Annotated in this window: 56 protein-coding genes and 7 pseudogenes; 32 read left to right on the forward strand and 31 right to left on the reverse strand. The window is 37.8% G+C overall.

Features of this window, described 5'->3' with window-relative positions:
- The first annotated feature begins 111 nt into the window (after nt 1-111).
- Nucleotides 112-675, forward strand: a complete 564-nt coding sequence (locus P255_RS13920) for a recombinase family protein (RefSeq protein ID WP_023274460.1) — start codon at nt 112-114, stop codon at nt 673-675.
- 260 nt (nt 676-935) lie between these two features.
- Here P255_RS13920 and P255_RS13925 read toward each other — a convergent pair whose 3' ends face one another.
- On the reverse strand, nt 936-1,499 hold the full coding sequence (locus tag P255_RS13925) for a DapH/DapD/GlmU-related protein (protein WP_023274461.1): 564 nt from the start codon (nt 1,497-1,499) through the stop codon (nt 936-938).
- A 128-nt stretch (nt 1,500-1,627) separates the two neighbouring features.
- Nucleotides 1,628-2,686, reverse strand: coding sequence for an alpha/beta hydrolase (locus P255_RS13930; RefSeq protein ID WP_023274462.1), 1,059 nt, complete (start codon nt 2,684-2,686; stop codon nt 1,628-1,630).
- Between the two features lie 270 nt (nt 2,687-2,956).
- On the opposite strand from P255_RS13930, the gene P255_RS13935 reads away from it, so the two are divergent.
- Nucleotides 2,957-3,841 carry a LysR family transcriptional regulator gene (locus tag P255_RS13935; protein WP_023274463.1) on the forward strand — a complete coding sequence of 295 codons (885 nt, stop codon included), beginning with the start codon at nt 2,957-2,959 and terminating at the stop codon, nt 3,839-3,841.
- 360 nt (nt 3,842-4,201) lie between these two features.
- Here the strand turns inward: P255_RS13935 and P255_RS13940 are convergent, their stop codons facing one another.
- Nucleotides 4,202-5,200 carry an NADP-dependent oxidoreductase gene (locus P255_RS13940; RefSeq protein WP_004898334.1) on the reverse strand — a complete coding sequence of 333 codons (999 nt, stop codon included), beginning with the start codon at nt 5,198-5,200 and terminating at the stop codon, nt 4,202-4,204.
- Nucleotides 5,201-5,636: 436 nt separating this feature from the next.
- Between P255_RS13940 and P255_RS13945 the strand changes: the two genes are divergently transcribed.
- Genes P255_RS13945 through P255_RS13960 form a run of 4 tightly spaced genes read left to right on the forward strand, consistent with a single transcriptional unit; the run spans nt 5,637 to nt 9,118 of the window.
- The gene (locus P255_RS13945; protein ID WP_228130674.1) at nt 5,637-6,512 is read left to right on the forward strand and encodes an alpha/beta fold hydrolase; all 876 of its coding nucleotides are present in this window, start codon (nt 5,637-5,639) and stop codon (nt 6,510-6,512) included.
- A gap of 41 nt (nt 6,513-6,553) precedes the next feature.
- A complete protein-coding gene (locus tag P255_RS13950; RefSeq protein ID WP_023274465.1) occupies nt 6,554-7,417 on the forward strand; it encodes an alpha/beta fold hydrolase in 864 nt (287 codons plus the stop codon).
- Nucleotides 7,418-7,468: 51 nt separating this feature from the next.
- Nucleotides 7,469-7,855 (forward strand): hypothetical protein, encoded by a 387-nt coding sequence (locus tag P255_RS13955; RefSeq protein WP_004898339.1) that lies wholly within the window; start codon nt 7,469-7,471, stop codon nt 7,853-7,855.
- 9 nt (nt 7,856-7,864) lie between these two features.
- On the forward strand, nt 7,865-9,118 hold the full coding sequence (locus P255_RS13960) for an NADH:flavin oxidoreductase/NADH oxidase family protein (protein WP_004898341.1): 1,254 nt from the start codon (nt 7,865-7,867) through the stop codon (nt 9,116-9,118).
- Nucleotides 9,119-9,169: 51 nt separating this feature from the next.
- Here P255_RS13960 and P255_RS13965 read toward each other — a convergent pair whose 3' ends face one another.
- Nucleotides 9,170-9,610 (reverse strand): winged helix-turn-helix transcriptional regulator, encoded by a 441-nt coding sequence (locus P255_RS13965; RefSeq protein ID WP_004898343.1) that lies wholly within the window; start codon nt 9,608-9,610, stop codon nt 9,170-9,172.
- A 98-nt stretch (nt 9,611-9,708) separates the two neighbouring features.
- Here P255_RS13965 and P255_RS13970 point away from each other — a divergent pair.
- A pseudogene (locus tag P255_RS13970) lies at nt 9,709-10,351 on the forward strand (zinc-binding dehydrogenase); the annotation flags it as partial.
- Between the two features lie 175 nt (nt 10,352-10,526).
- Here P255_RS13970 and P255_RS13975 read toward each other — a convergent pair.
- Together P255_RS13975 and P255_RS13980 are read right to left on the reverse strand one after the other, a co-directional pair.
- Nucleotides 10,527-10,994 (reverse strand): DMT family transporter, encoded by a 468-nt coding sequence (locus P255_RS13975; RefSeq protein WP_004898349.1) that lies wholly within the window; start codon nt 10,992-10,994, stop codon nt 10,527-10,529.
- Between the two features lie 27 nt (nt 10,995-11,021).
- On the reverse strand, nt 11,022-12,407 hold the full coding sequence (locus tag P255_RS13980; RefSeq protein WP_035365722.1) for an amidohydrolase family protein: 1,386 nt from the start codon (nt 12,405-12,407) through the stop codon (nt 11,022-11,024).
- Between the two features lie 134 nt (nt 12,408-12,541).
- On the opposite strand from P255_RS13980, the gene P255_RS13985 reads away from it, so the two are divergent.
- The 8 genes and pseudogenes from P255_RS13985 to P255_RS15405 all read left to right on the forward strand — a co-directional run.
- On the forward strand, nt 12,542-13,447 hold the full coding sequence (locus P255_RS13985; protein WP_004898355.1) for a LysR family transcriptional regulator: 906 nt from the start codon (nt 12,542-12,544) through the stop codon (nt 13,445-13,447).
- 387 nt (nt 13,448-13,834) lie between these two features.
- A pseudogene (locus P255_RS13990) lies at nt 13,835-14,146 on the forward strand (BrnT family toxin).
- A complete protein-coding gene (locus tag P255_RS13995; protein WP_004898359.1) occupies nt 14,109-14,423 on the forward strand; it encodes a BrnA antitoxin family protein in 315 nt (104 codons plus the stop codon). The pseudogene P255_RS13990 and the gene P255_RS13995 overlap by 38 nt, the downstream one beginning before the upstream one ends.
- A 169-nt stretch (nt 14,424-14,592) precedes the next feature.
- Nucleotides 14,593-15,249 (forward strand): hypothetical protein, encoded by a 657-nt coding sequence (locus tag P255_RS15090; RefSeq protein ID WP_004898361.1) that lies wholly within the window; start codon nt 14,593-14,595, stop codon nt 15,247-15,249.
- Nucleotides 15,250-15,395: 146 nt separating this feature from the next.
- The gene (locus P255_RS15095; RefSeq protein WP_004898363.1) at nt 15,396-15,995 is read left to right on the forward strand and encodes a hypothetical protein; all 600 of its coding nucleotides are present in this window, start codon (nt 15,396-15,398) and stop codon (nt 15,993-15,995) included.
- Between the two features lie 522 nt (nt 15,996-16,517).
- Nucleotides 16,518-16,634: a helix-turn-helix domain-containing protein gene (locus tag P255_RS15750; protein ID WP_370664285.1), complete on the forward strand. Its 117-nt coding sequence runs from the start codon at nt 16,518-16,520 to the stop codon at nt 16,632-16,634.
- Nucleotides 16,635-16,805: 171 nt separating this feature from the next.
- Nucleotides 16,806-17,270: a hypothetical protein gene (locus P255_RS15555; protein WP_004898367.1), complete on the forward strand. Its 465-nt coding sequence runs from the start codon at nt 16,806-16,808 to the stop codon at nt 17,268-17,270.
- A 212-nt stretch (nt 17,271-17,482) separates the two neighbouring features.
- Nucleotides 17,483-17,587, forward strand: a pseudogene (locus P255_RS15405) (IS6 family transposase); the annotation flags it as partial.
- A 438-nt stretch (nt 17,588-18,025) separates the two neighbouring features.
- Here the strand turns inward: P255_RS15405 and P255_RS14020 are convergent.
- Nucleotides 18,026-18,928 carry a GGDEF domain-containing protein gene (locus tag P255_RS14020; protein WP_004898369.1) on the reverse strand — a complete coding sequence of 301 codons (903 nt, stop codon included), beginning with the start codon at nt 18,926-18,928 and terminating at the stop codon, nt 18,026-18,028.
- Between the two features lie 287 nt (nt 18,929-19,215).
- Nucleotides 19,216-19,479 (reverse strand): annotated as a pseudogene (locus P255_RS14025) (ISNCY family transposase); the annotation flags it as partial.
- A gap of 420 nt (nt 19,480-19,899) precedes the next feature.
- Here P255_RS14025 and P255_RS14030 point away from each other — a divergent pair.
- From P255_RS14030 to P255_RS15410, 5 genes and pseudogenes are all read left to right on the forward strand, one after another.
- The gene (locus tag P255_RS14030; RefSeq protein WP_004898373.1) at nt 19,900-20,583 is read left to right on the forward strand and encodes a response regulator; all 684 of its coding nucleotides are present in this window, start codon (nt 19,900-19,902) and stop codon (nt 20,581-20,583) included.
- Complete coding sequence (locus P255_RS14035; RefSeq protein WP_004898375.1) at nt 20,576-22,207, forward strand: sensor histidine kinase; 1,632 nt, start codon at nt 20,576-20,578, stop codon at nt 22,205-22,207. Before P255_RS14030 ends, P255_RS14035 begins: the two co-directional genes overlap by 8 nt.
- A 185-nt stretch (nt 22,208-22,392) precedes the next feature.
- The gene (locus tag P255_RS14040) at nt 22,393-23,214 is read left to right on the forward strand and encodes a COG4705 family protein (RefSeq protein WP_004898377.1); all 822 of its coding nucleotides are present in this window, start codon (nt 22,393-22,395) and stop codon (nt 23,212-23,214) included.
- An 18-nt stretch (nt 23,215-23,232) separates the two neighbouring features.
- Entirely contained in the window at nt 23,233-23,829 is a 597-nt protein-coding gene (locus P255_RS14045) for an undecaprenyl-diphosphatase (protein ID WP_004898379.1), read from the forward strand.
- Between the two features lie 125 nt (nt 23,830-23,954).
- Nucleotides 23,955-24,032, forward strand: a pseudogene (locus P255_RS15410) (IS6 family transposase); the annotation flags it as partial.
- Between the two features lie 74 nt (nt 24,033-24,106).
- Here P255_RS15410 and ttdB read toward each other — a convergent pair.
- Genes ttdB through P255_RS14060 form a run of 3 tightly spaced genes read right to left on the reverse strand, consistent with a single transcriptional unit; the run spans nt 24,107 to nt 26,952 of the window.
- On the reverse strand, nt 24,107-24,715 hold the full coding sequence (gene ttdB, locus P255_RS14050) for a L(+)-tartrate dehydratase subunit beta (protein ID WP_004898380.1): 609 nt from the start codon (nt 24,713-24,715) through the stop codon (nt 24,107-24,109).
- Nucleotides 24,712-25,611, reverse strand: coding sequence for a L(+)-tartrate dehydratase subunit alpha (gene ttdA / locus P255_RS14055; RefSeq protein WP_004898382.1), 900 nt, complete (start codon nt 25,609-25,611; stop codon nt 24,712-24,714). The genes ttdB and ttdA overlap by 4 nt, the downstream gene beginning before the upstream one ends.
- Nucleotides 25,612-25,647: 36 nt before the next feature.
- Nucleotides 25,648-26,952 carry an MFS transporter gene (locus P255_RS14060; RefSeq protein WP_004898383.1) on the reverse strand — a complete coding sequence of 435 codons (1,305 nt, stop codon included), beginning with the start codon at nt 26,950-26,952 and terminating at the stop codon, nt 25,648-25,650.
- Between the two features lie 208 nt (nt 26,953-27,160).
- On the opposite strand from P255_RS14060, the gene P255_RS14065 reads away from it, so the two are divergent.
- Nucleotides 27,161-28,066, forward strand: coding sequence for a LysR family transcriptional regulator (locus P255_RS14065; protein WP_004898386.1), 906 nt, complete (start codon nt 27,161-27,163; stop codon nt 28,064-28,066).
- Between the two features lie 431 nt (nt 28,067-28,497).
- Nucleotides 28,498-29,403, forward strand: a complete 906-nt coding sequence (gene yddG / locus P255_RS14070) for an aromatic amino acid DMT transporter YddG (RefSeq protein WP_004898387.1) — start codon at nt 28,498-28,500, stop codon at nt 29,401-29,403.
- Nucleotides 29,404-29,696: 293 nt separating this feature from the next.
- On the opposite strand, the gene P255_RS14075 is transcribed toward yddG, so the two are convergent.
- The 7 genes and pseudogenes from P255_RS14075 to P255_RS14100 all read right to left on the reverse strand — a co-directional run bounded on the left by P255_RS14075 (nt 29,697) and on the right by P255_RS14100 (nt 36,743).
- Nucleotides 29,697-30,854 carry a hypothetical protein gene (locus tag P255_RS14075; protein ID WP_004898389.1) on the reverse strand — a complete coding sequence of 386 codons (1,158 nt, stop codon included), beginning with the start codon at nt 30,852-30,854 and terminating at the stop codon, nt 29,697-29,699.
- A 186-nt stretch (nt 30,855-31,040) separates the two neighbouring features.
- The gene (locus P255_RS14080; RefSeq protein WP_004898391.1) at nt 31,041-31,394 is read right to left on the reverse strand and encodes a cupin domain-containing protein; all 354 of its coding nucleotides are present in this window, start codon (nt 31,392-31,394) and stop codon (nt 31,041-31,043) included.
- A gap of 13 nt (nt 31,395-31,407) precedes the next feature.
- Nucleotides 31,408-32,724, reverse strand: a complete 1,317-nt coding sequence (locus tag P255_RS14085; protein WP_004898394.1) for an NAD(P)/FAD-dependent oxidoreductase — start codon at nt 32,722-32,724, stop codon at nt 31,408-31,410.
- Nucleotides 32,725-32,736: 12 nt separating this feature from the next.
- Nucleotides 32,737-33,942, reverse strand: a complete 1,206-nt coding sequence (locus tag P255_RS14090; RefSeq protein WP_228127497.1) for an FAD-dependent oxidoreductase — start codon at nt 33,940-33,942, stop codon at nt 32,737-32,739.
- Nucleotides 33,931-34,092 (reverse strand): annotated as a pseudogene (locus P255_RS15665) (rubredoxin); the annotation flags it as partial. The gene P255_RS14090 and the pseudogene P255_RS15665, both read right to left, overlap by 12 nt.
- A gap of 28 nt (nt 34,093-34,120) precedes the next feature.
- Nucleotides 34,121-35,551, reverse strand: a complete 1,431-nt coding sequence (locus tag P255_RS14095) for an aldehyde dehydrogenase family protein (RefSeq protein WP_004898398.1) — start codon at nt 35,549-35,551, stop codon at nt 34,121-34,123.
- Between the two features lies 1 nt (nt 35,552).
- Nucleotides 35,553-36,743, reverse strand: coding sequence for an aromatic ring-hydroxylating oxygenase subunit alpha (locus tag P255_RS14100; RefSeq protein ID WP_004898400.1), 1,191 nt, complete (start codon nt 36,741-36,743; stop codon nt 35,553-35,555).
- A gap of 329 nt (nt 36,744-37,072) precedes the next feature.
- Here P255_RS14100 and P255_RS14105 point away from each other — a divergent pair, with 329 nt between their 5' ends.
- Nucleotides 37,073-38,800, forward strand: a complete 1,728-nt coding sequence (locus tag P255_RS14105; RefSeq protein ID WP_004898403.1) for a BCCT family transporter — start codon at nt 37,073-37,075, stop codon at nt 38,798-38,800.
- 84 nt (nt 38,801-38,884) lie between these two features.
- Here P255_RS14105 and P255_RS14110 read toward each other — a convergent pair whose 3' ends face one another.
- A complete protein-coding gene (locus tag P255_RS14110) occupies nt 38,885-39,829 on the reverse strand; it encodes a LysR substrate-binding domain-containing protein (RefSeq protein WP_004898406.1) in 945 nt (314 codons plus the stop codon).
- A 305-nt stretch (nt 39,830-40,134) separates the two neighbouring features.
- Here P255_RS14110 and P255_RS15415 point away from each other — a divergent pair.
- Nucleotides 40,135-40,239, forward strand: a pseudogene (locus P255_RS15415) (IS6 family transposase); the annotation flags it as partial.
- 296 nt (nt 40,240-40,535) lie between these two features.
- Here the strand turns inward: P255_RS15415 and P255_RS14115 are convergent.
- Nucleotides 40,536-41,432 carry an AraC family transcriptional regulator gene (locus P255_RS14115; RefSeq protein WP_004898408.1) on the reverse strand — a complete coding sequence of 299 codons (897 nt, stop codon included), beginning with the start codon at nt 41,430-41,432 and terminating at the stop codon, nt 40,536-40,538.
- 191 nt (nt 41,433-41,623) lie between these two features.
- Between P255_RS14115 and P255_RS14120 the strand changes: the two genes are divergently transcribed.
- Entirely contained in the window at nt 41,624-42,217 is a 594-nt protein-coding gene (locus P255_RS14120) for an NAD(P)H-dependent oxidoreductase (protein WP_004898410.1), read from the forward strand.
- A 30-nt stretch (nt 42,218-42,247) separates the two neighbouring features.
- A complete protein-coding gene (locus P255_RS14125) occupies nt 42,248-43,336 on the forward strand; it encodes an alpha/beta hydrolase (protein ID WP_004898413.1) in 1,089 nt (362 codons plus the stop codon).
- A 500-nt stretch (nt 43,337-43,836) separates the two neighbouring features.
- On the opposite strand, the gene P255_RS14130 is transcribed toward P255_RS14125, so the two are convergent.
- The gene (locus P255_RS14130) at nt 43,837-44,151 is read right to left on the reverse strand and encodes a hypothetical protein (RefSeq protein ID WP_035365705.1); all 315 of its coding nucleotides are present in this window, start codon (nt 44,149-44,151) and stop codon (nt 43,837-43,839) included.
- A gap of 116 nt (nt 44,152-44,267) precedes the next feature.
- Here P255_RS14130 and P255_RS14135 point away from each other — a divergent pair, with 116 nt between their 5' ends.
- Together P255_RS14135 and nadS (P255_RS14140) are read left to right on the forward strand one after the other, a co-directional pair.
- Nucleotides 44,268-44,588, forward strand: a complete 321-nt coding sequence (locus tag P255_RS14135; protein WP_004898418.1) for a type II toxin-antitoxin system RelE/ParE family toxin — start codon at nt 44,268-44,270, stop codon at nt 44,586-44,588.
- Nucleotides 44,581-44,853: a NadS family protein gene (nadS, locus tag P255_RS14140; protein ID WP_000369781.1), complete on the forward strand. Its 273-nt coding sequence runs from the start codon at nt 44,581-44,583 to the stop codon at nt 44,851-44,853. The genes P255_RS14135 and nadS (P255_RS14140) overlap by 8 nt, the downstream gene beginning before the upstream one ends.
- Nucleotides 44,854-45,022: 169 nt before the next feature.
- Here nadS (P255_RS14140) and P255_RS14145 read toward each other — a convergent pair whose 3' ends face one another.
- From P255_RS14145 to P255_RS14155, 3 genes are read right to left on the reverse strand one after another with little or no spacing between them, the layout of a single operon-like run.
- Nucleotides 45,023-46,735, reverse strand: a complete 1,713-nt coding sequence (locus P255_RS14145) for a DUF262 domain-containing protein (protein WP_004898419.1) — start codon at nt 46,733-46,735, stop codon at nt 45,023-45,025.
- A 17-nt stretch (nt 46,736-46,752) separates the two neighbouring features.
- Nucleotides 46,753-47,883, reverse strand: coding sequence for a restriction endonuclease, SacI family (locus P255_RS14150; protein WP_004898423.1), 1,131 nt, complete (start codon nt 47,881-47,883; stop codon nt 46,753-46,755).
- The gene (locus tag P255_RS14155; protein ID WP_004706643.1) at nt 47,884-48,135 is read right to left on the reverse strand and encodes a helix-turn-helix domain-containing protein; all 252 of its coding nucleotides are present in this window, start codon (nt 48,133-48,135) and stop codon (nt 47,884-47,886) included.
- Nucleotides 48,136-48,213: 78 nt separating this feature from the next.
- Between P255_RS14155 and P255_RS14160 the strand changes: the two genes are divergently transcribed.
- Both P255_RS14160 and P255_RS14165 read left to right on the forward strand, forming a co-directional pair.
- A complete protein-coding gene (locus P255_RS14160; RefSeq protein WP_035365714.1) occupies nt 48,214-49,299 on the forward strand; it encodes a DNA cytosine methyltransferase in 1,086 nt (361 codons plus the stop codon).
- A 272-nt stretch (nt 49,300-49,571) separates the two neighbouring features.
- Nucleotides 49,572-50,540: a hypothetical protein gene (locus P255_RS14165; protein ID WP_004898427.1), complete on the forward strand. Its 969-nt coding sequence runs from the start codon at nt 49,572-49,574 to the stop codon at nt 50,538-50,540.
- Nucleotides 50,541-50,625: 85 nt separating this feature from the next.
- On the opposite strand, the gene nadS (P255_RS14170) is transcribed toward P255_RS14165, so the two are convergent.
- The 6 genes from nadS (P255_RS14170) to P255_RS14195 all read right to left on the reverse strand — a co-directional run bounded on the left by nadS (P255_RS14170) (nt 50,626) and on the right by P255_RS14195 (nt 55,703).
- A complete protein-coding gene (gene nadS / locus P255_RS14170; protein WP_000369781.1) occupies nt 50,626-50,898 on the reverse strand; it encodes a NadS family protein in 273 nt (90 codons plus the stop codon).
- A complete protein-coding gene (locus P255_RS14175) occupies nt 50,891-51,211 on the reverse strand; it encodes a type II toxin-antitoxin system RelE/ParE family toxin (protein WP_004898418.1) in 321 nt (106 codons plus the stop codon). The genes nadS (P255_RS14170) and P255_RS14175 overlap by 8 nt, the downstream gene beginning before the upstream one ends.
- A 208-nt stretch (nt 51,212-51,419) precedes the next feature.
- Nucleotides 51,420-51,788, reverse strand: coding sequence for a hypothetical protein (locus tag P255_RS14180; protein ID WP_004898433.1), 369 nt, complete (start codon nt 51,786-51,788; stop codon nt 51,420-51,422).
- 342 nt (nt 51,789-52,130) lie between these two features.
- Nucleotides 52,131-54,977 carry a UvrD-helicase domain-containing protein gene (locus tag P255_RS14185; RefSeq protein WP_004898436.1) on the reverse strand — a complete coding sequence of 949 codons (2,847 nt, stop codon included), beginning with the start codon at nt 54,975-54,977 and terminating at the stop codon, nt 52,131-52,133.
- A 232-nt stretch (nt 54,978-55,209) separates the two neighbouring features.
- On the reverse strand, nt 55,210-55,401 hold the full coding sequence (locus P255_RS14190) for a hypothetical protein (protein ID WP_004898437.1): 192 nt from the start codon (nt 55,399-55,401) through the stop codon (nt 55,210-55,212).
- A gap of 77 nt (nt 55,402-55,478) precedes the next feature.
- Nucleotides 55,479-55,703, reverse strand: a complete 225-nt coding sequence (locus P255_RS14195; protein ID WP_004898439.1) for a hypothetical protein — start codon at nt 55,701-55,703, stop codon at nt 55,479-55,481.
- A 156-nt stretch (nt 55,704-55,859) separates the two neighbouring features.
- Here P255_RS14195 and P255_RS14200 point away from each other — a divergent pair, with 156 nt between their 5' ends.
- The gene (locus P255_RS14200) at nt 55,860-56,105 is read left to right on the forward strand and encodes a hypothetical protein (RefSeq protein ID WP_004898441.1); all 246 of its coding nucleotides are present in this window, start codon (nt 55,860-55,862) and stop codon (nt 56,103-56,105) included.
- Between the two features lie 239 nt (nt 56,106-56,344).
- Complete coding sequence (locus tag P255_RS14205) at nt 56,345-56,647, forward strand: hypothetical protein (protein ID WP_004898445.1); 303 nt, start codon at nt 56,345-56,347, stop codon at nt 56,645-56,647.
- Between the two features lie 154 nt (nt 56,648-56,801).
- On the opposite strand, the gene P255_RS14210 is transcribed toward P255_RS14205, so the two are convergent.
- Entirely contained in the window at nt 56,802-57,020 is a 219-nt protein-coding gene (locus P255_RS14210) for an antitoxin (RefSeq protein WP_004898449.1), read from the reverse strand.
- Nucleotides 57,021-57,671: the final 651 nt, after the last annotated feature.

A 57,671-nucleotide genomic window follows, 5' to 3' on the forward strand; every position in this document is an offset into this window, starting at 1 on the left:
CAAACAATGTCTCTTTTAAATGTTTTTTGATCATACATCACATGTTATTTTTAAATCTATTATTTATAATAGACAAATTGGACTATTTTTAGTCAATTTGGAGCGAAGTGTATGAAAGGTCAAAAAGTCGGCTATGTCCGAGTCAGCTCGGTTGAGCAAAATACTGGACGCCAACTTGAAGGCATCGAAATTGATAGGCTGTTCATAGACAAAGCTTCGGGTAAAAATACTGACCGCCCCAAATTTCAGGAAATGCTGAACTATGTTCGGGAAGGGGACATGGTGGTGGTACATTCGATGGATCGTTTTGCGCGAAGTCTCAAAGATCTGGTTGAAGAAGTAGATAAATTGGTTAAGCGGGGTATTGCAATTCAGTTCATTAAGGAAAAGATCACTTTTACTGCCCAAGCCACGCCGATGGATAACCTGATGTTGCAACTGATGGGGGCTTTTGCTCAGTTTGAGCGTGAGATTATTTTAGAACGGCAAAAAGAAGGCATTAAACTGGCAGCGGCTCAAGGTAAATATAAAGGTCGGGTCCATAAACTCAAACCTGATCAGGCGAATGCTTTACGTCAGGCTTGGGCAGAAGGGAAATATAGTTCGAAGGCTGCTTTGGGGAAGGCTTTTGGAATTAGCAGGCAGGCTGTTTATCGGTATTTAAAGATGGAATAAGACGTTAGGAATTTGAGATAGCTTTGAAATGAAGTTATCTCATATGTAGATGGTACTGTTGCAAATAGAAGTATTTAAGGAAGTTTTAAAGAGGCTACTTTGATATCTAGGATATTGCTAACTATTCAAGTTGACTTAATTTGTGTGATTTATAGAGGTTGCTAAATTAAAACAACCTCTATGAATCAGATATTTACTGATATATTTTTTAATTTAAACCTTAAACTTCTAATTTAAGTTTTAATCAAATAATTCTAATTTTATAAATTTTTTAATACCTTAGCTGGGACTCCACCCACAATTACATTTTGAGATACATCTTTCGTCACAACCGCCCCAGCCGCAATTACAGCACCATCATTGATGGTAACCCCAGACAATACTGTTGCATTTGCTCCAATCCAGACATTTTTTCCTATTCTGATAGGTGCTGGAATGACAGTACTACGGTTATTCGGGTCAAGGTCATGGTTAAGGGTAGCTAACACCACGTTATGTCCTATAAGACTTCCATCTCCAATTTCAATTCCACCTTGATCTTGAAAACTACAGCCAGCATTAATGAAGACATTTTTACCCACTGTAATATGTTGACCAAAATCGGTATGAAAAGGAGGAAATAAAGTGAAACTTTCATCTACTTCTTTATCAGTTAACTGAGAAAAGAGTGCTCTAATTTCTTCAGGGGAATGATACCTTCCATTTAATTCAGCTGTAATTCTTAACGCAGATTGAGATATTTCACACATAGTCTGGAAGGCTTCAGTTTTAGGGACTATTGGTTGACGATTTTTCAATAATGTTAAAAGTTGATGTGTTTCCATAAAATCCCTGCGAGAGTGAATTTGATATTTCTATAAAATTGAAATAAAAACAGGCAGCTAGAATGCGTATTTAGATTAACCTTTGGCTGCCTGTCCGTATGATGAATAGTCAAAACTAAGTCATAGATTTACTTAAGATTCGTTTTGAAAAACTGAGCGAATTTATCAAATGGAATGACCCCAGCCTGATTGTCATATAAATCAACGTGATTGGCATTTGGGATAATGAGCAATTCTTTATTTTTGCTACCAATAGCCTTATAAGCATCTTCTGCAAAATAGCGAGAATGCGCTTTCTCCCCAGTCACGATCAGGGTCGGGATTGTGATTTCACTCGCATAACTTAATAAAGGCATGTTCATAAATGATAAGGGCATAGTTGTGTTCCATGCACTCGTTGAGTTAATTGATCGTGGATGATAACCACGTGGTGTACGGTAATAATCAAAAAATTCTTTTAAGACTGGATGAGGATGATCGGGTAGCACTTCAGGTAATCCTCGATCTGCAGCCATGACATTGCCATCTTTATCAACGTAGATATCATGATTTGAACGGGCAATCGTTCCACTCTCGGCATCTTTCCAACGCTGGTCATTGATATATTTTAAGACAGCTCTACGATCTGCAGTTGAATAGCGATCTTTACCATCACCGACACCATGTCCCATGGCCCGACTCATGTCATACATCACACTGGTTGCAACCGCTTTGACACGTGTATCTGCTGCAACAGCGTTTAATGCCATTCCGCCTAAACCACAAATGCCTAATATGCCAATTCGATTTCGGTCAACTTCATGTTGCAAACCTAAAAAATCGACCGCAGCGCTAAAGTCTTCGGTATTAATATCAGGCGATGCGACATTGCGTGGTTGTCCTCCACTTTCTCCAGTATAGGATGGATCAAAAGCCAACGTGATAAATCCTTTCTCAGCAAGTGTTTGAGCATATAATCCACTCGATTGTTCTTTCACTGCACCAAATGGACCGCTAATTGCAATCGCTGAAAGTGGATGAGTACCACGGTTTTTAGGGAGATATAAATCGCCCACTAAAGTAATGCCATAGCGATTTTGAAAGGATACTTTTCGATGTTCTACTTTATGACTTTCTGGGAATGTCTTATCCCATTGGGTAATCATAGATACAGGTAAATTTGGATTGGTGTTTTGAGCCATAGTCATTGTTGTAACTCCTGACAATGCCGTTCCCAACATCAGGGAAGTGAAAATAGGTATAAATTTCTTTGAAATAGACTTCATCATTTAACTCCTTAAAGACAGAGTGTCAGCTCGTTTGTTGCTGATTTTCTAAACATGCAATTATTTTAATAAGAACTTATTGTGATGATTAGTTGCTATTTATAGATAATATTAATACCAAAATGATATAAATATTATTTAAAGTCTTTCTTAAGATCGGCCAATAATTTTTAGTGTTTGGGTAATAGTGAAATGCAGATTCGATATAGCTATAACGATTTACATGTTTTTATGTTGGTTGCTCGAGAGGGGAGCTTTACCAAAGCCGCAACAAAATTAGGTGTGGCGCAGTCAGGTGTAAGCCGTACAGTTCGAGAACTAGAAGAACATTTAGGATTACAACTTTTAACTCGTACCACCCGAAAACTTTCATTAACACAAGCTGGTGAACAACTTTATAGAACAACCCTTGAAAGTTTCCAGACCCTTGAAAATGGTCTTTCAATGCTTGCTCACTATCGGGAGACACCTTCTGGTACAGTTAGAATTAATGCTAGTCAACATGCCATTGAAAAAGTCTTGCTGCCCAAGTTAGCCGTCTTTAAGGAACGTTATCCAGATATCAAGCTCGAACTGATCAGTGAAAGTCGCTTTGTTGATATCATTACGGAACAATTTGATGCAGGAGTACGCTTAGGTGGTGAAGTCAGTGAGGGCATGATTGCTGTCAGAATTACTCCTGATATGGAAATGGTGGTTGTCGCAACCCCAGAACATTTTCGCCGCTATGGATTTCCTGAAACACCTAAAGATTTGAGTCTTCATCCTTGTATTTCCTATCAATTAGAGGATGGAAATACTTATCAGTGGGAATTTTGGATGAATAATAAACAGGTACTTCACAAACCTGAAGGGCAATGGGTGTTTTCAGATAGTTATATGGAAGTTGCAGCAGCAAGGATGGGGCTAGGTTTAGCATATGTACCAAAGGAATTAGTGACCGAAGACCTTGATCAAGGTAATCTCATTCAGGTATTAAAGCCATTCAGCCATCATTATGAAGGTCTATTTTTATATTATCCGCATAGAAATGTTTCACCAGCACTAAGGATGGTGGTTAATACACTAAAAATATAAGGCACTTCATTTGAGAATCTAAGGTTATTAAAAGATAAACTTTATTATCTAGAATTGAATAAAACAGGGGAGCCAAAACATCCTCTTTACATCCATTCTTCAACTCAAATAAAGCCTTTTTTAGACTCTATTTAACTTATGTTCACCTAAATCCTAGTTCACAATAAATTATTAAAATTTATAGTTTATTTTCAATAATTTATTTCGATAAATTATTTTACTTAAAAAACATGGTTCATGAACCTAAGCTTTTTATTAAAACTAAACTTAAAACCATAAGTTCTTTCATTCGATTGAAGCCTACTCTCGTTTATTGAGGAAAAAGCATCAAAAGATGCCTTTTTTCTCTTTTCCCTGAATTTATTCTGAAATTTTTACGACGACTTTACCTTTTGCTCGTCCAGTATTCACATATTGTAAAGCATCTTTAATCTCTGGAAATGTATATGACTTATCAACGATTGGATTTATTTTCCCAAACTCTACTAATTTTGAAATTTCAGATAGCTGTTGTCCATTCGGCTGCATAAACAAAAATGAGTAAGTCATTCCTCTCTTTTTAGCTTTTTTTCGGATTGACCAACTTAAAAGAGGAATAATACATTTCAATAACCAATTTGCATGAATTGCTTCTGCGAAATCACGATCAGGTGGACCAGAGATACTGATAATTCGACCACCACGTTTAAGAACATTTAGAGATTTCTCTAAAATTTTTCCACCTTGCGTATCTAAGACTACGTCATAGTCTTTAAGCTCTTGTTCAAAATCAGTTGTTTTGTAATCAATGATAATGTCTGCGCCTAATGCTTTGACCCATTGTGCATTTTTACCACTCGTGGTTGTCGCAACAGTGGCACCTAAGTGTTTCGCAAGCTGAATAGCAATTGATCCAACACCGCCAGAACCTGCATGAATAAGCACTTTTTGTCCTGCTTGAACTTTCGCAATTTCAACCAAGGCCTGCCATGCAGTCAATGAAACAAGAGGAAGAGAAGCTGCGAGTTCCATAGAAATATTTTGAGGTTTTAGAGCCAGCGAAGATTGCTGAACTACGGTATATTCAGCAAAAGCGCCATTTTGGTCAGTTTTGGCATACACGTCATCACCAGCTTTAAACTGTTTAACATTTGCGCCAACTTGAACAACTGTACCTGCAAAATCATTGCCTAAAATAAAAGGAAACTTTACAGGCTGAATTGCCTTAAATTCACCTTCTAAAACCCTTAAGTCCAGAGGATTAATACTTGCTGCATGTATTTGAACAAGTACATCATTTTCTGTAATCAGTGGTTTAGATTGTTCATCTAGTTGCACATCATCAATATTGCCGTAACGGTTAATGTAGGCTGCTTTCATATAAGACCTCAATTGGTTTGCTTTTTTTTTTAATGTTTTACACGTGTAAATCTACATTAAATTTTCAGACTAGGTTGCATATCAGACTCTTTAGTTAGTTAAAACTTAAAAGTGTATTCGAGTAATCAACAATGTTTATTTTTTTATCATAATCTAAAAAATTAGTAGTTACTACTAAAAAGATAGTGACTATTTGAAATTATTCCAGTATTGTTAGTATTAATTCGATAGTGACAATGATTTTTCCTATTGAAGAGTGCATAGACCAGCTCAACATATGAATGATTTTTAAAGTATGTGGTTCTTATTCTTAGGGTAGCGGTTTAGATATTAATCTTACTTTAGGTAATTAATCATGCGTGGCTTACTCAAAAAAAGTCTGATTTCAATAGCTTTAACTGTATCTAGTTCAATCTATGCCGATGTAAATACAGCTATGACTCAGAATTCAGGAGCGATTGTAATGGCGGAAAAACAATATCAATGGACAACTGTTCCAACTCAATTTATTTCAGCTGATGGCGTTAGCTTCGCATACCGAGAGTATGGTCAGCAAAATGGCGGTACACCTGTGATCTTCTTAAATCATTTAGCTGCTGTCTTAGACAATTGGGATCCACGAATCATTGATGGTATTGCAGCGAAACATCATGTCGTTATTTTTGATAATCGTGGTGTTGGTGCTTCTACTGGTGAGCCTGCAAAGTCCATTGAACAAATGGCAGATGATGCGATTACTTTTATTCAGGCGAAAGGGTTTAAACAAGTCGATTTATTCGGTTTTTCAATGGGTGGCATGATTTCGCAAGAGATTGTTTTGAAACAACCACAATTGATCCGAAAAATGATTTTATCGGGAACTGGACCTGCTGGCGGAACTGGAATTAGTACAGTGGGTCGAGTTTCAAATTGGGATTTAGTTCGTGGTATGGCGACTCGTCAAGACCCTAAAGTTTACTTATTTTTTACTCGTACAGAGAATGGCAAAGCTGCTGCAAAAGAATTTGTGCAACGTATAAATGAACGTACTGAAAATCGCGATAAAGAAATAACGATTTCTGCATATCGTGCCCAGCTTAAAGCATTAAAAAAATGGGGAAATAAGAAACCAGCCGATCTTTCTATCATTCAACAGCCAGTATTGGTGGCGAATGGTGATCATGATCGTATGGTTCCAACAGTGAATACCTACGACTTGGCAAAACGCCTTCCAAATAGCGCACTCATCATTTATCCAGATGCAGGACATGGTGGAATCTTTCAGTTTCATGATGATTTCGTCAAACAATCGCTCACTTTTTTAGCTAAATAAAATTAGACCCAACCAAATATTTAAAAATTAGGACAATCAAGATGACCGCGATTACACATCAAACCGCTGAAACACAATTTATAGAAGTAGATGGAGCAACTTTTGCCTATCGTCGATGGGGTAATGTAAATACAGAGCAACCACCTTTATTTTTTCTTCAACATTTCCGTGGTGGTTTAGACAATTGGGATCCATTCATTACAGATGGATTAGCAGCTGGTCGAGAAGTCATTTTGTTCAATGGTCGTGGTGTCGCTTCATCTACAGGGCAACCACGAACTCGCATTGAAGATATGGCTGATGATGCTGCCGTAGTGATTCGAGCTTTAGGTTTGAAACAAGTTGATTTACTAGGCTTCTCTTTAGGAGGATTTCAGGCACAGGATTTAGTTCGTCGTCATCCTGAACTGGTCAGAAAATTAATGCTTTTGGGTACAGGACCACGAGGTGGAAAACCACGCGGTGATGATCCAGATGTACCAGCTTTAGTCTTGAAGCATGCCACCAGTGCTGTGCCTTCTGAAGAGGATTTTCTGTTTTTATTTTTTGGTCGATCAAAAGCCGCAATTCAAGCAGGTCGTGATTTTTGGCAACGTCGCCATCAACGTAAAGATCAAGATCCAGCAAGTTCAGTCGATGTGATGCAGGCCCAGATTGAAGCTAATATGCACTTTTTACCGAAGCTTGATGAAAAGAATCCATTTGTACATTTACGTGAGATTAAACAGCCGACTTTTATTCTTAATGGTGTGGATGATGTGATGATTCCGACCATCAATGCCTATCACATGGCACTAAATATTCCAAATGCACAGCTATTCATTTACCCAGATGCAGGGCATGGCGCACAGTTTCAGTATCCAGAACGCTTCGTGAAGCATGCCATACAGTTTCTAGATGAGTAATTGATAAGAATTTCCTTAGTGTTTTTATATATTGATGAACTGAGAACTAAAATGATGAAATTTAAATTACTACTGTGGATGTTGACTAAGCTGTTACAACGAGCTGTGAAAACCAATCCAAAATGTGCTGCATACGTGAAAGATAAAAATGTCACATTCCAAATCCAAACGGCAGGTGGTGAAGGGCGTTATTTTGAAGTCAAAAATAGTAAGATAAAGTCTCATGCTGGACGAACCAAATCCCCAAGTTTTACATTCACTTTTAAGAATGGCAGTACAGGTTTTGCTGTGCTATCCGCTAAAGATAGTGTCAATACGTTTCTCACTGCTCTTAGAACACAGGATCTCGTGATTACTGGAAACTTTTTAGATGTCATGTGGTTTCAAAGTTTAGTGGACTTTATTCAACCTCATTCTCAATCATCTTCCACTGTGTGAGCGAAGCCCATGACTCATTTGCAATTAAAAACGAATCTCCTCAATCAGTCTTTAACGTTACCGAATGGTGTGGTGATTCCAAATCGTTTGGCCAAAGCAGCAACCAGTGAAACCTTAGCCACCTATTCCAATAATCCAACTGAAAAACATGTTCGTCTATACCAGCGTTGGGCGGCATTTGGAATTGGTATGATTATCACGGGTAACATTATGATCGACCGACGTGCCTTAGGTGAGCCAGGGAACGTCGTTGTTGAAGATGAACGTGATTTCGCTGTTTTACAGAAATGGGCGAAAAGTGTTACCGAACAAGGTTCACAATTGTGGGCGCAACTCAACCATCCGGGGAAACAATCACCAAAAGGCTTAAATATCCGTAATATTTCTGCATCGGCTGTGCCATTTGGGGCTGAAATGCAATCTTTATTTGCAACCCCAGATGAAGCGACTCATGATGAAATCATAGAGATTATTCAACGCTTTGGTCGTAGTGCTGCAATATGTAAAAAGGCAGGATTTAGTGGTGTTGAAATCCATGCTGCACATGGATATTTGATTAATCAATTTTTATCTCCATTACATAATTTAAGAAAGGACGAGTGGGGTGGTACACCTGAAAAGCGTCGTAAATTTCTAATGGAAGTTTATAAAGAGATTCGCAAACAAGTCGGTACAGATTTTCCAATCGCAATTAAGCTCAACTCGGCAGATTTTCAAAAAGGTGGGTTTACGGAAGAAGATTCATTAGAAGTCATTAAAGTGTTAGCAGCCGCAGGGATTGATCTGATTGAAATTTCAGGTGGGACTTATGAGTCTGGTGTAGCTAAAGCGCCACAAAAACCTTCAACGATTATACGCGAAGCATTTTTTATTGAGTTTGCAGAAAAAGTGAGAAACCATGTAAAAACCCCACTAATGGTTACAGGTGGTTTTAGAACTGTAGAAGGTATGAACCAAGCGCTGGAATCCAATGCATTTGATATAGTCGGGATTGCAAGACTTATGGCAATTGATCCTGATGCTCCCAAATATTTGTTAGCAGGAACCAATAGCAAACAAAATGTTCAACCGATTAAAACAGGAATTAAAAAAATCGACAGTCTTGGGATTATGGAGGTGCTTTGGTACACTCAACAGCTTAATCGTATTGCTCAAGGTAAAACACCAAAACCTAAAGAAAGCGGTTTATGGGCATTTATTAAGTCTGTTTTACGTAGTGGTTGGGGAACATATGCGACCCAGCGTACCCGGATAAAATCATAAACCCATTCGTTGAAGCTATAAAAAAGCACTCATTCTGGGTACTTTTTAGCTTTATTCACCTCGTTGGCGAATAGGTCGTGTACCAATTTCGGCTCCTGTCACTTGATCAATCACAATAGGCTTAATTTCAGTACCATTTTCAGCATCAAGAAACGTTACCATTTCTTCAGGATGTTCATAAGGTTTGTATTTACGCCCCCATGCACCAATCACAAATAATACAGGGAGAAAATCCTGACCAGCTTGAGTTAATACATATTCTTCACGAGGAGGATGTTCTGAATATTGTCTTTTTTCAAGTAATCCTTCATCAACTAAAACAGACAAGCGTCTAGTTAACATTGTCGGAGCAATGCCTAAATTTTTACGAAATTGGTCAAATCGAGTAAAACCTGCATGTGCATCTCGTAATATCAGCATACTCCAAGCATCACCTAAAACAGACAAACTTCTGGCAATTGGGCAGATTTCAAGACTGGTATTTGTAGTCATAGGGAATTAACAAACTGAAAAGTAACTACTATAATAATAGTAACATACTCTGACTTATTCAACTATGCTTTGCTTTTTAAAGAAGAGCTATTCATCAATCTGCTTTTTCTTTTAAAGATACGATGATTATTGGTACAGCAGGTTATACCGCTATGCTTTGTGTTATGGCTTTACAAAAGCATGGCATCAAACCAAGTGATGGAAAAATTTTAGTAACTGGAGCAAATGGTGGGGTGGGTAGTATTGCGATTATTATTTTGAACCATCTTGGTTATGAGATCACAGCTTCAACTGGTCGCCCCCAAGAATCAGAATATTTAACCTATTTAGGTGCGAGTGAAATTATTGATCGTGCTGAATTAGCTTCACAAGGAAAGCCTCTAAATAAGGAATAAGGAAATTTGGGCAGGTGTGATTGATACTGTTGGAAGCAATACTCTAGTCAATGCATGTGCTAGTACAAAATATCGAGGTGCAGTTGCTGCGTGTGGTTTGGCAGGCGGAATGGATTTTCCAGCGACAGTTGCTCCATTTATTCTAAGAGGGATTACATTATATGGAGTTGATAGTGTGATAGCACCAATCGAGTTAAGAAAAGAAGCTTGGGAACGTTTAGCTAAAGAATTAGATAAAACAAAATTGGAAACAATAACGACTGAAATTCAGATAACAGATGCTTTAAAAATTTCAAATGAAATTTTAGACGGCAAAGTTCGAGGTAGAGTTGTTGTACAGATATAATTCAACAAAATGAGTTGTTGTCGTAAATACTTTTTGAGTTTCGAGAAATTCTAGTATGAAGCGATAAAAGCCTTTTTCTATAAGGCTTTTATCGCTTTTAACTTATAATTTTCTCAGAGTCAGCTTCCTCAAATATCGTTACTTTTACGGCTATACCTATTTGTAGCGATCAAAATTAAAAATTTTCTGACAATTTGTCACCTAATAGAGCAACAGTTAATCCAACCAGCATAACTACTGTTCCAGCTAGTTTGATCAAGGAAACTGGACGTTCAGTAGCTCCCAACAATCCAAAATGATCAATCATTAAAGAGGAGAGAATTTGCCCAGCAATTGCTAGTCCCAGTAAAGCAGACAATCCGATTCTTGGCGCAAGAATGACATAGCTCAGCAAGGCACACGAACCTAGAATTCCACCTAAAAGACTCCACCACGGCTGAGTCGGAATAGCAATTAGTGAAGGAATTATCCCACCCCGAACCAAAGAATAAACTCCAAGACATACCGCACCAACAGTAAATGAAAATAGTGCAGCAGCCACAGAATCTCCACCAACTCCTTTAGCCAGTTGACCATTCAATGTAGTTTGTAGAGTAATTCCTAATCCTGCTGCAAAGGCCATTAAATAATAGATAACATTCATACTGTTTGTCCTCTTTTATATCATTTACTAAAGAGGCAGAAATGTCTCAGCAAAAATGTCTGGAGTATAACCAGCGGTAGCAAAAAGATGCTGGCGAGATTCATCAATTGCTGCACGTAGTCGTTCACTATCTACACCTAATACCTTACCGTCACGCTTCACAATGCGCCCAGCAATCATCACAGTATCAATATTACTGCGCTCGGTTGCATGAACTACAGTGCCAAAAGCATTGCCCGACGGATAAAGATTAATATCATCTGTTCTAATCAATATTAGATCAGCCTGTTTTCCAATGGATAGGCTGCCAATTTTTTCTTGTAGACCTGCACAAGTAGCACCATCAGTCGTCGCAGCTTTTAGAAGGTTTTGAGCATGAAGCGTCACTGGCGAATGTGCTGAACCACAATATTTGTTCTGATGCATACCGATTACACGTTGTAAATAAAATGCTACACGCATTTCCATAAACATATCACCACTGTAAGAGGTTTCATTATCTACACTTAAACCAGGTCTAATACCGTGACGTAGAGCTGATTGCATGGCGAACATACCATCTTCGATGCCATAGTGGGCATCTGATCTTGGGCATACGTTTACTCGTACTCCAGACTCGTGCAAAATTTCCCATCCAGCGTCTGGCAGTGAAGTACAGTGATTAAAGATATTATCTGGACCCAGTAAACCTTGTTGATGCAAACCCTCTAGTTCAGCAGCCATTTCCCCACCAAAAAATTCAGTAATAATTGGCAATCCTAATCTGCGTGCCTCCGCCCACAATTCAGGCTCAAGCTGGGCCATTGCAGCGAGTGATACCAAATTGTTTTCTTTATTTTGAAAATATTTATTTTGTAGGCGTTCGAGATTGCTAGGCCAGTTGTCTTTATCCCAATCTCCCGAGACTGGTGCACCAGAAGCGTGTACAGCCCGAATACTGGCATCTAGCAAGGCTTCAACAGCTGCATCAGAGTGAGCGGCAGTACGGCTATTATGCGAGTTATCTATCACTGTTGTGATACCTGCATCTATACACCCGAGAGCTGTAAGTAAATTACCGATGTATATATCTTTAGGTCGATAGTACTTGGCAAAAGAATAGTGCGTCGCGTTACAATAATCTTCTAACGTTTCTGCATTTGGATTAATTCGTCGTAGTTGCCCTTCCCATGAATGTCGATGTGTATCCACCATACCCGGCATCACAATCATATTGGAAGCATCAATAACAGCAGCACCATCCGCTTCAATATTTTCACCAATGGCTGTAATCATGCTGTTCTCGATAAGAATATCTCCCCGAACCATGTTCCCAATCGTGCTGTCCATACTCAGGATAGTGGCTCTACGAATAAGCGTTTTACTTGTGGAGGATTTTGTCAATTGCACAATGTTTCTGTTGTAATCAGTCATATTCATTTCAACTTCAAAAAAGAATAGTGAAAATCTAAGTGAAGCGATAATGCTGAAAAAGCTAGTTAAACTGTTTTTATTATTCAGTAAAAGCGAATAATCTAAGAACATGCGGATAGTATTGGGATAAAGGAATGAGATTGGATCGTATTCAAGCAATGCAGATTTTTGTTCGGGTAGCAGAAGCTGAAAGCTTTGTACATGCAGCTGAAACGCTTTCACTTCCAGCATCTACAGTAACTAACACAATTAAAAATCTTGAAAAGTATTTACAAGTACGTTTGTTGAACAGGACAACTAGACGGGTAAACCTAACACCTGAGGGGGTACAGTATTTAATACAGTGCAAGGAAATACTTGATCTTATTGAGCATACTGAATCAAGCCTAACAGATACAATGCAACAACCACAGGGACAGTTACGAGTTGATATGCCTGCGGGTATAGCTCATTCAATCATCATGCCCAATCTTAAAGAGTTTCAAAAACGCTATCCAGACATCTATCTAATGATTGGTGTCAGCGATAGGCAAGTAGACTTGATCAAGGATGGGGTTGACTGTGTAATTCGAATGGGAAGCTTGAAAAGTTCCTCACTAGTAGCTCGTCCTCTTGGAAAGTTTCGCTGGGTGACGTGCGCCTCACCTGAATATTTGCAAAAGTATGGAACTCCACAAACTCTTGAAGATCTAGTATTTCATAAGGCGATTCATTATTTTTCAGACCATAATAGAAATACATGTGAAATGAACTTTGTGGATGATGTCGAAAAAAAAATAGTAAAAATGAATACTGATATAGCTGTCAATGAGACTGAGCTTTATATAAAATTGTGTCTTGATGGGTATGGAATAGCACAACTTGCAGAAAAACTTGTGTTAGAACATCTGAAAGAAGGGAGATTAATTGCTGTATTGCAAAACTGGTGCCCGTTGCCAGTCACAGTAACTTTACTATACCCACATCAACGTTTTCTTTCACCAGCAATCCGCGTATTCTCAGATTGGGTCGCAGAACTAATAAGGGACAGCCAAATATAACTATACTGATTATGAAGGCTTCGTTCGATCGTGAATAACTTTGATAAAGTCGAAGATTTTTTAAATAAAAAAATGGCTGAAACTTTGTAACTTACAACAAAATAATAATCTTCACGTGAATAATGCATAAAGATTATTCTATATCATTAATAATGAACTTAATGATAGGTGTTATTTATTTAACATAATGGTGGTTATGCGAAATGCATTAAGTTAAAACAATATAAATCAATAATTTAAACAATTTCAAAAAACCAAAAAGCCTCAAAAAGGCCGACTTTGAAACATGTCGGATTTTTTATGCTCAATTCTGGAATCTTTCGCCAATAAAAATTGGCTAATTTTTGCATTTTTTACACTTTTGTATGAACAAAAAGCGATGCAAGTATGAAAATTGAGTTTTCATGGGATGAGCATAAAGCACAAATCAACCTCAAAAAGCATGGTGTAGCTTTTGAAGATGCAACATTAGTTTTTTATGATGCTCATACCCTATATAAACAGGATCGCTTTGAGAATGGTGAATATCGTTGGCAGGCGATAGGTATCGTACATGGACAAGCGGTTTTATTGGTTGCCCATACGGTATAAGATCATAATGGGATTGATCATATTCGCATTATTTCGGCACGACAGGCAGAGAAAAAAGAGAGGAAACTGTATGAGCAAAACCGTTACTTACAAAATGGATTTGAATAATCCTCCTGTCTTGTCTGATGAGCAAAAGGCAAGACTTGAAGCATTAGCTAAACGTCCAGATAGTGAAATCGATTTTTCAGATATTCCTGAACTTGACGAAAGCTTTTGGAAAAATGCTGTTCAGAATCCTTTCTATAAGCCAACTAAGCAAGTTACAACTGTTCGTATTGATTCAGACGTTATGCAATGGTTAAAGGCTCAAGGTAAAGGCTATCAGACACGTATGAACAAAATTCTTCGGGATGCAATGCTGAAAGAGTTAAAGAATCATCAATAGAAATGGGAGCTATATGCTCCCATTTCTGAATTTCGTATAAGGTGTATTATTTTAATTTTAGAAAAACTGTAAAGTATCTACAAAATCTGTGGCTATTCATATCAATAATTAAAGTCTAAATATATTATTCTTAGCATGGGTATAAAACTCAAATAAAAGAAGGGAATCTATGAAGTTCAAAGTTTTAAAATTAAGCATATTGAGTTGCTCATATTTTCTTACTTTACCTGTTAGTGCTGAACCTTTAGATACTCAAACTGCAACAGAACGCCTTGAACAATTAAGTCATGCAGTTGCGCAAGGTTCTTACAGCTTAAAATCAAATGAAGTAGACAGTGATAAATCAGATTCAAATCAACAGAATGCTGCTCCTCTTCTCACTTCCCGTAAAGAAAGTGCGCGTAAATATGAAATAAAACCAAGTACATATTACTATGAAAAAAAAACTACATATCACTCCGACTTCAAACCACCAACTTGGTTTGTTAATTGCCATAAAAAGAAATTTGACAACATGAAAGTCTGTTCAATGTCTTCAAAGGACTTATGGGTATTTCTTATCAACGGTAAATACAGTGTCAGTGTAGGGTCTGACAATTACCCAAGATCAAGAGGAGGTCTTAAAATTGATAATGGCCCCGCAATATACGGATATGAAGGTGAGCTTCCTAAGCCTTTAAGCGTTATAGAAAGACTCAAGAAGGGTAAAGTTGCTTATACTCGCTATCAAGAATGGCCTAATCAATACAATACTGATGGTGAAGTTAATCTGAAAGATTTCAATCAGTATTTCAATCAAATGTTGAGCGAATATAAGAAGCTTTGATTTCAATTTTTTATGAGTATAGTCCATTGAATACGATAAAAAATAACCCTCGACGTTCGTACCTGATTCAATCAATACATTTAAAAAATAATGAGTTATAGTTATTATTTTGATATATCATAATCTTCATGACTATCGACTGACCGATGCAAGACTTTAAAATGACTAATATTAGAAAATTGATTGCACCCCTTTTGATTTGCACTTCCTTATTAGGAGGTTGTAAAAACCCTTTTGAATCAAAGGATAAAGGTGTGGAACAGCTAAATGAAATTGAAAAGCGTTGGGATGATGCTATAGATGTCGCATCTTCAACTGCTCGAATAGCTTTACCAACCCCAGTAGCTAAATTACAAGATATCAAACGAGATTTGGGAAGCATTGAGTTAAGTGATTGTTTAAAACCTGCTCGAGAAGCACTCAATGATTATATGGATATAAAGATTAATGTTTTTCTTCAATTTATGGCTGATCAAGAGCCTACAAAATTTGGATCTGATGACAAATTAATTAAATATTTCTCTATTAAAAAAGAGTGTGCAGCTGATCAAGAGCCTAAAAAGCCCTCTAAATTAGCAACTGAGGCTACAGCAGCTGAAGTTATTGCTAAAACAAAAGCGACATCAGATGCTGCCGTTATGAAGGCTGCAAAGGAAAAAGGAATGAGTGTAGCTGAATTTGAGGCTATGGCAGCAGCATCAGAAGCTACAGCAGCGGCATCAGAAGCTATGGCAGCAAGTCACTAAGTGTTACGATTTGAGTAATTTGATAAATGAAAATAAAGAACCACCACAATTTTTTTGTAGTGGTTCTAAGTGATTAACTAATCAAAGGTTGTATAAATTGTATCAGTTGAATTAGATCTGCAAACAGACTAATTGCTTGAAGCAATATATTGCCTAAACTGTTGTAAACATACATTTATTTTCCCATCCCTTTTATATCTGCGAAAAGCAGATACAGGGAGTGACAATAAGCTTTTGTTCATCTTAGATATGCAGGTTCGGCTTCTATAAAAGACAAAATTGAATTTTAATATCAATCGGTTTACATTGAAGGCTTTTCTGGGCTTCAGTACGTTATCAAGTCATTCTCGAGTTGTGGAAGATGAGAAAATGATTAGGTAAGAGAAACTAAATGAATCGCTTAAATGATATTGAAAGCCGTGATGCTCAACGAGATATTGGTGCTGAGCTACTGATGGCTGTAGATGAAATGCTGGCAAATACACCGTAAAAACTCACACCATTACGCAGACAGATGTTGCCTTGGCTCGACAAAAATCAGAGTTAAGTCAGCGCCAGTTTGTAGATACCTTGGGTGTATCTGTGCGCACATTGGAAAGCTGGGAACAAAGTGTACGTAAGCCATCTGATTCTAGCTAAAATAGTGAACACAGCATCTCTTTAAACTACATGTAGTAGACATGTAATGTAGCGTGGTAAAAGATGTTGGTTTTTAAATGTTATTAGATTATAGCAAGTATACAGATTTTCTAGTTTTGGAATTAATAACTATTACTGGTTAACTTTAAATATCAAACACGTTGGTGAGAAATGAAACTAAAAACCCTTCTAAGCGCATTATGCATTCTATTTTCAAGTACAGTCTATGCAGATTCTCTTGAGCAGGAAAAAATAAATTTTGTTAAAAAAGTATATGAAGATCAATTAAATGAAGATTTGATGGGAGTTGATGTATTAAAGTTGCATGCATCTAAAGAATTGCGCCTATTAATTCAGAAACGAGATGCTATTGCTGATCTTCATGAGGGAGAGATGTGTGGATGGGTACGACAAGTGCTTATTCCGGGCAATGATCATGATGTCCGTGCTAATAAAATAAAATACTCAGTATTATCAAATGGACTGGTGCGTGCGCAGGCTAAAAATTTCGGAGAAAGCTTCCATGTAGATTTGGATATTAAATGTGATGCTCAAGGATGTAAAATTACTGACATTTATGACCCAGGAAGCTATAAAAAAGAGCTAATTTCCATTGTGAAAAATGGTACATGTTGATAGCTGTTATGGAATAAGAAAATGCCAGTCAATTTCTTAACTGACTGGTATTACTCGAGTGCAAAGGTTTTTTACATTCAAAAAAATCAATTTATAACTAATATGATTCTAAAATAGCTGTGTATTAATTGTCACTCTTCACTTATTTCTTGGCACTGTTGCAAATAACTATTGATGATAAGCTAAATAGTTTTTAGCTAAAGGTTCAGTATATGAATCCTTTTCATGGTCGGCATTTTCAGGGCGAAATCATTCTTTGAACTGTGTTGCTGTATTGTAAATATGGCATTAGTTATCGTGAGCTGCGGGAAATGCTTCCGACATCTTGGACTGCTCTCCCAACATCTAAATAAATCAGATTTATTGGGGAGCCGATTTTTCATAACCTATGGCTGAATTATTCACGGAGACTAATCAAATCCGTGGAACACAACAATTAAAAGATAAGATATTGAAAAAATAATTACTAAGGTGGTTTCGTATAAGGTGTATTGTGTTAATTTTAGAGAAACTTAATTTTTAATATCCGTATAGCAGCCTTAAACAAAGTTACAGAGTTAGGCTGACCACATACCCAAGTTGTCACTTAAATTTGCTTAGCTTAGAGAAGCTTTATATTTAAAAGCTTTATGCAAAAAAGCCAAAAAGAATCAAAACCGTGTGTTAGGATTATGGAAATAATAGTCCCGTTTTTTGGTCTCTAAGATTTTTTTATAGAATATCATTAACTTAAGTCTTTATTCGTAACAGCGCTCTCAGGCCGATACAATTCTATCTTTCCCCCCATTTTTGGCTTTATACAGAGCTAGGTCAGCTCGTTTGATCGTATCTTTGTATGAACGATCTTCCGGCACTATAGCTGTCACCCCAATACTAGCTGTGACAACTGAACTGTCCACTGAAAACCGGCTTAACTCTTTTTTGGAACTGTCATGTATACGCTTGGCAAACTGAATTGCCTGCTCATGCTCAGTATTGGGCAAGGCAACCACAAACTCATCACCACCCAAGCGGCAGACACAATCAGTCTTCCGTAGTGTTGAGCGAAGAATGTTAGCTACTGCCCGAATCGCCTCATCGCCCACGTGATGCCCATTGCTGTCGTTGATTTTTTTTAGGTTATCAAGATCCAACATCAAGATGGAAGTTGGCACTGAATACCGTACGTATGACTCATAGTGTAGCGTCAACTCATGCTCCAGTTTTCTTCGGTTGAAAAGGCCAGTTAGCTGATCGGTATCGCCTAGTTCTCTCAGTCTGATTTCCAGGTCGTGTCGCTTTGAAATATTACTTGCGACCCAGAGCACCACATCTTCGTCGTCCACAGAAAAACTCAGTGCCTGGATGCGTCCTTCGAACCAAATCGGTTTTTCAGGGCCATGATCGGGTAGACCTTTTACATCCCTGTTGCTCAATTCGTACTCTTCGATGATTAGTTTTCCAGACACCAGTGCCCGGCCAATCTGTTCAAGAAACCAGTTGGCCTTATCAGGCTTGATTAAATCTGAAATATACAGACCAACGAGACCGGAACCATCGTGGTAATAGCGCTTATCACGACCACCAAACACCGCAACGTATTTTCCACTTCGGGACAGGATAAAGGCAGGGTCTGGTAATGTATCAAGAACTATGGACATCTGCTCAATGTTAATCATGAAGCACTTCTTCTGCTTGATTTACAATAATTAATACATTAGTCAATTAAAAATAAAATGCACGTATTTTTTCGCCAAAAGCTACTATTGGCTATTTGGTGGATACTGTTGCAAATATCTATAAACTGTTTGGCGACTAATTCCACACGCCTGCCCCAATGCTACTTTTGAAGTATATTTCCTCTATTGAACATAATGGTGATTATATTAAATTCTTAAATTTATTTAATTATCATAAAGATAAAATAATTTTTTGAATGTTATTCACCAATTAAAATGTCCTGTTTTTAAGCATAAGAGTCAAGCACAGGATTTAAATTTATTTGTTCAATGACAGCTTTCTGAGCTTTACGACTTGGCATACTTTTCTTGGATCGAGAATATTTATTCTGTTTTTCTAATTCTTCATGTTGTTGCTGGATATAGGCTAGCACAGAACCTAAACGCTTATTCTCAACGATTCCATTTTGCTGCACTCTCGATAGTTTATTAAAGATGCTGTAGTTAATTTTCCGCCCTTCATGCATGATGGCTACCGTTCCATCAGGGTAAAAGGCTAGAGGTTTGCCCTATTGCTCAATATAGGATCTGGTTGAAAGCATATAGTCAAAGGTCGTTTGGAATGCTCCCAGTATCCTAGATATCAGACAGTCTCAGGGTGAAGTGTAGCTAGGTCTGAATAGAGTTTTCGGTTTCTAAGCACTTTTTAAAGGGAATACCCTCGACTCAAATCTCTATTGACAACAGTGCCAGCTGAATGTAATTCATATTTTCCGAGAAACAGCAGTTGAAAAGTCAGTGCTGCAAGCCAGTATTGAAATTTTTATGGGAAATTACAAAGTTTAATCAATGCCTTAAAGTATGTATCATGATTCCTGAATAAAACCGAATTAATCATTCGTAAATCAATGTTTCATTTATGCTGAATGCAATTTTTAGCGGAATGAGTGATCTAAAGAAAGGAAAAAATCATGCGCGTATTATTGGTTGAAGATGATCTGATGATCGGTGAAACACTGACTGAAGCATTACAAGATGAGGCCTATACTGCGGACTGGGTGAAAGATGGAAAACATGCCATTTTAGCCATTGAAACCCAAGCCTATGATTTGATTCTACTCGATTTAGGATTACCCGAAATTGATGGTATGGGCGTTCTTAAAACCATTCGAAATTCCAAACTTGAAACGCCTGTATTGATTTTGACCGCGCGAGATGCGCTAAATGACCGTATCAAGGGACTCGATGCTGGAGCAGATGACTATGTCATTAAACCGTTTGAACTTGGTGAGCTGCTCGCCAGAATGCGAGTATTAATTCGTCGTTCACAAGGAAAAGCTGAAAATTTACTGACTGTGGGGAATTTAAGCCTAGACACGGCCAATAAGCGCGTAATGCTATCAGGCAAAACCGTGATTGATGTAACGGCTAAAGAATTTATGCTATTGACGACATTTATGCTATCTCCGGACAAAGTATTATCAAAAAACCAATTGGAAGACTCACTATATGGCTGGGGAATGGAGGTTGAAAGTAATGCGATTGAATTCCTGATCTACAATTTACGTAAAAAGCTTGGTCATCAAACCATAAAAAATGTGCGAGGGCTGGGTTGGTATATTACTCAGCAGATGGATGATGAAGGTCATGCTTGATAGTCAACCATCGTTACAATTAAAAAGAAACCGTTCATTATTACAGCAAGTGATCATATGGACGGTTGTAACGTTACTTATTTTGGCGATTTTGGCAGGTGGATTTGCATTTTGGAATAGTTATCGTCAAATCAGTAATTTTCAAAACGATAACCTCAAAAATATTGCGAATTTAATAGCTGACAATGAAAATCAAAATTTAAATCATAAAAGTTACAACAACTTGGCCCAAGATTCAGTGATAGAACCATTGTCCAAAAGCCAGCATTATCAATTATCTAATAATGACGATGGAATTAGTATTGACGTTTTTAGACTTGTTCAGCCTACTCAAGTTTCGACTGAAAAAAATACGCTCTTGGAGAATCACACCCACACTCAAATTCAATTCAACAAAAGTCCTTTGCAAAGTGATCGCTTAACATTTCAACAATTACAACATATTCCAAATGGCTTAAGCTCTCAGCAGATCTCTGGTGAAGAGTGGCGTGTTTATCGGCTAGATAAAAATAATGCGATTATTATTGTTCGACAATTAACTGATTTACAAGCTGATTTGGCTGAAAGTAGCGCTATACAATCTCTTGCGCCATTGCTTTTGGCTATTCTGGCTCTGGGGGCAATATTGCCTTTAATCATGTGGCGCATGTTTCATCCAGTCAAGGTGCTGGCAAATACGGTGATGCAACGTCAGGATTTTGATTTTAGTCCATTACCTTTGACAAACTTGCCTGATGAAATTTTACCATTCATGACCGCAATTAATCAGTTATTGGTACAAGTCAAAAATAATGTTGAGCAACAGCAACGGTTTATTGCAGATACATCGCATGAGTTACGTTCACCACTGACTGCAATCTCTCTACAGGTACAACGATTACAGCGTTTAGCAACAGATGATACAATTCGAGCAGGATTGGATAAATTGGCTTTAAGGGTTAAACGCAATCAAGATTTAGTTGAGCAATTACTCACTCTTGCACGACTAAATGCCAATCATGATCATATCCAACCAGTCGCTGTTCGTCCGCTATTAGAGCAAGCTGTTAATTTATTATTGCCCATTATTGATAATAAGCAGATTCAATTGGTTCTTGATATCAATAATTTTTCCCAGAATACTCACCATCAAGATGTTACGATCCATGCTGATGCTACAGCCATTTTATTGTTAATTAAAAATATTATTCAAAATGCGGTGCTATATACACCTGATGGTGGTCAAGTCAGTATTGCATTGAAATCTGTTGAAAACTGGCCAGATGTCTTAAAGTCCCAAAGTGTTTGTGTTATTGGGCCATCGCAACAAACGGCCTTTGATTTGCCTGCGAAACAAACCATCTTGCAAATTATTGATACGGGATGTGGAATTGATCAGGAACATTATCTGCAAGCTTTTGAGCCATTTGTCCGATTAAATTCCACGCAAGATATAACGGTTTACCGTTCTGATAATCTGGCAGTGAGCCAGGGACCAAAAGGTACTGGCTTAGGATTATCTATTGTAAAAACGGTCTGTGAACAGACTGGAATCTTACTATTTTTATCCTTGTCACAAGGTAGTGATTATAACTTAACCGTCAATCGGGGATTGTGCGTGACCTTAGTACTGCCCCAAGAGTGATTAATTAAATCTGGTTATCCATTAATCCCCGCTCTGAAGGGCGAGGTTTTACGGCTATACGGATAAAAAGTGTACATGACATCTCTTTGATAAGAGTCGCTAAGTTTCTGCTAAGTCTCAGCAACGTATCGTAACACCAACATTCGTTCGTTCGCGTTCAACTGACGTAAGCAGGAATTTTAAAAATGCGTACAATCAATCATAAAATGAATTCTGACCTTAACCGCTCAGACATTCCCTTAATCAATAAAGTTGCTGAAGTCACTTTTCTATTTTGGTTACTGAAAATTGTGGCAACGACCCTAGGTGAAACGCTAGGGGACTTTATTGCTCAAACATTAAATCTAGGTTATTTAACAGGAATCGCCATTACAGGTGTTGGTTTTCTGATTGTATTGGCTGTACAACTTCGCTTAAAAAAATTCATTCCTGTCGTGTTCTGGTTAGTGATTATCGGGACGACCACATTGGGAACAGAAATTTCAGATGCTATTGACCGTACCTTCCATCTTGGCTACACAGGAGGTAGTTTGCTCTTGTTCTCTGGCTTAGTGGCAGCCTTAAGTTTTTGGTATAAAAAATATCGTAATTTGTCAGTCTACCCAATCTATGAATTACCCAAAGAACTGTATTACTGGATCGCGATTTTGTTCTCAAACAGTCTGGGTACAGCATTCGGTGACTTTTTAGGAGACGCCTTGGGGCTGAGTTATTTACAAGGCTCAATGGTAACGGGGGGTATTATTGCGCTGGTTATTCTGTTGCATAAATTCTCCAAAGTGAATCATATCATTTTGTTCTGGATCGCATTTGTATTTACTCGTCCATTTGGCGCAACTTTTGGGGACTTCCTGACAAAACCGATGGCAAAAGGTGGGCTGGATTTGGGGACACTCAATGCATCATTGGTCGCTATAGCTATAATGGCAATATTAATAGTGTTGTCACACATTCAGCATAGCCGTAACTTGGCACAAAATGCAGATTTTCAAATTTTAAAAGATTAGCAGATCAAGGAAAATAAGATGTCATTAGAACCCTTCAATCTGCAACTTTTTTTGGCCATTAATGCTAGCCCCATGGCTCATTTATCAACGATTCATCTTGCGATTTTTATTGCCAATGATTTGTTATATCTGATACCGCTATTTTTGCTGGCTTACTGGGCTACTGGTGATCATATTCAAAAGCAAATTGCATTGAAATCAGTATGTGTAGCGTTGTTGGCATTAGGTGTTGCTCAAATTATTGGCCATGTTTATCCACATCCTCGCCCGTTTATGATGGGGATTGGTCGAACGCTTATTTATCATGTGCCTGATCCGTCATTTCCTAGTGATCACATGACATTATTTAGCTCAATCGCAGTCACTTTTTTACTGTCCCGTAAGTATTTAATTGGTTGGGTTATTTTTATAATGGCATGGATTGTAGCATGGGCACGGATATATATCGGTGTACATTTTCCATTCGATATGATTGGTGCGTTTATCTTGTCCATCAGCATTGCTTTACTAATGGAGCCAGTCTGGAAAAAAATTGGTGATCAATTTACTCAGCTATTCATTTATTTGTATGAAATGACTTTAGGGAGATTATTGAAGATCAATAAAGCAAATTAAAAAGTATCTTCCTGATCAGGAAACCTCACCTAAAAGTGAACATATCTTTTAGATGGGAATTAGCGCACTGTTGCAAATAGCCATTGATGATAAGCTAAATAATCTTTTAGCTAAAAGTTTAGTATATGAATCCCTTCCATGGTCGACATTTTCAGGGCGAAATTATTCTTTGGGCTGTGCGCTGGTATTGTAAATATGGCATTTGGGAGGGAATTAGAAGGCTAGAATGAATTAAGTGGTATCCGCTCAATGGGAAGCAGATACCGAGAAAAATAGATTATTGAATAAAACCAAGCTGTTTGCTGATTCTGTCCAAAACAGGTTGTTTCTTGGCTTGGAAAACAGTTTTATTGTCCTGAATCAGGTTATTGCCATGAGTATCAATCGAAATGATCAGTGGACCAAAGACTTTGACACGGTTAATCCATAAAGTTTCAGGCATGCCCAGATCTTGCCATTCTGCGCCTTCAATTTCTTCAACCAACGTGGCAGCCAGTACCGCACAGCCACCTGGGAAAATGGCATGTACAGCTTTATGTTCCTGACAGCCTGCGGCAGTTTCAGGCCCCATGCCACCTTTACCAACAATCAGTTTGACCCCAGTTTTAGCAATAAATTCGCGTTCGAATTTTTCCATACGCATACTGGTGGTTGGACCAATGGATACCATTTCAAAACGATCATCATCTTTTTTACGGACAATTGGGCCAGCATGGAAAATTGCGCCACCTTCCAAGTTCACTGGCAGTTCACGCCCTTGTTCAATCAGACGACGATGCGCAACGTCACGGCAGGTCACTAAACGGCCTGTCAAATACACCACATCACCGACTTTCAGGTCAGCCAGATCTTCATCACGAATCGGGGTTGTCAGGATTTTTTTCATAGTACAACTCCTTCATGTGACAGGATTTCATAAGACATGTCAGGGTTAATCCGGATTTTGCCGCGGCGGTGTGCCCAGCAACCTGTGTTGACTGCAACTCCAATGGTGGATGGATGGCGCGCAGAGGATTCAATATTAACTCCCATTACGCTGTTGTTGCCTGTTAAGCCCTGTGGTCCAATACCAATTTCATTGAGACCTTGTTCCAGCAAGTCTTCCATCAGTGCAGCACGCGGGTTATCGCTTTTTGAATCGACTGGACGCATGATGGCGAGTTTAGACAGACGTGCCGCGGTTTCTACGGAGGTTGATACGCCAACCCCAACCAAAAGTGGAGGGCAAGCATTTACACCACGCTCGGTGATCACATCCATCACAAATTCTGCAACACCTTCATAGCCTTGTCCTGGCATCAGGACTTTGGCAGCACCAGGAAGGGTACAACCGCCGCCTGCCATGTAGACATCAATGGTACAGGTATCGGTTTCTGGGACAATGCGCCAGTCCAGCCATGGAATTTGTGTGCCTGTGTTGGTTCCTGTATTTTTTTCGTCGAAGGTTTCTACAGCATTGTGACGTAAAGGACCTTTGCGGGTGGCTTCAGCCGTCGCTTCCTGCAAAATTTCCTGCAATTCACCGAGTAATGGAAAATGTGCACCTGCTTCAACAAAGTACTGGATCACGCCTGTGTCTTGGCAGCTTGGTCGGTCAAGTTTGTCTGCGGCTTCTTGATTGGCATCCATCGAGTCATAGATTGATTTGGCGAGCGGATTGGTTTCCAGTGTGCGTAGCTCGATCAATTTTTTGTTGACATCTTTCGGTAAGCGTTTACCAATATAGGCTGTGAATTTCGCCATGGTGTCCGTAAGGGACTGGATGGCAAGCTGTTTGTCCATGTGATACTCCTTTGACAAATCTGAAAAAATAGGTTGCTAGGCTTCGTTTGAAGCGTTGTTGGCATTCATCTTGGTTTTGTGGCTTGCACTTAAAATCAGGGTAAGTACCGTAGAGATAACGAGTAGCCCTGCAATGAAATACAATCCACCATTGAAACTGCCTGTCTGATCTTTAATCCAGCCAATCATCGCTGGTCCTGCAAAGCCGCCGAGGTTGCCAATCGAGTTGATGGTAGCGATTCCTGTTGCTGCGGCGGTACCTGACAGGAACATGGTTGGCATACTCCAAAGCGGTGGTTTTGAGCAGCTAATCCCGATATTGACGACACTCAGTGCAGCAATTAGCCCAAGCGCATTGTGGGTTTGGGCAGCAATCACTAGCCCTGCAACCGCAATCAGGCAAGCAAGCGCAACATGCCATGTACGTTCACCCGTACGGTCAGAGTGGCGTGACCATAAAATCATGGCAATAACAGAGAGAATGGGTGGAATGGCATTTAGAAAGCCGACGGTCATTGCCGATACGCCTAATTCTTTAATAATTTGTGGTGCCCAAATTCCGAGGGTATATAATCCTGCCGATGTTCCAAAATACACGCAGGCAAGGGCAAGAACTTTCGGGTTGGTCAAACCACGGATGATGCTGTGGTGTTCATGAGTCTGTTTTTGCTGATGCTCTTGTTGCATGGTCTGAATCAACCATTCTTTTTCATCAGCAGCTAACCATGTGGCTTTTTCTGGGCGATCGGTCATGTAGAAAAACACCACCACACCTAAAATCAGCGCAGGTACAGCTTCAATCAGAAACATCCACTGCCAGCCAGCCAAATTCATAAAACCGTGCATTTCCAGTAATGCTGCGGAAATTGGTGAGCCAATCGCGGTTGCAATTGGGGCAGCCGCCATAAATAAAGCAATCACACTTGCACGATAGCGCACAGGAAACCAATAGCTAAGGTACAAAATAATGCCAGGGAAGAAGCCAGCTTCAGCCACGCCAAGCAAGAAGCGCATGACATAAAAACTGGTCGAGCTATGTATAAAAGCCATACCACCTGCAATCAGTCCCCACGTGAGCATGACGCGGGCAATCCAGAGCCGTGCGCCAACTTTATGCAAAATAATGTTGGATGGGACTTCAAAGAGAAAATAACCTACGAAGAAAATCCCTGCACCAAAACCAAGAACTGAGGCACTAAAACCAAGGTCTTGTTTCATGGTCAGTGCAGCAAAACCAATATTGACCCGATCAATATACGCAATCAGATATAACAGCATGATAAACGGTACAATTCTCCACGTAATTTTGCGTAGTACCCGTTTCTCTAAATCCATATCCATGAGAAGAATTCTCCATTTTTCCTAAAGATTACCAATCGATACTTCATGATCGAATTTGACGAATGGCTTCCTTGTACCAAGCCGCATTCCTCTGCGACTTTTATTGTTGTGATGGGTACAAGGAGGTAACCTGAAGCCATAGTAGCGGCTTTGAAAAATAGAAAAATCGCGCTAAAGTTAAATCACTATTGCAAAAAACTGAATAATCATGAGTACGGATACAGAATTAGGATTTTTTTGTTTACTAATAAAACAGGGAAGCCTTGTTGCCACAGCACGGGAATTAAACCTGACACCACCCGCGGTTTCGCGGCGTTTAAACCAGATTGAACAACGCCTGGGGGTGCGCTTGCTGAATCGAACAACGCGTCGTATTAGTCTGACTCATGAAGGCGAAATTTATTATGAAAATGCACTGCGGATTTTGAATGAAATTGATGACATGGAACGACTGGTTGCCAGTAGTCGTGTTGCCCCGAAAGGCTTATTACGCATCAATGCACCTTTGGGCTTTGGTCGATCCTATATTGCGCCAGCGATTAGCCAGTTTGCCAAAATTTATCCTGATGTTGAAGTTCAGCTACATTTGAGTGATCGTCCAGTGACTTTGCCTGATGATGCCGTCGATGTCGTGATCCGATTTGGTGAACTGCCAGATTCACGTATTATTGCCAAGAAGCTGATAGCACATCGGCGTTTGCTTTGCGCTTCACCGATTTATTTAAAGAAAAATGGTGTACCGCAAGTTCCGCATGATTTAACCCTACATCAGTGTATTGTGCTGCGGCAAAATGATACGGCATATGGGAATTGGCGTTTTAATAGAGCAGCACAGCTTGAAACCATTAAAGTACATGGCAAGTTGAGCACGAATGATGGTGCAGTGGCACTCAATTGGGCGCTTGAGGGGCATGGGATTTTAATGCGTGCCGAATGGGAAGTTGCTAAATACTTGAAAAGTGGTCGCTTGGTGCAGATTTTAACAGAATATAATACTGCTCCCGCGGATGTGTATGCTGTGTACTTGGATCGACTACAACATTCTCCACGAGTATCGTATTTTATTGATTATTTACATGGATATTTAGAAAAATGTATTGATCAATTACAATGATTGAGTAATGTTCATTCCTATCTTTGTCAGAAAACTTGGCAACATAAATTTTAAATTGGATTGAGGCTGTGTTTCAGTGCTTTTATAAGTATGATTGTAATAGATCATGAGGGTACCCAAGATTAAGGAATGGGTTCATCATGATGATATGTAAGTGAATCTTTAAAAATTAGATTCTGAATTTTTATCTTTTTAATAACTTTATTAATAAATCAGCATTATAATATTGATGATTAGATTTCAAAATATCCTATTATTTCCATTATAGTTTTTATTTGAGAAATTTTGTCTTACCAACAAAGAATAGAAAAATAGTTTTCTATACAAACCATGATAAAAACTCATGTATACATGAGTTTTTATCAATTTAATTCAACTTTAAAATTCTTGAATAAAAAATTATGATTTATTTTTTTAATTAGATAAATCTTATGAATCGTCAAATTGCAACATTAATAGGTATTTCAGCTTTATTGCTTTGGTCTACTCTAGTAGGTTTACTTAGGCTTTCAACTGAAAAGTTTGGTCCAATCTATACAGTTACTTATGTTTATACTTTAAGTGCTATGATTTTATATTTATCCTATGGGCTACCAGATTTCAAAAAAGTTTCTAAAAAATTCTTATTTATTTCTAGTCTGCTTTTCGTTATTTTTGAATTATGCTTTGCATTTTCAATTACTTTATCAAACTCATCTGAAAAATCTATTGAGATGAATATTATTTTTAGCTTATGGCCAACCTTAATTATTTTAATGATGGCATTCCTAAAAGAAGAAAAAGTTAACTTTTTAACTATCATTGGTGTATTGGTTAGCTTTAGTGGCGTTATCTTAATTAATTATCATAAAAAATTAAATTTTGTGGATAATTTCCATAAAAGCCCAGTCAGTTACTTACTTATCTTTATTGCATCTTTACTTTGGGCAGTATATTGCATTTATACTAAAAAGCACAGTAATGGCACCAATGCCATTTCATTGTATTTTATCTTAACAGCTATTGCATTATGGATTTTAACCTTATTCACTCAAGGTTTTCATCTACCCCAAATAGACGGTTTTATGAGTTATACGGTTATTGGTATAAATGCTGTTTTCTTTGCTATGGGTTATTTGGCATGGAATACAGGTATTATTAAAGGGAATATGCCGGTATTAATCATGTTATCTTATTTTTCACCAATTCTTTCATCAGTTTTTTCAACCATAGTTTTGAATTCAAGTTTATCTTCAAATTTCTGGTATGGAGCGTTAACTGTCACTCTTGGATCATTAATTTGCTGGTTTTCGATTCATAAAAACCACAATACCAAAAATCTTGAGGTAGCATCCTAGTTGATTGACATGAGAGTAATGCCCGAGATGCTTATCTTCAAAATTGATTATGAATAACTAAAACAATCATAATTATTTTACGGAAGTTCAAAATTCCGACCTCTAATATTTTAATTCCTAGTTCAGATAAAAGGCTAAATAAATCATAATAACCAATATAATGACATAACTGCTAAATTCGAAAAATTCGATTATTAGAATGATATTTTAAATAAAAAACTTATTATAAAAAATTAAGGAAGCCTAATAGGCTTCCTTAATTTTTTAATAGCTTAAGTTAAGGTTATTTAACTTCAGAAATTGTAAATAAACATGATATTCAACAATTTATCCAATTTTCCATCATCACCTTGTGCCAATGAATTTCTCGCCCCACCAACAAATGGATCATTTTTGCTCATGACATATTCAGTATATAGCGTTATATTTTTATGGCTCCAAGCAACCCCTAGAATATTTCGCTCTGAATCTGCAAAATTTTTATCTTTTTTATCAAACCCACTATAAACAAAATAAGGTGTGATATTCAGGAAGTTCCTTACATTATTAAATGTATAATTTATATCTACCGTATAAAAATAGCCTGTGTTCGCAATATCATATTCAGCATCAAATGAACCAAACGTTGATACTGCGGGAATAAGCACATCTTTATTGTCGATTGAGGTTTTACCACCAGTTAAAGAAATGCCCAGGTTTTTATAACTCATTGTATTGAACAGTGCCCAAGCTTTACGAGAACCATCTTGTGAGGTGCTACGATTTTTAATATCTGAATACCAGTAACTTCCACCTACTGTCATTTTCAAATCATCATACGGATGAATGTCCTGACTGACGCGCGCCATCCACATATTTTTTTCTTGTAAATTTGTCTCTGATGACTTTACCAAGTTTGCTGTATAGCGGGCTGCATCTTGGCTTGCACCATGATAGTTACCACCATCAGTTAAAAAATAAGCTAAGTCAAACTTGGTCGATGAAGGCATCTCAAAATGATATTTCACACCGAGGTCATGTGCATCTTGCAAGCCCATAGTGTTGTTGATTCCCGCATAGAAACTACTGTCCCAATATTGACCTGGGCCAAATGGAATTGGCTGCAAACCAACAGTAAGATTGTCCGTCGAGTTCATTTTATAGCCCATGTAACCATCAACCAAAGTTGAAAAGTCACAAAGTTTGTCGTATTGATAACAACGGTATTCGGCGCGCCCAAACAACTTCTTAGATTGATAATCTAATTTTAAAATACCCGCATCAAACTGCACTTTTTGATCGGATGCCGACTCACCATATTGTTTGTCTTGATAACTGGCACGCACAGCACCTGATACGGTCAATGCCCCTAAATCACTGTCTGGATTACCTAAAGTAATCCCTGCAAAAGATGGCAAGCCTATTCCTGCTATTAATAAACCAATACTGGCTTTAAGAAAAACTTGATTCATTTAGTCACATGTCCTTTTTAAATGAAACTTTAAGAAAAATTTAATCCCTTTTGTCTTACGTGTTCAGGTGACACATCACTATTTTTTAATGACATGCTTAGCCTGAGTACCTACTTTCAGCTACAGGAGATCTATGAAAAATCACCTGTAGCTTTAGAAAAAAACTTTTAAATACAACGATTATTTTTAAGCAATACCATGCAGTTCTTTCCAGTTACCTGGATGGACAACATATCCAAACAAAGCATGCCCACCATAAACAAGCTCTGTTCCCTCTGGAATCCACAACATTTGTCCTGGACGAACCTCATATTTTTGACCGTTGGCAGTTAGTTCAAAACAGCCCTCTATCACAAAAACCACTTCGTCATAGAGAACCTGCCAAGTCACTTCTGCACCTTCCCAACGCGCAAAACCAATTCCCATATTGGGTGACACATCAGCTCCTAATGCTCTGGCAACATAAGCCGTACCATTTGGGGTTTCGCCGCGTAAATTAAAATTGAGTTGAGCACTATCAACTAACTTCACTTCTTTCATATCTTTACTTCGCTTACAATTCACTACGACTGCGCCATTTCTCGAATGCAATACGCGTTTTCACCCCAATCCCTAAAAATGGTTCTGGTGGGTTTAAACTCGGCATACCTGTCACATACTGAATATCACTCAAGGCTTGAGAATCTGTACCCACAACTAAATCTGCCAGTAAAGTCCCTGAAATGGTTCCCCATGCAGCACCGACTCCATTGTCACAAGCACTGGCATAAACACCATCTTCCAACTGACCAAAGAAGTTAGTGAAATTACGAGAAATGGCATAAACACCACCCCATGTATGGGTAAATGGAACATCAGCCAAATCTGGATAACGTGCCAAATATGCTTTGCGATGGTCTTCTTGTATCCAACGTCGAGTTTCATCAGTCACATTTGCACCATACTTCGGCACATGCTTGTAAGTATTACGAATCAGGATACGACGATCTGCAGTCATACGTAATGTTGTCCCTGCATGATCAGCAGGCGTAAGCCCCCAATCTAATTCACCATGATAGCGTCGCATTTCTGCATCAGTTAAAGGTCGAGTCCAACTTGCAAAAGTCATAACAGGTAACAAACGATTTTTTAAATAACCGAATTCTTTGGTAAAGATACTTGTGGCTAATAGCACTTTAGGGGTAGTTACTGTGCCCTGATCACCTTGGAGAATCCATTGCCCATCGCTTTTCTTTAAGCTTCGAACTGGAGATTGTTCCAATAACTCAACATTCTCAGGCAAATGATCACCCATGCCTCGTACCAAGGCTGCTGGCTGCATTAAATAAGAACCAGGAGTAAAAATCGCTCGGCTATAGTAATCTGTCCCCAATACTTTCTTGAGTTGTTCTTTTTCCACCCAGTGATAGGGTTCGCCCAAATCTTTCATCAAGTGTTCAAAATGATTGAGATGTGCTTCACCTCGCTCACCGATAGCCCCTTGATATTTACCTGCTGCAGACCATTGGCACTGAATATTGTGCTTGTTAACCAACCCTTCCAATTGTGCAATTGCCGAGCGGTTTAACTTTAATAATTTTTGCTTATGTGCTGGATCTGGGTGCCCTAATGCGAATTTATGCGGTAAATCAATCACAAATCCAGAGTTACGACCAGAAGCGCCTTCTGCAACACGTTGAGCATCAATTAAAATAATACGAGCATTAGGCTTTAGTTCAGCTAATCTGCGTGCTGCTGCCAGACCTGCAAAACCCGCTCCAATAATTGCATAATCAACTTTTTGTAAACCTACTAACTTTTTAGCTGGCGCTGCGGGTGGCAACGCTGCATACCAACCACAGGTATGATCATCATTCGGTAAAGCAATCATTTTGTTATTCCCTTAAACTGTAGATGGAGATGCATTCATTTTTTCAAGCCATTGGCTACGCTGCTGCTGTAACTTATGACCAAGTAAAGCAAAACCTGTCAAATGACCAGTTTCATCATAAAATCCCGCTGCCCATTCACCATCGTGTTGTTCTACACGCCACTCACCCATACCCGTTGCTGGTAAAACTGATAACGGCAATATAGGTGTTTTGACTATAACTGGTGTTGCTTTAAGAGCTGCATTAGTCGGTTGCCCTAAAAGGCTATTGACTAATGCAGGAAGTGCCTGATTAATTGGGTTAATGTAGGGAGCCCATTGACCTTCAACTTCTGCACAATCACCTAAAGCAAAAATCGAAGCATCACTACTACGGTGATCAAGATTTGTACGAACACCACGTCCTATTTCAAGGCCAGCAGCCTGTGCTAAAGTAATATTTGGGCGCAAACCTACAGCACTAAGAATTAAATCAGTCTCTAAAAGTTGTCCATCTTGTAACTTAACTCGGTAACGATCGTGTACCGCCTGAATTGAATGAATACTATTTTGTAATTTCCATTCAACCCCTATCTGGCTAAGTGCATTTTGTAAAGCATGCCCTAATTCCTTTGGAATTAGACGCCCCATTACTGATTGACCTAAACCAACAACAGTGACCTGCATACCATGTGCAGCTAGATCATTGGCAAATTCACAACCAATGAGCCCATCACCTAAAATCGTGACATGCTGTTTTCCACTCAATTTCTGACGAAAATGGCGGTAATCTGCCAGATCGTTGACACTTAAAGTTGCTGAAGCTTCGCCTTCAACAGGAATCACAATAGGTGTTGCACCTGTGGCTAGAACTAAGCGACCGTAAGGATAATCACCAATTGTGGTCTGAATTTTTTTGTTGACACGGTCAATATGAGTCACTTTGGTATGTGGGTAGACACGTATATTTAGACGTTGTTCCCAACTGAGTGCCGACTCACGAACTAAACTCTCTCCATCTTTACCCAATGCCAAAGCATTGGATAAAGCAGGTTTACTGTAAAGAGCGCCATCGTCAGCCGTAAATAAGGTAATAGATAAATCGGGAGATTGGGCACGTAAAGTTGAGGCCAGTTGATAACCTGCATGTCCACTACCAATAATAACAATCGGCTCAATAGCTGAAGCTACCGCAGTTTGCGGTTGCTCCTCAATATCAACATCGGTAATGTCCAACATTTCAAAATCAGCTTTACCCACTTGGCAATCAGGGCATAACCAATCATCTGGAACATCTTCCCATTTGGTACCTGGTGCAATTCCATCATCAGGCCAGCCTTTTGCTTCATCATAAATCCAGCCACAGACAATACATAACCACTTTCTCATCGTGTCTATTCCCTTTTCTCGTACTTATTTACGCGTGATGTTGCAAACGAATACCAATATTGCGCGTTTGCACATAACTGTAGATGGCTTCCTGCCCTTTTTCACGACCAAAACCAGATAAACCCACACCACCAAATGGTGTCTCAATACCGCCAGCAAACCATTCGTTAATAAAGACCTGACCAGCGATCAGTCGATTTGCCACTCGAAGTGTCTGATTTAGATTTTCACCAAATACACCAGCCACCAGACCAAAGTCTGTGCCATTGGCAATGGCAACTGCTTCATCTTCATCCTCAAACGGAATAATGACTTGGACAGGGCCAAAGACTTCTTCTTGTGCAATTGACATATTTGCCGTGGCTTCAATAATGGTTGGTAATACAAAGTAGCCATCCAAATCAGCAGCTTTCCCACCCGTTAAGATGTTTGCACCCTCTTGACGAGCTTTTTCAATCATCGTGAGGATTTGTTGCTGTTGATCTTTAGAAACAACTGGCGTCAACTCAGCATTGGATTCACCAATACCAATAGTCAGACTCTCAGCTAGGTTTACTACTGCGGCTTTTACTTCTTCATAACGGCTACGCTGTACCAATAATCGAGACATTGCGGAACAGACTTGACCAGAGTTATAAAAAATACCGACTTTTACACTCTGCAATAATTGCTCGAGATTGACATCGGCAAATGCGATAGCGGCTGATTTGCCACCAAGTTCCATGACAGATGGAGTGGCACGTGCTGCAGCATCTTTTAAAATACGTTGTCCTGTTGGTACAGAACCTGTGAACACGATTTGGTTGGTTTCCTGATGTGTCACCAAATGGGTACCAACTTCAGAACCTTTACCGCAAAGTAAGTTCACTGCGCCTTGAGGAAATCCAGCTTTCTCAATGGCTTTAATTAATAAAACCATCCCTAAAGGTGAAACTTCTGGTGACTTGATGACAACCGCATTCCCTGCTGCCAAAGCTGGCGCAAGTGAACGAGCACAAATTGATACAGGAAAGTTCCAAGGCACTATCTGAACCGAAATACCCATTGGAATGTATTGGGTAAAATCAATATAGTCTTTGCCTAAAGGGACTGAAATCCCTTCAATTTTATCGGCCATACCTGCGTAATATTCAAAATAGCGTGCAGCCTCATCAAATTCTTCACGAGCAGTCTGTAGATTCTTACCATTTTCACGGCAAAGGATAAGTGCTCCTTCTTCAGTGATTTCACGGATCGCCTCAGCTGCTTTAAGCAACCATGCTGTACGCTGTGCAGGGCGAACATCCGTTAATGCGCCACTATTTACACAGCGGCGTGCTGCAGCCATTGCTGCATCAGCGTCTTCAATACTTGCTTGAGCAACTGTTGCAAACACTTTATCTGTTGCCGGATTAATAACCGCCAATTGGCGAGAAGCATCTCGCCATTGACCATCAAAATAATTGAGGTAATGTTGCATATTATGCCTCCAACGCCTTTTTAGCTTGAGTGGCTAACCATTTCTGGAAGAAGTGTGTTGGTAAGTCCATTTCTGGTGAGAAAACACCACCACCAAAGCCTGGGGAATGACGACCTTTTTGCATCGTTTCAACTGCAAATACATCTTCACTAAACACGACTTTCCACGACTCTAAAGTTGCTTTTCGGCATTCGTCGTATTTAGGGTCTAATGATTTATCACCCACATAATACAAACGAAGATTTTCAATCGTTTTTTCAGGTGCAACTGGGTCTAACATAATCGCAAAGGCATGGTCAGCCTGAATACCAATGAGTGCATTTGGGAAAATAGACAGATATTCTGCTTGGCGTAATTTATCTTCTGGCCAACTTGGAAAAACAGGTAAATGCGTCCCAGCTGTTGATGATAAGTTGTATTTATAACTACCCTGACCTGAAAAACGATCCTCAATCATAATGTTGTAGTGATCTTCAAGCTTTGAGTAAGTATTTAAGGCAGGGTGTACCCAAGGTAAATGGTATGCTTCACAATAGTTTTCAACAGCAAGTTTCCAGTTACTTTCTACAGGTAATTGGAAAGTCGAACCAATTTTGCTGGTACGAATTAAATCTAAACCATTTTTACCTAAGAATTCTTTCCAACGTTCTGTAACAGGCGCAATGTGATCTTCAAATGCAGTAGCATCCCCAGAAATATTAATAAACACCATGTCCATCCAGATGGCTGAACGGAGTGCTTTTAAGCCATGTTTTTCACATTTAAAGCGTTCATCTTTGTGCTGATTAATCCCACCAATATGTGGTGTTCCTTTTAAGTTACCATTGATGTCATAACTCCAAGAATGGTACTGGCAACGAATCACGCCTTCAATCGTGCCTTCTTCTTGTACTAAAATCATTCCACGGTGGCTACACACATTATGAAACACTTGTAAGACGCCTTCACGATTACGCATCATTACCAGCGGCATACCCATAAAATTTACAGGTTTTACATAGTTATTTTTAGGCAAGTCAGAAGAAAAACCGATACAAACCCAAGTTTTGCTTAAAATATTATCCCGTTCAAAATTAAAATATTCACTACTGGTATATGCTAAATTTGGCATACCATTTGATTCAGTAATTGAATTTAAAACGTTATCGACTTGCTGAACCGTAATTAATTGCTGGCTAACTCGACTATTCATCTGATGATCTCCATATATTTAAAACAAACGCAGAACTCCCTGCGCTGAGTGATTTGCATACTCTGCTATCTCTTCTGCGATTGTGTTAAATATCGATACACCCGACAAACGACTTTTTAGCTAGGTATGCATGAGTTTTTGTCATCTATTTTTTCTTTATAGCTATGCATTCATACGCGATTGCGATATCTAAAAAATGATGCATGACTAAAACTCACCCATGGATGAGAATAAATCGGTTGAGCAATCTTTATACTCATCACTACTCTTTGACGATGAGCATAAAACAGTTAACAGGCTGTTAACTGATACGTATCCAAGGAGGAGTTATGCGCAATACAACACAAGTCTTAAAAGGGCTTAACCCCGCAGTCTCAATAGGCTCAAAACTACTACTATTTGTTTTTATTGCTTTTTGTATTTTTAGAGAACAGCAGGCAGGCGAATATTTCCAGTTTATTTCAACCAGTTTGCTAAATAATGCAAAATGGTTTCTTCTCCTACTGGCAACATTGTTATTGGTTTTTTTAGTTTATTTATGTATGAGTCGCTATGGACATATTCGACTAGGAAAAGATGATGAAAAGCCTGAATACAGCAATATTGCTTGGATCTCCATGCTGTTTTCCTGTGGAATGGGTGTTGGGCTATTATTTTGGTCAGTAGCAGAACCTATTACCCACTATGCCAGTAATCCTTTTACTCAAGGCTTCACAGATGAAGCAGCCAGCATGGCAATGCAGATTACATTTTTCCACTGGGGGCTACACCCTTGGGGGCTATTTTGCATGGCGGCAGTTGCTTTAGGTTATTTCTGCTATCGTAAGGACTTACCTTTTGCCATGCGTTCGATTTTATATCCACTAATTGGCAACCGAATTTATGGCCCGATTGGAAATATCGTTGATATTTTAACAATTGTGATCACGGCCTTTGGTGTTTCTCAATCTCTGAGTATGGGCATTTTGGAGCTTAACACAGGGCTTAATCATACCTTTGGTATTAATATTGACGTAAAAATTCAGCTCGCTATGGTCATCGTCTTATGTACTTTGGCGACCATTTCCCTCATGTCAGCGATCAGTAAAGGCTTTAAAGTGATTGCTGAGGGCAACATGATCATCTCTTATTTTTTAGTCTTTGTCGTGATTGTATTGGGCGCGACTCGCTATATTTTCAACTCTTTCTTTGAAGGGGTTGGTGATTATCTACAACATATCGTTGGTATGAGCTTATGGAGTGATGCCCAAAAAGATTCAGGCTGGCAAAACTGGTGGACTGCATATTATTGGCCTTGGTGGATGACTTGGGCACCATTTGTCGGTATGTTTATCGCCCGTATTTCTAGAGGACGGACGATCCGTGAGCTCATTTGCTGTACCTTATTTGCCCCGACTTTACTAACGTTCATCTGGATTGCAGCATTTGGTGGTGCTTCACTCAAGATCGAAAAAGAAGCTCGGGCGAGACCAGCGCATGAACTGGTGATCAATCAACAACATGGCAGCAATACTAGCAGTAATGCCAAAGCTGATATTGCAAAGCATGAGCCACATAAAATGTCGATTGCTGAGGCAACCAAAGCAGATCCGACTCGTGCTGTTTTCGTATTCTTTGACCACATTAGTTCTAGCTCAACAACTAAAATTTTCCTTAGCTCCCTTCTATGTTTATTGTTAGCAATTCACATTATTACCTTAGTCAACTCTGGAACCCTAGTGCTATGTTTTCTTGATGCGAATGGAACAACAGATCCGTCTATTAGTATCCGTCTGATCTGGGGAATTATTATCCCATTAATTGGAGGTGGTTTAATCATCGCTGGTGGGCTTAAAGCCATTCAAACAGCAACCATTATTGCAGGTTTTCCAATTGCAATATTACTGGGAATCATGGCCGTTTCTTTATTCAAAAGCTTACGTCAAGAACCACAAGCATGGGCAATGATGCCTGAGCATGTTCGACCAGACTTCTGTAAAGCCGAAAGTGATAAGCCTGTAGATAAAAATAGCTCTCTTCAGACAATTTCAAAAGATCATCTCGCCATAAAAGAATAAGAAAGACAAATAGGGATCTTTCAGATCCCTATTTTTATTTTCATCCATTTCGATTTCGTTTAACTTCTCAGAAAAAATAGACTCTTAACTTTCTACACTCACCACATTACTTAAACCAGTTGGTCCTATATCATTTGAAACCTGTTCCAAAAGCCAGCTGCGAAAACGCTTTACGCTTGAGGAAATTACACCCCGATCTATTGATTCTAACATACAGAAATTTGCCTGAGTCTTAAGTACGGTATCTATTGGGCGAACCAAAACCCCTGTTTCTAGATAATCGTTTAATAGTGAACTCCAAGCTAACGCAATACCCTGACCATTTATTGCCGCCTGAAGCAATAATGGATAATTATTGATATTCACTTTGTTCCTAGGCTTAATGAGAGGATATCCGACTGATTCAAACCATTTTGGCCATGTCATCCAGTCTTGCTGAGATTCATCCAAATACAATAAAGTCTTGCCAAAAATTTCCTGAGGATCCTGAGAGCCATTTAATTGTTTAAGGTAATTTGGACTGCATACAGGAAAAACCTCCTCAGAAAATAGAGGGGTAACCTTCATTCCGCTTGGGGGGGGGTTACAATAAAATAAGGCAATATCGCAATCTATTTTATCCAAGTCTAGAATATTTTCTGTAGTTAAAATCCTTAAATCAATACCTTCTGTTTGCTGAAAATCGGCTATCTTCGGCAATAACCAAAGTGCAGCCATTGCGCTGGTTGTTGCTACAGTGACCTGATGTTCACCCTTCCATTTTTTAATTTCAGCTGTTGCCTGTGATACATCCAATAATGCACCATAAATCGTTTGATAATACTGTAATCCTGTAGAAGTTAAAAAAATATGGCGATTGGCTCTTACAAAGAGTTCTTTACCCAGATATTCTTCCAATTGGCGAATCTGGCGACTAATCGCTCCTTGCGTAACATTTAACTCATTTGCAGCTTGTGTAAAACTGAGGTGGCGTGCAGCTGCCTCGAATACAATCAGGCTATTCATTGGCGGCAATGGCTTGATTTTCATGGACACTCCTAATTTGTCCGTTCCTATACTTGATTCTACTAAAATCCAGCATCATCTTTCAGATGATGCAGTAAAACCATTTTCATTAACTTAATGCAATCCCTACAAATAGTTAGAACATCAACGTTTGCCTATGTTTTATCTGCCAACAAAATCTCATAATTGAAAAATAATATAAAGTGAGAAAAAATATTCCTTGCATGAGTTTTTCTCATGAGTTAAAGATAATTCACCTTATTTACGGACACTATTGCAAATAGCCATAGATGATAAGCTAAATAAGCTTTTAGCTAAAAGTTCAGTATATGAATCCTTTCCATGGTCGACATTTTCAGGGCGAAATTATTCTTTGGGCTGTGCCCTGGTATTGTAAATATGGCATTAGCTATCGTGAGCTGCAGGAAATGCTTCCGACATCTTGGACTGCTCTCCCAATATCTAAATAAATCAGCTTTATTGGGGAGCCGATTTTTCATAACCTATGGCTGAATTATTCACAGAGGCTAATCAAATCCGTGGAACGCGACAATTCACGTAAAAAGCCCGACTTTAACAAATCGGGCTTCATTATAGATCATAAGATACTGAAAAGTAATGAAATACTTAGTTGATTTCGTATAAGGTGTATTATGTTAATTTTAGAAAAACTAAAATTAATTTATTCAACTTAGAAAAGATAAGAAAAAACTTTATTCCTATTCTTTTCTTAATTAATTAGAGCCCGAGTGCGCTTTATATCTCTAAGCGGAGGCTCACCAAACATACGAGCGTATTCTCTATTAAACTGAGTAACACTCTCATAACCAACGCGTATAGCAGCACTACTAGCATCCATATCTTCATAAAGCATCCAATGCCGTGCATCTTGTAGGCGCAAATTTTTTAAATACTGCAAAGGGCTTAAGCCTGTAATTGTGCGGAAATGCTGTCTAAAAGTAGATGAGCTCATATGAGCTTTGGCTGCTAATTCATTTATTGAAATACTATTGATGTAGTTTAATTTCATCCATGTAATCACTTGGGATATTTGATGACTTGGTGAGCCGACAGTAGCAAGGTGCTGGAGCATCGGACCATGTTCTCCATCCAACAATCGGATGATAATTTCTCTTTGAATTAATGGTGTAATCAATGGAATTTTGCTAGGTTCATTTAAAAGTCTTATTAAACGCGTTAAAGCATCAAGTATCCCATCATCTAATGCAATAACGGACATCGCTCTTAAAGGACCACCTTTGCATATCCCCGAAGTATTCATTTCCGCAGCAATTTGTACAATTAAATTTGCATCAAGATCTAAGCGTAAACCTAAATAAGGTTCTGTTATTGTGGCTTGCGTTACATAAGACACAACGGGTAAATCAATCGAATTAATAAGCGCTTGCCCAGAGCTATAATTAAAAACTTCATTTCCAAGCGTTACACGCTTGCCGCCTTGAATGGTAACACCCAAACCTAGGCCAAAAATACAGGGCATCGGATCAGTGACTGCACTGCGACGATAAATAGATAATATTGGAATTGCTGTATTGTAGTCCCCGTCGTTTTGAGCAATATCTTCAACTAAAGACTGGAGTAGGTTATATACATTAGGCTGATTCATTTTAACTCCACCATCACAAAATCAAGATATCTATAGACTGTTTAAGATTAACAGATTAAAAAATGATTGGTTGCGCTTTAGTTATTTCTCATCATATTGGGCAAGAATTACAGCAGATTTGGCAATCGAATTTTTGATCTATAGTCCAAAATAATATCCTCACTAGGCAAATATAATTCCGGGTATATGTGATGAAAAAAGTATTAATTATTAATACACATCAGTTCTATGAAGGTATTTCTACTGGCACATTAAATAGCTCAATAGTTGAAATTATTAAAGACACTATGCTTAGTCTGGGTTGTGAAATTCAACTTACCGAAGTTGAAAAAGGCTATGACATCAATGAAGAGGTAAGTAAACACTTATGGGCAGATTTAATTATCACTCAGTCTCCAGTGTATTGGTTTGGTTCTCCGTGGATCTATAAAAAATATATTGATGAAGTGTTTACTGCAGGAATGATACAGGGAAGTTTTTTAACTGGTGACGGACGTACACGACAAGATCCAACCAAGCAATATGGTACAGGTGGAAAGCTTTTCGGTAAAAAGTACATGTTATCGCTAACATGGAATGCACCACGAGAAGCATTTAATGATTCTAAGCAAGAATTATTTGAAGGTAGATCTGTTGATGATGTCTTTATTCACAACACAGCAAACTACAAATTTTGTGGTGTCGAAGTGCTACCGACATTTTCATTTTTCGATGTCATAAAATCCCCTCAAATCAACAATGATATCGATCGTCTAAAACAACAACTCACTCAAATTTTTGACTAATTTTTATTAATTTTCAATGAGGTTAGTAACATGAAAAATAGCACTTCGATTATCTTAAACACGAGACTAGAAACAGGAAAATCCCAATTACATAGACTAGTTAAAAAAGGATTTTTAATTTCAACGCTAACATTTGGAACGATGATTTTTACTGCTCAAGCCACTTTTGCAGTAGAAGTAAAAACAAAGAGTAGCTCAGAAGTAAGCCAACAAAATACACGACATATAACTTTCAAAAATGGCCAGATCCTCATGGCTGGTAATTTATATTTACCAGATAACTTCAATGAGAAAAAACAATATCCTACAATTATTGTGACTCATCCTGGTGGTGGTGTAAAAGAACAAACAGCAGGTTTATATGCACAAAAGCTGGCTAAAAAAGGCTTTATCACCTTGGCATTTGATGCCTCTCACCAAGGTGAAAGTGGCGGTGAACCTCGATTTTTAGAGAATCCAACCGAACGTGTAGAAGATATTCGTAGTGGCGTTGATTATCTCACGACATTGAAATTCGTTGACAAGAATCGCATCGCTGCACTTGGCATTTGTGCTGGTGGTGGATACAGTATTAATGCAGCAATGACAGAGCATCGGATTAAGGCAGTCGGTACTGTGAGTGCAGTGGATATTGGTTTGGGATTCCGTAAGGGTTGGAATGGTGATGGAACTTTATCAGATCAACTAAAACTACTTGATAGTGTTGCTCAGCAACGAACTCTAGAAGCAAATGGTGCAAACCCGTTATATATCAACTATGTTCCAGAACAGCCCAATGCAAACACACCACGTGATTTAAGAGAGGCTACTGAATACTATAGAACCCCTCGAGGGCAACATAAAAACTCTGGGAATCAATTGCTATTTTCAAGTGTAGATAAAATTATTGCATTTGATGCCGCAGAAAATATCCAAGAATTACTTACACAGCCTCTTCTATTAATAGCTGGTAGTGATGCTGGATCTTTATGGCAAAGTAAGCATTTTTATGATTTAGCAAAAACTAAGAAAGAGTTATTTCTTGTTGACCATGCAACACATATGACAATGTATGATCAACCAGATCATGTTGATAAAGCAGTAGCCAAATTGGCTTCTTTTTATAATACAAATCTTTAATTTTCGTGCTTAAATATTGACTATTTAACATAATGGTCGTTATGCGAAACGCATTAAGTTAAATAAATATAAATCAATAACTTAAAAAATTTCAAAAAACCCAAAAAAAGCCGACTTTGAAACAAGTCGGCTTTTTTATGCTCAATTCTGGAATCTTTCGCCAATAGAATTGATTATTTTTTAATCAAAAATAGCAATTCCATATGCTTTATAAGCCTTTTATGGTCAAAAGAATCCACAATTTCTGCGGATAACCCTTGGGATAAATTTTAAACAATCCTGTACGCTCAGGAGGACATAAATTAGGGATCATTGCGTCTATGTCAGTATGGAGATTTTTCTTATGATGAAGTCATGCAGGAACAGGATGTTCCGGAACGTAAAATGGATATTTATGTTCTAGCGCAAGGATCGTGAGGTACGACAGGATGTTATACCTAGAACTGAATATGAAAAACCCCGGCAGGATGTCGGGGTTTTTCATTGCTTAAATATAACAATCAGTTGGCAGTATCTAATTGGTTTTGGTTGATAAATTTAATCAATGAATCCTGAATAAATTCTTCAAATTCAATATCTTTCTCTTTTAAGATTTCTTCAATTTTTTCTATAGTTTCACTTTCTAACTCAAATTCTATTTCACCTGATGTTTCCATGAGTAAATCATAGTTATTTTCGACCATCTTTTTAAAGGTCGCTTCTAGGTCATTTTTCAATGGCACATTGAAAGACAGATGTAATGAGCTATTAATAATTTCAACATGGGTATACCCAATAGATTCAGTACATTTTCCTACAAATCCTAAGTGCTTCATAATGATTCTTAAATGTAGTGATAGCACTTTCATCATACTTCAGAGATTACTTAGCTCTAGTTTTTTTATGTTTTAACTGTTAAAATTTTTATACGCCATTGACGTATAAAGAGTCCATGTTATTCATTGAAACTAGCATCTTTACCAAGCAAATTAAAGACCTTGTATCTGATGAGGAATACCGCCAACTTCAACAAGATCTTTTGGTTCAGCCTGATAAAGGTGATCTTATCAAAAATGGCGGTGGTATTCGCAAAGTACGTTGTGCTCAAGGTAACAAAGGGAAAAGTGGCGGAATACGAGTGATTTATTATTGGGTCACCGAGGACGATCAAATCTTTTTCTTAGTGGCTTATCCAAAATCAGTGAAAGATAACTTAACTGATAAGGAAACAGCCATTCTGCGCCAACTCGTGAAGGAGCAATTTCATGGATAACAACTTATTTGATGACTTGGTTGCTTCAATCAAAGAAGCTGGAGCTATCAAACGTAAAGAGGTAAAAGCAAGCCGAGTTACAGAACTCGAATTGCCTGATATTAAAGAAGTACGTGAAAAAACTGGCTTGAGCCAAAATGAATTTGCTGCACGTCTACATATTAGCCCACGTACCTTGCAAAATTGGGAACAGGGACGACGCTATCCAACAGGACCAGCAGCTACATTAATTCGAATTTTAGATGCTCACCCAAGCCTTATTTGAAAAAATAATTTAAAAAATGGGAGCTTAATGCTCCCATTTTTGACTTCGCATAAGAGATTTATGTTAAATATTTAATAAAAAGCCCAAATCTAATGACCTAGACTTTAAATTTTACATCTTCTTAAAATTGAGAAGTTAATTTACTTATCTTAGGTGGCTAATTTAATCTTTAGTTAATCTCTGTCAACTGATATACCTTATTTGCTAAAGATTTACTTCTGATTTGAATTTCTTCTTCAGAGCCACTCCAGTTTTGATCTAAAAAATTCTCTGTTAGATGGTAGTTATGTTCTTGTAATAATTTAACTTTATCTTTTAAATCTAGATCCTTTAGTTTTTCATTGTTGAGTTTAGAACCTACTAGAAGTAAATTTCCGATATTAGCCATATATGGAAGTTTAGTAGATTGGCTAATTAAATGTTCAATGGTTAAATCAGAAAACTCGCTACTGTAAGGTTTATTAGGTATATTATCTAATACTGTAAATAAAGAATATTTAATGACATTTTTATGTTTAGTATTCTTATTATCATAAGTTAATTTCTCAAAATTAAGAATAAACTCATCTTTGGAAACAGCTATTTTTTTCAATGCCTTCTTAAATTCAGTAAAGATCGAATTGAGGTCAGCTACGTTTTGAGCTTTATGAACACTCTGAGCTGTTTCATTATATAGAGTCGTTAATGTTCCACCTGTTTTTCGACGGCAAACACCATTAAATTGAAAGTGAAATTTTTCAATAGTAGAGATAAAATTTCTAAGGAGTCTTGTAGTCATTATCTCTTTTTTTGAAGAAATTAGTATGGATAATAGCAGTGGATAAACAATCTTAATCTTTAGATCTTGTATGGTTTTTAAACTAAAAATTAAAGGTTTATTTTTAGTATCTTTCTGAATTGTGTCGGGATCTAGAATATTTAGATAGCAATCACTACTTTCAACAAGATTTTTTAAAAAAACTTGGCAATCTATTGGCTTATCACCTAACTTTTCTTTAATTGTAGGAAATAATTTTTTTACAGTTGTAATGCTTTCTGTTGCATTCCAATAATGATAAAGATATTGGTCAACAATAGTTTTATCTTGTTTATCTTTTAAAGTATCTAATTTTTCGATCAAGGATAACCATAATCCTTCAGATTCATCATAATCGACATGGGAATTTGGTAAATTTTTTAATAGTAAGTTTTTTACTAGATCTGAGACATTTAACTCTCGACCACGAGCATTTAAAGTTTCAAATATTAAGTAAGCATCAACTTCGTTATCCAACAAGATATACACTAATTTTAATTTTAAAATTTTTGATCGTACATCTTTTACCTTTTGTATTAGTGTTTCTCGATAAGTAGATGATTCTTTATTCAGTTTAAATTTTTCTAGGTAATCATCCAAAAGTTGCTTAATTAAGTTAAAAGCATCTTTAAGTTTGGTCTCTTCAAAGCTCATGCTTTGAGATGTTTGATTAAGATGTACAGTTTCATATTTTTGTATTTCACGCTGAAAATATGGATATGATGTTTCTGGAGCTAAGATAAATTGTTTTTTGTTATCAGCATCATTACCTTCAATATAATTTTGTACACCCTTAGCTAATTCTTCCTCACCTAATTCTTTAAATTTTTCACGAATTGCAGAGAGAATAATCGTCACAGTTGTAAAACGTTGCTGACCATCCACTAAACCGACCATTGGTTTTTCCACAATATAGGCAACAACAGAACCGATAAAGTAGTTGGCATCCTGATTTTCGACTATATCATTCCAAAAGTCTTCTATCTCTTCAGACTCCCAAGAATAAGCTCTTTGGAATCTAGGTATTTTAAAGAAGGTCCCTCTAAGTAGTTCTTGAATTTCTTTATCTTGCGCTTCAATTTTCATTTTTAATTCCAAACTATTTAGATGTCAGATGGTGTTTCAGGAAAACATTCATTCCAAATATTTCTAGTATTTATTGGTCTATCATAAGCATTAATGAACGTTCTTAATTGAGCTAATAAGTATTCCAATTGAACGGCATCTAGTAGTGTTATTTGGGAACAAATAAAACTTTGAATATCAATGAAGTTGAAAGTATGAGGGTTCTTAATAAATCCTGATGATTTATTCAAATTAGCAATTTCTTTTAAGGCTTGTGTATCTTCAGGAATACGACAAATAAAGGTGATTGGCGTATCTAAGTGGTTCAGCGCATGCAGAACATCATAGCTATCACTAAGTCTTTTATTATCAATTTTTTTCAATGTAACTTCTAATATAGAAAAAGCTTTTCTATCCCTCAAAAGAACTAAATCACCAGGTTTTTTAGAAGTTGTATTCGTTCCCGAAACACTTTCTCTTGTCCCTTCTACAATTACTTTTTGATCATGTAGATAAATGGCTTCAAGAAGAATACCTATAAAAAATTGAGGAATTGTTCCACCTTCTACTGCAGTAGAAATGAACTTCCATAGATTAAGAGCCAATTCTTGAGATGATGCTATATCTACAATACCTACTGAAACTGTAGACTGTGCATGAATGTCGGCTAATTCTTTAAGCCTAAACATGAATAAATTAATCAAAAAACTATAATCTTCTGTTTGACTAAAGTTTTTATCAAGTAATTTTAAATAGTTTACTACGGCTTCAGCTGCTCGTTGAGGTCTTTTACCCTCTGCCCACTCCATACTCAGCACATTGGTATTTTTAGCAACGTTTAATGGATCTGATTTACCACATGGTATTTTCAAATCTCTTAATGCTAAAAAAATACCGTTTTCAAAAATTGCTCGTGGGCTACAGTCATAAAACTTGTTTAAAAAATCATAACTACTGTTTAAGTGTTTTCCTACAATAGCAGTGAGAACAATTCCCCTAAAACCCTTTGCAGTAATTTTGGCATGCACAACATTTTGTAAAATTGAATCGGCCTGTTCAAATAAAGGATGGCTAGAAAAATCATCTATAGTCAAATGACTTATATTTGAATATAAATCTTCAACATATTGTTTAGCTTTAATATTTCTTTCTTCAGGTGTGATCGACATTTAAAACTCAAAAAATTTTAGAACTAAGTTCTGAAGGTTCTGATTAGATGAAATTCGATAAATTTTCAGTAAACTTTTTAGCTCTAAAATGTCTAAACGTCTTTCTAATCTTTCAATTTTAGAAATATCTGCCTGAGAAATATCTAACAATGTAGCTACTTCTTTTTGAGAGATTCCTAATCTTTTTCTTTCACTAGATAAGATTTGGATAAGCTCAATATAATCAGAATTATAAATAGTTTTTACTTTCATATATTTACCAAATATCTAGTGACTTATTTTAAAGAAAATGTAAAATATTCGAAATTGGAATATTTTGAGATTGATTTAATGAAGGCTATTTCTTTATTTAGTGGAGCAGGAGGCATGGATGTGGGAATGATTACCGCAGGATTCTCCGTTCAAATAGCCAATGAAATTGATCCAACTGCTTGTAAAACTTATGCTTTAAATCATAAAAGCTGTTTATTGATTGAGGGTGATCTTGATCAAAATCTAGAAAAATTCAATGGAATATCAGATATTGATTTAATCTTTGGTGGTCCCCCATGCCAAGGTTTTTCTGTAGCAGGCAAAATGGATCTGAAAGATCCTCGTTCGAAGCTAGTATTTTCATTTTTAGATGTAGTAAGACGAGTTTCTCCTAATGCGTTTGTTATGGAAAATGTCAAAGCATTAGGTGCATTAGAAAAGTTTAGCCACATTAAACAAGAAATCATCTCCCAAGCTAATGATATGGGTTATAGAGTTTCCGTAATTCAACTAAATGCAAAAGATTTTGGTGTTCCTCAATCTCGTGAACGTGTCTTTTTCATTGGCTTAAAAAATGGGGATCACATTACATTAGATGATTTTGAACAATATTGTGAGGATGCCCCTAGTATTAGAGAAGCAATTTCTCATTTAGGTGCAGCAGGATCAGTAACGAATCCTCATATCACCAATGCAAAAATTACGATTGCCAAGAATCCAGTTTTAAGAAAATCTGCCTATGCAGGAATGTTATTTAATGGGCAAGGTAGACCCTTAAATCCTGACTCATGGAGTAGTACTCTACCAGCATCAATGGGTGGGAATAGAACGCCAATTATTGATGAAAATCACTTATATGATTACGGTGAAAGTTGGGTTGAGAAATATCATTCAGATTTAATTAATGGTAAGGATATTACTACTCTACAAGTCCCTAAATCCTTAAGAAGGCTAACGATTGATGAAGCTAAAATCATTCAAACTTTTCCAGAGGACTATAAATTTTATGGAACTCAATCAAGAATTTTTACACAAATCGGAAATGCTGTTCCATGTAAATTGGCTGAAGTTGTCGGGGCGGTTGTAAAAAACAAATTAGATAATAAAGTATTAAAAACAACTCGAAATGAATATAAAAGTGATCTATTTCCTGAATTGATGTAAGACTCAGAGTTGTTTTATTTCAATATAAGTTTTAAAGCCTAGATCTGAGGTCTAGGCTTTTTTGATTTCATATATATAACAGCAATTCTCTCCTAGATGAACGATGTATGGCGCTTCAGTCTAAAAGGCTTGTCCTAGGAGTAGGGGAAATTGAGTGAGAGCATTTAATTGATTTATGCGACAAAGGCTGTCGTTAGGATTTTTCCGCCTATGTATATTGTTTCTATTACGTATTAATATTTATAAGTAAATTTTTAAATAAGAGGGAAATTATGGGAGTAAGAGCAACAATAAATTCTTATGATGAAATATTTTTACTTGGTAATTTTGTAGAAAATAAAGAAATCACCTTAGAAAATTTTGAAAATATTGTGGTTGATTATGAAATTAAAGATACAGAGCTAAAGTGTTGTTTAACTGATGAAAAAGGTAAGTGTGGTCAGATCCATCAAAAAGGTTACTTAGTCTTATTAAGTGATGGTACTTACAGTTTGATGGGAGGAACGTGTGGCAGAACTAAATTTAATGCAGATAGTACAATTTCCAAAAATATTGCCTCATTCGAAAATGAACGTAAAAGACAAGAAAAGCTGGGTAGTCTTTATGATTTTATAAATAATAAAGAAAAATACCAAAATATAATTAATAGCTTAAAAGAAATAGTTGGTGAAATAACAGCATTTTATCGAGAGATTCAAATACTAGGTTTTAACCTTAAAATATTGAATGATAGATATAAATCATCTGATAGAGCTGTTCTAATAAAAACATATAAATATGATGAGAAAGGTAATTCTAGATACCAAACGACAGAAAGAATTGGATATTTACAGGAGCTTAATCTGTTTGATGCAAAAGATACTGGGAGCTATGGTCTAGACGTTCATAGACTAATAATAGGACTAAAAAAAGCTTGTGAGCTAGATGATCAAATAAAGCAAAAGCCAAAAGCTCGGGTTGATAAGCAAGTCAATGATCTGGTAAGAGATTTAAGCCATTTTGAGAGTTTGCAAGATGAATTATTGATGAGAAAATCTAGCATAGAACGGTTTAAAAATTCAGACTTATCACTGCTATGTTATTTAACAAATAGTTATCATCTTAGACAAGATGCTGCCAAGTATTTTCTACGAAGTAAAGGTAGAGATATTTCTAAGACTGAATCTTATTTAGCAAACAAAGATAGCTCCTATTTAGATCAATATAGTTGTGATGAACTAAGGGTTAAATCAAAGCATTAAGTTAAGTTTCCCTAAAATTAACATAATACACCTTATACGAAGTCAAAAATGGGAGCTTTAAGCCCCCATTTTTTAAATATTTTTTTCAAATAAGGCTTGGGTGAGCATCTAAAATACGAATTAATGTAGCTGCTGGTCCTGTTGGATAGCGTCGTCCCTGTTCCCAATTCTGTAAGGTACGAGGGCTAATATGTAGGCGTGCAGCAAACTCATTTTGGCTCAAACCAGTTTTTTCACGTACTTCTTTAATATCAGGCAGTTCAAGTTCTGTAACTCGACTTGCTTTAACCTCTTTACGCTTAATTGCTCCTGCTTCTTTGATTGAAGCAACCAAGTCATCAAATAAGTTGTTATCCATGAAATTGCTCCTTCACGAGTTGGCGTAGAATGGCTGTTTCCTTATCGGTTAAATTGTCTTTCACTGATTTTGGATAGGCCACTAAGAAAAAGATCTGATCGTCCTCGGTGACCCAATAATAAATCACTCGTATGCCGCCACTTTTCCCTTTGTTACCTTGAGCACAACGTACTTTGCGAATACCACCGCCATTCTTGATTAGGTCACCTTTATCTGGCTGAACTAAAAGATCTTGCTGAAGTTGGCGATATTCCTCATCAGATACAAGGTCTTTAATTTGCTTGGTAAAGATGCTGGTTTCAATAAATAACATGGACTCTATATACGTCAATGGCGTATATAAATTCTAGCAGCTTTCATAACAAAAAACGAGAGCTGATGAATCTCTGTTATTCAGGCATTTCCAGCATGTATTTAACATAAATTTATTGCACGAAATCAAACTATCCCTAGTTATCTTGACAAATTTTTAGTTAAAAAAAAGAAAAGGTGCAGTATTCTTAAATGGATGAATTATAAAATCAGTGATTATAAGTTTTTGAATTTATTTTATAGTTTTTAGCTAATTCATCAACCAAATATTGAACATACTCCTCTGAACTATTTTCAATAATTTCATTAAGAAATTGGGGCTCATTGATCAGATTAACAGGGATCTGTGCTGTATTAGACTGCCGTTGAAGTGCTAATAAAATCGTTAATAATTCATATGTATAGCTAAATTTCGAATCATTTTTAATCACCTCTATAACATATGAAGACATTTCAAAAGCATCAGGTGGGGATAACTTACAAACAAATTCATCAATGAAATTAGATAAATACCATTCTTCAAGTTCAGATTCAGCATTTATTTTTTGCAGAAAACTCATTAAGGAATCTATAAACATTTCTATTTTTCCTAAAGTTAATAAAATCTCTGATATGAAATGAAAAAAGCCCCAACATCCTGTTGGGGCTTTTTCCGTATTTGCGTCTTAGGGTCAACTCCTGTCATCCCTCACGATCCTGATGCGAGAACTTATTATTTTTGTTTGATATTCCGGAACATCCTGTTCCTTGATGAGTTCAGAATAAGAAATTTGATCAAGCTTGAATAGGGGACATTGTCCCCTATCCGTGTGAGATATGGCGTACAGCGTTAGAGAAAAATTCACCAAGGCAATCAGGCTATCAAAAGGGCCAGAATGCTCAATGTTGCAAGCTCAGGGGGCTAGAGATGAGTTTTATCCTTAAGCCATAAACTTCTTCTTATTCTTACATTGGTCATGTGGAATACCATAACCGGAACATCCCCAGAACTTTCCATAATGCCCGGTACGTAATCGCATCGGTCGGCCACATTGATCACAGATCCTGATTTCTTTTCGACAATTTGGATTTTGACAAATGCTATGCTCTTGCTGGTCTAGGCTAGGTGAGCCACATTGTTCACATACTCTCGGTTTAGACCGGCAGATACTGCCTGAGCTACAGCGATAGAATTCCCCAAACTGGCCATCTGCCATCTTGAAGTAGCCGTCAGTACAGACTGGGCACTTAAAGATTTGGCGATCTTCACTGGCAAAACTTTCAGACAGGATATTCAGTTGATATTTGGGTGCAAGGAGTTCGGTAATGAATTCCGAAGGTGCTCTTGAATCAGCCAGAATATAGCACTTGTGTTTGGCCCGGGTGATTGCAACATACAATAGCCGTCGTTCTTCAGAATGTGGATAGCGATCCAGCGACGGAAGCAAGGCATCCACAACCGCATCTTCTTTATTCTGGTTGGGAAAACCGGTTTTTCCCTGAGAAAATCCAATCAAGATACAGTAGTCTGCTTCCAGACCTTTAGAACCATGGAAAGTCCAGTAAGCAATATTGGCGTATGTTGATCGTACTTGGTCTTTGACGTTATTCAACAAATAGCGATAGCGTGCCAGGACGGCAATCGATGCCGTGGCATTCTCCTGTCTGATTGCTCGAATCAGTTCAATAACCTGACCTTCCAATGTTTGATGCTGAGCATGACTATCCAGCAAATACACGGCTGATTGTTCAACCTGTGTGGCTGTGACCACATTTTTCTGATACTGCTCTGGATTTTGCATCACAAACTTGCCTGCAGTTAAGGCAATACTGTTGTTATAGCGATAGGTCTTTTCCAGTTTGGTCAGGGAATGGGGACCCACCAGATCGGCAAATCGTGTGGTGAGTTCCAGTTTTCCACCTGAGAAGCGATAAATTGACTGCCAGTCATCGCCTACCACGGTTAAAATCGGGGATGGACCTTGTCGGATTAATGCCTGCAACAGTTGCATCCGAGCCATGGAAATATCCTGGAACTCATCTACCAGAATATGGGTCCATGGTGGGCAAAAAGCATCGGGGCGAATCAGGTCTGTGGCCTGCAGAATCATGTCATCAAAATCAATGCTGTGATCATCTTGTAATTTCTGGCAGTAGGCTTGATGGATTTGATCCAGCAGCTTGGCATAACGTTCAGCAAATGCGATACCTTGCTGCTGAAGGCGTTGTAGAATGGCCGTGCGGTCTAAGCGTTCCACTCGAATCGCAGCCAAACTCTTGACGTAGCGCTTGGCGGTGCTACTGATCATGCCAGCCTGATTCAGCACCTCAAAAATTTCCTGAGCCGATTTCTGAATCACTGGAATCTGCTGTTGCTGCATCAATTGCGCTAATCGCTGTTCAAGCCGATTCTCGGTCCAGTCATAGTGATAGGTTTCTAATAAAGTGGTGCCACAGCTTTGATGTAATTCCCGTTTCTTGCGAATAATGGCATTGTATTCTTGTGATGGGATATCCGGTCGGGTTTTACCTTGACGATCAATGCCAAAGTGTTCCAGATAAACATCTGCATCGCTTAAGTAAAAGTCTGGGCGATAGTCGAAGCCCAGTTCAATTCGTCGCTTGGTGATATAAGGCGCTTCATACTGATAGGCAATGCCATGCAGAAATAACCAGTTGGCAATCAGCAGTTCCTGATAACCGCGTACCCGTTCACCTTGCAAGGTACGATATTCATGATCACGCACATAACGATCATATTCCGCTTTCGTTTTAAAATCGAAGGCATTGACCGGCTGGTAACTTAATTCAATAAAGCGGCTCAGCCCATCTGGATCAGACTGGATATAGTGACTCAGCCATTCGGTCATCCAGATTTCTAATTTGGTCGGATCTTCTGTAAAAACTGATAAATGGGTGGGGATTTTTTGTTGCTGCAGAATACTGCGTCCTAAAGCATGGAAGGTCATCACTTCAGGACAATCCTCTGCGGCAAGACCACAACTTAGACTGCGCTTTTCTAAGCGCTCTCGCAATTCTTTGGCTGCTGCATTGTTATATGCCAGGATTAAAATCTCATGCTGATGGGCTAAGTCGGAATCAATCAAATCTAGGGCCTTTGCCACCATCACCGAGGTCTTTCCTGTTCCGGCCGCAGCCAGAACCAGATTACGATCGTCATTGCGAATGACTGCCAGACGTTGTTGCTCAGTCAGTGGATTAGACTCAATCTGCTCAAAAAAGCTGTGGCGCTGCTGTAACTGTTGTTGTTCGTATTCCTGACGGAGAACAGACTTGCCTTGATCTAAAGGCAGGTAGGTCAGCATCTGATCTAATTTCTGCAGCATTTCTGGATCAAGCTGTTTTTGCCAAACAGTCTGAGCCGTCAGGTAATTCTGCAGTAATGGAACCAGTGTTGTCTTTAGCGTCGCGAGACTGGATTCACGTAAATACTGTTGTTGTGCCAGCGTTTGAAAACCGTTCAGGGCTTGAGTGAGATTCTGATTGAGCGCTACCTGACTTGCCTGGACAATGCCCTCAAAACAACCATTTAAATCTGCCTGATTCAGCATGGAATAATCTAAAAACTGCTCTGCAACATGCCATGAAAATCTAGATCCCCAGAAACCCTGTTGAAGCTGGGCAATACCTTGACTCTGTTGATATGGAAATTGGCGTGTGTCTTGATTCTTATACTGAACTTCAATGTAGTCTGTTGTCACAATCATCTGACGGATTGGGCTAAATAACTTGCCCAAAAAACTGGTTCGAATAATTTTACGGGTCACACTTTTACCTAAAGAGCATCAATACACAAGAACCTAGCACAGCTCTAATTAAGAACAGTGCTAGGTAAATCTGGTTTCATTAAGATTTAGATTACTACTATATTTATCCTAGAAATATCGTTTTAGTCGTCTTAATTCAGGCTATTTCATGGGGTATACACTGAATATTTCATGGTTCTTCAATAAAAAAGAGAGCTGAATAGCCGCCAAAATTCTAAAGCCATATAGCCATCTACGCTTTAATCTTTCTTTCTTCTAGCATTTCAGATAGCCAGATCGCTGTTTCCTCAACGCTTTGATGTTTAGGTACATCAATAATCCCAGAAGTTAAACCTTTTTTAATTTTTTCAATATCATAGTTTACCCCTTTAACATCTCTAAGTTCAGTGCTATTACGACGATTCAAATGGTTTTCTATAGCCATAATACAAGCCTTTATGAAAATTGATAAAAAGAAAAAATATCCACTCAACAGCTTACAGTACTTAAAGAATGAGTCTTTTATTCTGGTGAATATGACTTAATTTTTTCAAAAACTGGATAGAAATCTAATCCCTCATCTTTCATCGTCGAAATCAATGCAACAATTACAGCAATATGCATAGGAACCACACCTTGTTTACTGTAATTCGTAATCGAATTGGGCTTCATATCTAATAATGCAGCAAACTCCTTAATTGAAAGGCCTGCTTTACCGATAAGACGTTGGAATTCACTATATGGCATTTGATTAAATTTATAGAAATTGTGTTGCAGGATTATAGCATAGGGTGATATTTACATAAAAACACATAAATATATGTGTCTAACACATATATTTATGTGTTATAAATGGTTTTATCCAATAAACCTATTTATTCATCTCTATCGGAGAAATGTCCTATGTACTCATATCCTAACTCAATCAATGAAAAGAAAATTGCCCTTATGATCATGAATGACTTTTTCATTCAAAAAGCACATGAACTTTGGCTTTTTTTACAACTTGACCAGAGCTTTAATGATTATGAAGCCACCCTGATTTGGACTCGACGTTATCTGGAAGAAAATCCAGAGGGTGAATATAGCGATATTCGAAAAGCCTTCATCTCTTGTTTCCCTGAGAATTTCTTCAACTTTGAGGATTAATTTTCTAAACGGTCGTTCCTCTTTTTTAGCATTTGATCTCCGAGTGAATGCGATCAAAGAGGAATGATTGAGTTCTAAACATGAAAATGATGAGGTATAGCCGTAGCTTCGCATTTTAAAAATCAGTTTTAAAAGTTTAAAAAATTCTTTAAGCTCTTCTTATATATTTTTAAAGGATTTTAAAAGCATGAATTACTTTTCAGAGGATCCCTTCTAGGTAATGTGACCTAGGAGGAAAAATGAAAAAACTGAAATATCAGTATCGGAAAGCCATACAGAGTACGCGTCATGACTACTTCAGGGAAATTTATCCCAATGTCAGAAGTTCTAGATTTAAGAAATTTAGCACCCACCAAGAGCGTAGTTTTTATTTTATGCATCGCATTGAATATAAAGACTATCCACTTAAATTTCGTGTAGCACGTGGCACGGGCTTACCTTATATTTGGGATGACTTACCAGCGTATGTCTATGACGTTGCTAAGAGCTGGAAGCACAATTCCAAACGTAAAAACCAATACTATAAAGAACATGTCCAATAAGAAATGGGAGCTATGTTATTAGCTCCCATTTGCTTGAATATGATTCGGATAAGCATCTACAACGCGGATTAATGCCGCGGCTGATCCAGTTGGATAGCATCGTTCCGATTCCCAACTTTTTGGATAGCGAGTAGTGCTTTTGGCCCTCCAAAAACTAACGTCGCTGCTTCCCTTGCTCTTCTCGTTTCATTTGAAATCCGGCTTCAAACTCATTCACTGCTTCTTGCATTATTCCCCATGGATTTTCGATCGGGGGGAGTTGGACATCATGGCCAAATTGTTTAATTGCGTCCGGATGGTAATTAAAGCGGAATGATTCAGGCAGCCTGACCGTTTGACGTCGACCAATTTTCAGAATTTTAGTCACTTTCATTTTGACCTCCGGATGACGATGAGATCAGTCACACTGATATATCACCATCAAACTAGACCATTTTATCTGAAGAATTTGTTGTCATCGAGAAGTTACATGATGAGAAAAAATAGAGTCTTCAGATTCAATTCACATAAAAAACGGGACCGGTTGACGATTCATATCAGTTTCAGTGAATGCATTATTTGAGATCCTCGAGATGGAATCTGACCTAAAAAATCGCTTTCAGTCGTCTAATTCGGCTTCTTTATTAACAGAAAAGAGGTGATTTTTTGCTGTTTTCTCCAGATTTTGAGCGGGTAAAAATTGAGACCGAGCGTGAGCGAGCTCGAGATTTTATAGACTTGAACAATGTGATATACATTGTTCCATCCTGTAAGTTTTTGGGACTTCGTTACACGTTCAAATCGAGGGTTTTTAGTACTTCGTTACACGTTCAAATGATTATTTTTTGATCTTTGTTACACGTTCAAAGGGGGTGTTTTCGAGCTTTGTTACACATTCAACCCCGTTTTGTTACACATTCAAATGAACTTTTTCCGCTTTGTTACACGTTCAACCCGTTTTTGTTACACATTCATTTGTAAGCAATAACGTACAAATAAGGGGATAATGCCCCACGTTCAAACTTGGTCAAATTTCTTCTTCTGG

It is taken from the genome of Acinetobacter brisouii CIP 110357, assembly GCF_000488275.1.
Taxonomy (GTDB): Bacteria; Pseudomonadota; Gammaproteobacteria; order Pseudomonadales; family Moraxellaceae; genus Acinetobacter; species Acinetobacter brisouii.

Bases quoted from the DNA above. Each gene is read 5' to 3' on its own strand.
- P255_RS14105 (WP_004898403.1), top strand. From the start codon at position 37,073: ATGCGCAATACAACACAAGTCTTAAAAGGGCTTAACCCCGCAGTCTCA.
- P255_RS14040 (WP_004898377.1), top strand. From the start codon at position 22,393: ATGCGTACAATCAATCATAAAATGAATTCTGACCTTAACCGCTCAGAC.
- P255_RS14190 (WP_004898437.1), bottom strand. From the start codon at position 55,401: ATGGCTATAGAAAACCATTTGAATCGTCGTAATAGCACTGAACTTAGA.
- P255_RS14115 (WP_004898408.1), bottom strand. From the start codon at position 41,432: ATGAATCAGCCTAATGTATATAACCTACTCCAGTCTTTAGTTGAAGAT.
- P255_RS13960 (WP_004898341.1), top strand. From the start codon at position 7,865: ATGACTCATTTGCAATTAAAAACGAATCTCCTCAATCAGTCTTTAACG.
- P255_RS14100 (WP_004898400.1), bottom strand. From the start codon at position 36,743: ATGAATAGTCGAGTTAGCCAGCAATTAATTACGGTTCAGCAAGTCGAT.
- P255_RS14145 (WP_004898419.1), bottom strand. From the start codon at position 46,735: ATGAAAATTGAAGCGCAAGATAAAGAAATTCAAGAACTACTTAGAGGG.
- P255_RS13920 (WP_023274460.1), top strand. From the start codon at position 112: ATGAAAGGTCAAAAAGTCGGCTATGTCCGAGTCAGCTCGGTTGAGCAA.
- P255_RS14180 (WP_004898433.1), bottom strand. From the start codon at position 51,788: ATGTTTATAGATTCCTTAATGAGTTTTCTGCAAAAAATAAATGCTGAA.
- P255_RS14160 (WP_035365714.1), top strand. From the start codon at position 48,214: ATGAAGGCTATTTCTTTATTTAGTGGAGCAGGAGGCATGGATGTGGGA.
- yddG (WP_004898387.1), top strand. From the start codon at position 28,498: ATGAATCGTCAAATTGCAACATTAATAGGTATTTCAGCTTTATTGCTT.
- P255_RS13950 (WP_023274465.1), top strand. From the start codon at position 6,554: ATGACCGCGATTACACATCAAACCGCTGAAACACAATTTATAGAAGTA.
- P255_RS15095 (WP_004898363.1), top strand. From the start codon at position 15,396: ATGCAAGACTTTAAAATGACTAATATTAGAAAATTGATTGCACCCCTT.
- ttdB (WP_004898380.1), bottom strand. From the start codon at position 24,715: ATGAAAAAAATCCTGACAACCCCGATTCGTGATGAAGATCTGGCTGAC.
- P255_RS14030 (WP_004898373.1), top strand. From the start codon at position 19,900: ATGCGCGTATTATTGGTTGAAGATGATCTGATGATCGGTGAAACACTG.
- P255_RS13945 (WP_228130674.1), top strand. From the start codon at position 5,637: ATGACTCAGAATTCAGGAGCGATTGTAATGGCGGAAAAACAATATCAA.
- P255_RS14155 (WP_004706643.1), bottom strand. From the start codon at position 48,135: ATGAAAGTAAAAACTATTTATAATTCTGATTATATTGAGCTTATCCAA.
- P255_RS14095 (WP_004898398.1), bottom strand. From the start codon at position 35,551: ATGCAACATTACCTCAATTATTTTGATGGTCAATGGCGAGATGCTTCT.
- P255_RS14175 (WP_004898418.1), bottom strand. From the start codon at position 51,211: ATGTTATTTATTGAAACCAGCATCTTTACCAAGCAAATTAAAGACCTT.
- P255_RS13940 (WP_004898334.1), bottom strand. From the start codon at position 5,200: ATGAAAGCAGCCTACATTAACCGTTACGGCAATATTGATGATGTGCAA.
- P255_RS14110 (WP_004898406.1), bottom strand. From the start codon at position 39,829: ATGAAAATCAAGCCATTGCCGCCAATGAATAGCCTGATTGTATTCGAG.
- P255_RS14205 (WP_004898445.1), top strand. From the start codon at position 56,345: ATGAAAAAACTGAAATATCAGTATCGGAAAGCCATACAGAGTACGCGT.
- P255_RS14135 (WP_004898418.1), top strand. From the start codon at position 44,268: ATGTTATTCATTGAAACTAGCATCTTTACCAAGCAAATTAAAGACCTT.
- P255_RS14035 (WP_004898375.1), top strand. From the start codon at position 20,576: ATGCTTGATAGTCAACCATCGTTACAATTAAAAAGAAACCGTTCATTA.
- P255_RS14210 (WP_004898449.1), bottom strand. From the start codon at position 57,020: ATGAAAGTGACTAAAATTCTGAAAATTGGTCGACGTCAAACGGTCAGG.
- P255_RS14020 (WP_004898369.1), bottom strand. From the start codon at position 18,928: ATGATTAACATTGAGCAGATGTCCATAGTTCTTGATACATTACCAGAC.
- P255_RS13955 (WP_004898339.1), top strand. From the start codon at position 7,469: ATGATGAAATTTAAATTACTACTGTGGATGTTGACTAAGCTGTTACAA.
- P255_RS14165 (WP_004898427.1), top strand. From the start codon at position 49,572: ATGGGAGTAAGAGCAACAATAAATTCTTATGATGAAATATTTTTACTT.
- P255_RS14085 (WP_004898394.1), bottom strand. From the start codon at position 32,724: ATGATTGCTTTACCGAATGATGATCATACCTGTGGTTGGTATGCAGCG.
- nadS (WP_000369781.1), top strand. From the start codon at position 44,581: ATGGATAACAACTTATTTGATGACTTGGTTGCTTCAATCAAAGAAGCT.
- P255_RS14195 (WP_004898439.1), bottom strand. From the start codon at position 55,703: ATGCCATATAGTGAATTCCAACGTCTTATCGGTAAAGCAGGCCTTTCA.
- ttdA (WP_004898382.1), bottom strand. From the start codon at position 25,611: ATGGACAAACAGCTTGCCATCCAGTCCCTTACGGACACCATGGCGAAA.
- P255_RS14125 (WP_004898413.1), top strand. From the start codon at position 42,248: ATGAAAAATAGCACTTCGATTATCTTAAACACGAGACTAGAAACAGGA.
- P255_RS14075 (WP_004898389.1), bottom strand. From the start codon at position 30,854: ATGAATCAAGTTTTTCTTAAAGCCAGTATTGGTTTATTAATAGCAGGA.
- P255_RS14130 (WP_035365705.1), bottom strand. From the start codon at position 44,151: ATGAAGCACTTAGGATTTGTAGGAAAATGTACTGAATCTATTGGGTAT.
- P255_RS13975 (WP_004898349.1), bottom strand. From the start codon at position 10,994: ATGAATGTTATCTATTATTTAATGGCCTTTGCAGCAGGATTAGGAATT.
- P255_RS15555 (WP_004898367.1), top strand. From the start codon at position 16,806: ATGAAACTAAAAACCCTTCTAAGCGCATTATGCATTCTATTTTCAAGT.
- nadS (WP_000369781.1), bottom strand. From the start codon at position 50,898: ATGGATAACAACTTATTTGATGACTTGGTTGCTTCAATCAAAGAAGCA.
- P255_RS14045 (WP_004898379.1), top strand. From the start codon at position 23,233: ATGTCATTAGAACCCTTCAATCTGCAACTTTTTTTGGCCATTAATGCT.
- P255_RS14065 (WP_004898386.1), top strand. From the start codon at position 27,161: ATGAGTACGGATACAGAATTAGGATTTTTTTGTTTACTAATAAAACAG.
- P255_RS13925 (WP_023274461.1), bottom strand. From the start codon at position 1,499: ATGGAAACACATCAACTTTTAACATTATTGAAAAATCGTCAACCAATA.
- P255_RS13935 (WP_023274463.1), top strand. From the start codon at position 2,957: ATGCAGATTCGATATAGCTATAACGATTTACATGTTTTTATGTTGGTT.
- P255_RS14120 (WP_004898410.1), top strand. From the start codon at position 41,624: ATGAAAAAAGTATTAATTATTAATACACATCAGTTCTATGAAGGTATT.
- P255_RS13980 (WP_035365722.1), bottom strand. From the start codon at position 12,407: ATGACTGATTACAACAGAAACATTGTGCAATTGACAAAATCCTCCACA.
- P255_RS14080 (WP_004898391.1), bottom strand. From the start codon at position 31,394: ATGAAAGAAGTGAAGTTAGTTGATAGTGCTCAACTCAATTTTAATTTA.
- P255_RS13965 (WP_004898343.1), bottom strand. From the start codon at position 9,610: ATGACTACAAATACCAGTCTTGAAATCTGCCCAATTGCCAGAAGTTTG.
- P255_RS13930 (WP_023274462.1), bottom strand. From the start codon at position 2,686: ATGACTATGGCTCAAAACACCAATCCAAATTTACCTGTATCTATGATT.
- P255_RS15090 (WP_004898361.1), top strand. From the start codon at position 14,593: ATGAAGTTCAAAGTTTTAAAATTAAGCATATTGAGTTGCTCATATTTT.
- P255_RS13995 (WP_004898359.1), top strand. From the start codon at position 14,109: ATGAGCAAAACCGTTACTTACAAAATGGATTTGAATAATCCTCCTGTC.
- P255_RS14060 (WP_004898383.1), bottom strand. From the start codon at position 26,952: ATGGATATGGATTTAGAGAAACGGGTACTACGCAAAATTACGTGGAGA.
- P255_RS14200 (WP_004898441.1), top strand. From the start codon at position 55,860: ATGTACTCATATCCTAACTCAATCAATGAAAAGAAAATTGCCCTTATG.
- P255_RS14090 (WP_228127497.1), bottom strand. From the start codon at position 33,942: ATGTTGGACATTACCGATGTTGATATTGAGGAGCAACCGCAAACTGCG.
- P255_RS14150 (WP_004898423.1), bottom strand. From the start codon at position 47,883: ATGTCGATCACACCTGAAGAAAGAAATATTAAAGCTAAACAATATGTT.
- P255_RS13985 (WP_004898355.1), top strand. From the start codon at position 12,542: ATGAGATTGGATCGTATTCAAGCAATGCAGATTTTTGTTCGGGTAGCA.